The following is a 57,671-nucleotide window of genomic DNA, read 5'->3' on the forward strand; positions in this document are numbered from 1 at the left end:
GTGCGCGGTCAGCAGCCTTATTTGACGATAGATTTTTTTATGGCATTGGCGCAAAATATGTCTGAGCACTTGATGCTCGCGCAAGCGTTAGACGCACGCGGTGAGATTATTGCCAGCAGTTTGTTCTTATATGATGATCCTAACAGTGACAGTACTGATCGACCTACATTATATGGCCGTTATTGGGGCGCGCTTGGTGAGTACGACAGCTTGCACTTTGAGTTGTGTTACTATCAAGGTATTGAGTTTGCTATCGAACAAAACCTGACGTATTTTGATCCCGGTACGCAAGGCGAGCATAAGCTGATTCGAGGTTTTATTCCAACAATGACGCACTCCCTGCATCGCATTTATGATGCGCGATTTGTACCAGCGATTAGTAATTTTTGTACGCAAGATCGACAGCATATGGCACAGTACCGTCAGCAAGCGTTTGAAGCCTTGCCATTTAACGCCGATAATATGCCTGACTTTGATACCGATCGTTTTTGATGCTCAGAACTGTATTTACCTTTATTCTACTACTTCTTAACTAGCTAACGCCTATGCCCAGTAAGCCTCTTTCTTGTTGTAATCATCTCTCTGCTCCCACCGAGCTGTTGCCATGGTTAACTGTCGATGGCTCGTTGACTGCTGTGCTAGAAATCAAAGCAGGGCAGCCGCTGCGCGTAGAGCGCACCTTTGAAGGGTATCGGTCGATGTCGTTGACCCAAAAAAAACAGTTAGGGGTACAAGGTGCGATGCTGGCTCGCCCTATGCTGGCTTGGGTGCGTGAAGTCGAGTTGTATGGCAATGATGAGCAGCCATGGGTAAAAGCGCAAAGTATTTTTCCCATTCCCAGTCTGACAGGTCGGGCACGCCGTCTGCAACAACTCAAAGGTACGCCGATCGGCTACGTATTATTTAAGCGCAGTCGCACCTTGCCACATCAACGCTTTATCCAACAGACAAGTGAGGGCTGGCAACGCCAGACGCGATACGATTGGTATGGTCGAAAATTAATGATTAGCGAAATATTTTTGCCTGCCTTTTCGCCTAGTGAGACGTAAAAGTCTTTTATGACTATATAAATATAAAAAACCGTAGAATAGGAGATGTATAGTGAGTAAATCCTTTATTCTATTGGCTATTTATCTGTATGATATCGCCATTTAATTCGCTCATCTTAAGGTGAGCTTTTTTGCGCTCGTCACACAAATTTTCATGTTACACTTACGCTTTCGCGATGATGTCGATGCCAATGTATATCGATTTTATTGACGGATCGGTCAAGTTAATGGCAGGTCAATTGCCTGCGTTTATTCTTATTTTAATCTTTGCTAATAGACTCATTCACAATGATGGTCATACCAGAAACAGCATGCAAAAACAGAGTGTGCAGAAGTATCAAACATACTTCGGGCGACGTTGACGCAGTAGTTGTCTTATTGTGAGCAGGCTATCAGCTTTTTTTTCAATGATACATCCAACGACAGTCACTACTTAGGACATTACTATGTTTAAAGATATTTCTATCAAATCGTTTGATCCCGTACTTGCTGAAGCGATGGCCGCAGAAAGCGTGCGTCAAGAAAATCATATCGAATTGATTGCCTCTGAAAACTACTGCTCACAAGCAGTGATGGAAGCGCAAGGCACTGATCTAACCAACAAATACGCTGAAGGCTATCCTGGTAAGCGTTACTATGGTGGTTGTGAGCATGTCGACGTGATTGAGCAATTGGCCATTGATCGTGCAAAAGAGTTGTTCGGTGCTGAGTACGTCAACGTCCAGCCGCATTCAGGTAGTCAAGCAAACTCTGCGGTATTTTTAGCATTGCTAGAAGCCAATGATACGGTACTTGGTATGAGCCTAGACGCTGGCGGTCACTTGACGCATGGCGCGCACATCAACTTCTCAGGTCTGAACTACAATGCCGTACAGTACGGATTGGTAGATGGCACAGGTCTTATCGACTATGATCAAGTAGAGAGCTTGGCGCGTGAGCATAAGCCAAAAATGATCATCGCGGGTTTCTCAGCGTACTCACAAGTGGTTGATTGGCAGCGTTTCCGTGACATCGCTGACGAAGTCGGCGCGTATCTACTAGTAGACATGGCGCACGTTGCTGGTCTGGTTGCTGGCGGCGTATACCCAAGCCCAGTACCTTTCGCTGATGTCGTGACTACTACAACGCATAAAACCCTACGTGGCCCGCGTTCAGGTCTGATCTTGTCTCGTGATGAAGTGCTGGCTAAAAAACTAAACTCAGCGGTATTCCCAGGCAACCAAGGTGGCCCTTTGATGCATGTTATCGCGGCAAAAGCGGTTTGCTTCAAAGAAGCGCTAGAAGATAACTTCAAAACCTATCAGCAGCAAGTGGTCAAAAACGCGCAAGCTATGGCAAAAGTTATCCAAGATCGTGGCTACGAAATCATCTCTGGTGGCACTGAAAACCATCTGATGCTGATCAGCCTAGTGAAGCAAGAAATGACGGGCAAAGAAGCAGACAAATGGCTTGGTGATGCACATATCACTGTCAATAAAAACGCCGTACCAAACGATCCAAAATCACCATTTGTCACCTCTGGTATCCGTATCGGTACGCCAGCGATTACCACTCGCGGCTTCAATGAAGCGCAAGCGGGCGACTTGGCAGGTTGGATCTGTGACGTGCTAGACAGTCGTGGTGATGAAGCGGTTGCAGCTGAAGTACGCGGTAAAGTAGAAGCAATCTGCAAAGAGCTTCCTGTTTATGAGAAAAACCAGTAAGCGTTAATTGGCTTTAACTTGTGCTGTATTCAATAAAAAACCGCTTAGCGTTTGCTAGGCGGTTTTTATTTTTTAATAAAAGGAGCATTTGATGACGCTACGAATCCATGCGCTCTACCATGTTGATTTTGAAGAGCTTAGTTTTATTAAGCAATGGGCAGATAATAAAGGTCATCGTATTACGGTGACGCGCTTTTATGAAAATGATCCGCTGCCCGCGCAAGACAGTTTTGATTGGCTAATCATTATGGGTGGGCCAATGAGTATTCATGATGAAAATGACTTTGAGTGGCTAGCCGATGAGAAAGCCTTTATTCAGCAAAGTATTAATGATGGAAAAACCGTGATTGGTGTTTGCTTGGGTGCACAACTAATTGCAGATAGTTTGGGGGCAAAAGTTGCGCCATCGGGCATCAAAGAGGTTGGCTGGCTGCCTATTCAATTGACAGAACAAGGGCTTGCGCATCCGCTGTTAGCAGGGTTACCAAAGAATGAATTCACTGTATTTCATTGGCATGGTGATGGTTTTGAATGTCCCAAAGGCGCGACGCCAATTGCCACGTCACATACTTGGGCCAATCAAGGGTTTATTTATCAAACACCAAAACACAAAGAATTAGATACGTGGGTGCTCGGCTGGCAATGTCATTTTGAAGTGACTAACCAGAGTATGGTAGATATGGTGTCGCATGGACAGACGTATATACAAGAAGCGATGAGTGATCATCCTGACTCTGTGCAAGCGGCTGATGAGATCTTGGCGCTAGGAGAGACGTATATTGCCGATAACAATGCATGGCTCTCTACAATGCTAGATAACTTGGCAAAATGATATTAATGAGTTATGAATAAAGTATTTTCAATGTCAAAGCATGGGAAGAATGACAGAAAAGTAAGTGACTTAAGATTTAAAAAAACCGCTTAGCGTTTGCTAGGCGGTTTTTATTTTGTTTATTTAACTTTTGAGTTTATCGCGATAGCTAGTTACATAAACGGCAGTTTAGTAAATATCTGCAATACCGTAGCGTTGACAATATCGACAAAGAAAGCACCAACCATCGGCACAATCAAAAATGCTTTAGGTGAAGGCAAATAACGGTCAGTCACCGCCTGCATATTGGCAATCGCCGTTGGAGTTGCACCCATACCGAACCCACAATGTCCTGCTGATAGGACAGCCGCATCATAATCTTTGCCCATGACTTTGAACGTAATAAAGTAAACATAAACAATCATAATGACCGTTTGTACAAGCAAGATCACCAAGACAGGACCTGCCAAGTCAGTCAGCTGCCAAAGTTTTAGAGACAACAGCGCCATGGCCAAAAATAGACTCAAAGAAGCATTACCGAATACATCGATAGAGCGATCAAACATATCAAAATTGAATACCGTGGTTAAGACATTACGAATGATAACCCCGCCCGCTAGTGCCCAAACGAAGGTAGGCAGCTCAAACCATGTGCCCTCAGCGACAAGTGTCATTACCTCAGCGAAAGCCAACGCCCCTGCAAACAACGCAAGTGTCTCAATCGTAGAGGAGGCCGTAATAAAGCGCATGCTATCAGGTCTCTCAAAGATCTCTTTATTACTGTGTGCCGAGTCTTCGTCGTGCTTGGTACTATAAAGTGATTGCGCGTTTGCAACCTTCTCGATGTCACTAGGGTTTTGATTGGCAGGGGTCGGTTTTAGACCAAGGTTTTGAATCAAACGCTTTGCCACTGGTCCACCGATAATACCACCAGCGACCAGACCATAAGTGGCCACTGCGATACCAAGCGTCGTTGCGCCAACCACGCCATATTCTTGTTCTAGGGTAATGCCCCATGCACCAGCCGTACCATGACCACCCGTCAGAGCGATAGAACCTGTTACCAATCCAAGTAACGGATCAAGACCCAGTACGCTTGCCATAGCGACACCAACGATGTCTTGCAATACAATGAAGACCGACACCACAATCGTAAAGATTAATAACGGTGTCCCACCTGCTTTTAATCGACTGAAATCAGCACTCAAACCGATAGACGCAAAGAACATCAGCATCGTCGCTGTCTGCAACCCTTGATGAAAGTTAAAACTGTATCCCCAAACGATATTGAGAACATAAACCACAATGGCTGCAACCAAACCACCAGCGACCGGCTCTGGAATGTTGAAGTCCTCTAGGAACTTAATTCTTCTTACTAAAACGCGCCCAAGTAGTAGCACTAAGGTGGCCAATATCAGCGTGTAATAGCCGTTTAAGGTAATTTCCATATGTTAATCCTTTCTATACAAATGAATTAACCCGCATTCGGGATAAATATGGCTTTATCTCGAATTCAGGTTGATATGATGATTCGCAGTTAAGCCGTTTTTGTCAGATTAAACGCTGTCCGCGGGCGGCATAATAACCCACAATTGCGGCTTACCAAAATCTCTGTAAGCATCTTCAATGATGCGCTTAAAAGTATTGAAATCTTCAGTATTGATCGTGTCTACTGTTGCTAGGTTCAGCGTCAAATAGGACACTGAGCTGTCTGTAAGACAATCCCATGCGCTATCCCAGTTAAGTGAGAAGTAGCTGGGAAAATCACAAGCATGTGCCAAATTCGTTAATAAGGTGGTTTTATTTAATACCTTGTTTACAGGTATGTTAACAGCCTGTGCCAAGATGCTAGCACTTAGTGCTGTACCTTTTTGGTTAATGCAGTTTTGATCAAGACAGCTTTGACTGACATAGTAAATGGCTTGGCTCATTTTATTGTACCTGTAATCTGCGAAAGCTCTCATAGTGGTCGACAGTCAGATAGTAGACGGTCGGAGGATAGCCACCAGTGACGATGCGCCTCGCACCGCGATGTGACAAGCCAGGGGTAGGGACGGTATATTCGCGGTAATAGCCTTGCGACTGTGCTGGCAGTTTGCCTTCACGATTATAAAAGGTTGTGCCGTCTTTTTGCGGATACGGAAATGGGCCGCCTTGTTGAATCAGCGCAATCGTCTTATCGACTTGCGCATCACCCGTGATATTGAGAGTAGGCGCTTGGTCTGAAGTTTCGGAGAATGAGTGTGATACCGCAGGCGTGGCATTATCAGCAAAGAGAGAAGAGGTGAAGTCCCCAAAGGCATACACGGCAACCGCGATAAAGGCCATGAGAATAAATAAAGTAGATACAACGCTCTTTTTGGGTTGCTCATGGCGGCGAGTGCTTAGATCGTCTTGAGAATAATGCTTGCCTTGAGAGTACTGATTTCGGGCAGTAGGGCTAAATGCATGCTGAGGAGGGGCTACGTCCATATCCTCGACTATACTCAAGGAAGTAGAGGTAACTTCTGTGGCTCTTAACTGGTTTTTCGCATTGCGTTCACTATTGAAGTATACCTGTTGGCCGATAGAGATAGGATACGATAAGCGAACCTTACTCACGTGAAAAAACACGTCTTCACTTTGGTTATCTACCTCGATAAAGCCATAGCCTTTTTCTTGATACCAGCGTTTAATTTTGCCACTCTGCATGGGCCCGTTTCCTCTAAACTCGTCTATGATGCAAAAAATACTGATACGGCTGCCAAATATATCGAGCGTTAATAAAAAAACGCCAGCGATTGGGCTGACGTTTTTTTTATCAATTATACTGTAAATTAGACGCTATATGGTAGGTTACCAGCCAAAATGCAGAGGCCATACATTAAGCACGCGTCTCACCATGACCATAAACAATCCATTTTTGTGATGTGAGACCTTCAAGACCAACAGGGCCACGAGCATGGATCTTATCAGTTGAGATACCAATCTCTGCACCCAATCCGTACTCAAAACCATCTGCAAAACGGCTAGAGGCATTGATCATCACGCTTGCAGAGTCCACTTCACGGATGAAGCGCTGCGACTTAGTATAGTTGTCAGTAATAATCACATCCGTATGATGACTGCCATGAGTGTTGATGTGATCAATTGCCTCGTCAATACCTGATACGACTTTGACAGCCAAGATAGGCGCTAAGTATTCAGTGTCCCAATCTTCAGCGGTCGCGGCAGATAGATGACCTTTTAAGGCATTATTGTCGTTTAAAATAGCCTGAGACTTGTCGTCAAGGCGCAGTTGCATGGCATCATCAGCCGCAATAATCGCTTCAGCAATTTTTGGTAATAGATTATCGGCGACTGATTCATCAACCAACAGTGTCTCCATAGTGTTACAAGTACCATAGCGGTGCGTTTTTGCATTGACGCTCACCTTGATAGCGATTTGGGCATCTGCATCACTATCAATAAAGGTATGGCAGTTACCATCTAGATGCTTAATCACAGGCACACGCGCGTCACGACTGATACGTTCAATCAGACCTTTACCACCGCGTGGTACGATAACGTCGACATAATCAGTCATGGTAATCAGTTCACCGACAGCGGCGCGATCAGTCGTTTGTAAGACTTGCACAATGTGCTCAGACAGCCCAACTTTTTGTAGACCCTCCAAGATACACTTGGCAATCGCTTGATTGGATTCAAACGCTTCTGAACCGCCTCGCAAGATAATCGCATTACCTGATTTTAGGGCCAGTGACGCCGCCTCTAACGTCACATTAGGACGCGACTCATAGATCATACCAACCACGCCAAGCGGCACGCGCATTTTTCCCAAATGAATGCCTGATGGCTGATAAGTCATGTCAGTGACTTCACCAATAGGATCTGGTAACGCCGCCACATCCTTTAAACCTTGTAACATGCCATCAAAACGCGCGTCGTTTAGTTCAAGACGATCAAGTAACGCGGCATCCAAATCGTTGCTTTTACCCTTATCCATGTCAATTTTATTGGCAGATAAGATATCTTGTTTCGCCGCTTCTAATACATCGTGAATTGCCATTAGCGCTGAGTTTTTATCACCCGTATTGGCAGCAGCGAGCGCCCGTGAAGCAGCTCGGGCCTGTTTGCCAACAGTGTGCATATAAGTGGTTACGTCTGTGGTATTCGCTTGGCTCATAAATTATTTTCCTTATATAGTGATTGATGTTTTAAATATGAAAAAGTGCCTAAAGGCAAAAATGTAACAGAAAGAAAATTTGTATGCCCATAAGACATTATGCTATTTAACATAGAGGAGATTGGGGCGATAGTAAAGATGGTTTTGTGAACAAATACCTTTCATAAAAGGTAATTATTTTTCTTTTTACACTCATCTTGTCCGTTTTGTCTGTGACTTCCCTATGATGTCACAATATAGGCAATATCCGTTGCATCGTTACGAGCCTTAACAGAACTGAGGTGTAACTACTAAGGTAGACTTGAATAATCCTGAGTATAGTGAGGCATTAGTACCAATCAGATACTCGTAATTATTAATGGAGCAGAACAATGAAGATTAACAATAATAGTGGCAAAAAAACTTGGATGACCGTGGGTTTGGTGGCGGCCGCATTAACATTGGGCGCTTGTGGTAAAAAAGATGAAGCACCCATGGAGACCGAAACGGCAGTTGACGCACAGACAGCGGTAGAAGATGGCGCAACTGGTGTAGCAACAGCAAATGATGATGTGGCAGTCGCTAGTGCCAATGATGGCAGCACAGATGATGTGGCGGTGGCAAGTGCCAACGATGAAGTCACCGTAGGCGCTGATGACAAAGAAATGCTCGATGGTACTGAAGATTCAGAGCACGTTTCGACCTACTAAGCCCTCGCTCAGATAACGTCACGTCCAGTACATTTAAATGATAAAATAAAGCCCAAAGCTGTCAATGCAGTTTGGGCTTTATTTTTTTGTTTGCTTAGACCGACTAGGCTTATACAAGATTTGCCTTTTTACCGCTCAATAAGAGACAATATGACATTTTACTTTTTGTCTTGTCAGTCATAGTGGTATCACCATAATACTATGGTTGACAGTTATACTATGTAAAACGAATCTGTATACGACATGTCTGTCTCTTTTTATTGACGTTTTCACTCATATTTATTGGAAGTCTGCTAAACCATGCTTGATACTGCAAAAAATCCGACTCGGCCTATCGCCTTAGATTTACAAGACGTCCATAAAAGCTACGGCTCACTCGCAGTGCTAAAAGGGGTGTCACTCACTGCATACGATGGTGATGTTATCTCTATTTTGGGCTCCTCTGGCTCAGGCAAATCTACTTTGCTACGCTGCATCAATTTGCTCGAAAAGCCAAATCAAGGTCGTATCATTATTGGTAATGATGAGCTGATTTTGAAACCTGCTAAATCAGGTGAGTTGCAAGCCGCAGACACAAAGCAGCTCGAAAGCCTGCGTGCTCGGGTAGGGTTTGTTTTTCAGAACTTTAACTTGTGGCCGCACAAAACAATTTTGCAAAACATTATTGAAGGGCCAACGCAGGTTCTCAAGATCAAGAAAGCCCAAGCGATTAGTGATGCAGAAAAGCTACTGGATAAAGTCGGTTTGCTGGATAAAAAAGATGCGTATCCAGCGAATCTCTCTGGTGGTCAACGCCAGCGTGTGGCTATCGCTCGAGCGCTTGCCATGCAGCCACAAGTCCTCTTGTTTGATGAGCCGACCTCAGCGCTAGACCCTGAGCTGGTCAATGAGGTACTGGCTGTTATGAGAGAGTTGGCGGAAGAAGGCCGTACCATGCTGATTGTCACTCATGAGATGCGTTTTGCTCGAGAAGTCTCTAGCAAAGTCGTTTTTTTACATCAAGGCGTGATTGAGGAGATTGGTACTCCTGAGCAAGTATTTGATAATCCTACCTCTGAGCGTGTCAAAGACTTCATGGCATCGCATCGTCAGAACTAGTCTTATATTTAAGCGTATAGTCTTTAAAAGACTGGTATTCAAAAATCTGGTCCTCAAACACCGTATTCAAAGCCTAGGGTGATAACAATTTTATCATCCTAGTGTCTTGCAGAACCCGTCAATAAATACTTCATAAGTCACGCTCACTGTTTATTACACTTTAATGACAGTTGGTATGCAAAATGTTTGTTTTTGATATTTGAGTCAGGTATTATCAGAAAGCTTACCGACAGCCAGTGATAGTAGGCTTCGGTATATTCTACGCTTTATATTGCTTGTCTGGCAGGGACGTCAGAAAACAAAACATCAGAACCTCGTATTAAAACCCATCAGAATTTAAGGAATATATGATGTCGAATTCTCGCCTATTGTGGTCATCGATGACTATTACCGCCGCGTTAATGCTAAGTGCTTGTAGTCAACCTGCTAATGATGCTACGGATGCCGGCGCTGATGCAGCGGCAGCAGACACGTCTGGCAAGACCATTCGTATCGCAACCGAGGGCGCTTACCCTCCTTTTAACTATACCAATGCCGATGGCAGCTTGGCAGGTTATGATATAGATGTGGCTAACGCTTTGTGTAAGCAGATGGAAGCCAAATGTGAAATCGTTGCTCAAGATTGGGACGGTATCATTCCTGGTCTGTTGGCACAAAAATATGACGCGGTTGTGGCGGGTATGTCGATCACGCCTGAACGCCAAGAAAAGGTTGATTTTACCGAACCTTACTTCGCCAATACCATGGTTTGGCTGACCAGTACCGACGGCAAATTTGATCCGAAGGCGATTAGTAACTTGACGCTTGGTGGTCAACGTTCAACCACGCCTGGTGCGTATCTACAAGACAACTATGAAGGCAAAAACGGTAATACCGTGCAGTTGTATGACAATTACGACAATGCCTATCTAGATTTGAAGTCTGGTCGTAGTGATGCCGTATTGGCAGAAAAAGTATCTGCAAAATCATGGTTGGCAGACAACCCTGAAGGCTTCGGTATTGTTGGTGATGAAATCGACAATGACGATAATATTGCCATTGCTGTTCGTAAAGGTGATGCCCTCAGAGACGACTTTAATAAAGCGCTTAGTGAAATCCGTAGTAATGGTGAACTGGCACGTCTTGAGCAAGCGAACTTTGGTCAATAATCCTCTATTGGTCCATAATCTTCTGATTGAAAAACGAAGGAATAGCAAACATGACAATATCCATGACATCATCTTTAAAACATAAGTCTCTAAAAAGCAAAGCGTTTTGGCTGGCACCACTCAGTGCCGCGCTATTAATGCTGGCAGGCTGTAACAATAGCTCAGCGCCAGAAGAAGGTGCTGCTACTGATACGCAAGCTGATGCACCATTGAACATAAAAATTGCCACCGAATCGAGCTATAAGCCATTTAGCTATACAGATGCTGATGGCAAATTGATTGGCTATGAGATCGAGCTGGTCGATGCTTTGTGTGCGCAAATGCAGGCGAAGTGTGACATTATTTCTCAAGATTGGGATGGCCTGATTCCAGGACTAAACGCGCAGAAATTTGATGCCGTTATCGCTGGTATGACAATCACCCCTGAACGTCAAGAAGTCGTCGAATTTAGCGACCCGTATTTTCATACTGGTATTATTTTGATCGGTAAAAAAGGCGATGACGTCAGTGTGGCAGATTTAAAGGGCCAGCCTATCGCTTCACAGCGTTCAACCGTCGCCTCACAATACCTGCAAGATGAGCATGCCGATGCTGACATCAAGCTTTATGATACCCAAGACAATGCGTATCTGGATCTGACGTCAGGTCGTGTACGTGCCATGATGTCTGATAAAGTCACGGGTGTGGATTGGTTAAAAACCGACGCGGGCAAAGGTTATGAAATAAAAGGCCAAGAAATCATTACTGACCAAGATGCCATGGGTATTGCGTTCCGTAAGGGTGATCCACTGATTGCTAAGTTCAACAAAGCGTTGGCTGAGTTAAAAGAAAAAGGGACTTATGATCAGATCACTGGCAGTTATTTTGGCACCAGCTCAACCGCTGCTGCACAAAAAGCAGCCGCTACTACAGGCGTAGAAAAAGCCGTAGTGGTTGAAGGGGACAACGCCAATGTTGATGGCAATGCTGTTATTGCCAAAGAAGAGCAAGCAGAAGTCGCGACCAACTAATACTGTTGTGCCGTTTATAGAAGCAACTTTAAATGATGAGCAGATCTGGCAATGCGTGTATCGCATTGCCATTTTATAATGTGAAGCGTTATTTTTATTGGTAAATATCAAGGATGATCATGAGCGTTCGTTTTGACCACTATGCGGTAACCAAAAAATCTGTAACCGAAAAAGCAGCCGTTGCTACAGGTATAAAGGCACGACATTTACCCCTGTCGTTAGCCGCAATGATGGTGGTATTTGCATTGACAGGTTGTGGTAATGGTCAAAATAATACTACGGATACAGCGACTCAGGATAAAGCCGCATCAGGCGATATCTTGCGTATCGCTACCGAAGGCGCGTATGCACCTTTTAACTATACCAGTCCTGATGGCACACTTGGCGGTTTTGATGTCGATATTGCCAATGCGTTATGTGCGGATATGAAAGTGACTTGTGACATCACCTCACAAGATTGGGACGGTATCATTCCTGGTCTAAAAGCGGGTAAATACGATGCGATTGTGGCTGCTATGTCAGTGACGCCTGAGCGCGCGCAACAAGTGAGCTTTACAGAGCCGTATTTTAGCAATACGCTGGTTTTTTTGGCCAAAAAAGACAGTAGCTTTGATCCGAGCAAAAGTGAAGATATCAATTCGCACTCAATCGCGGCTCAGCGCTCCACCATCTCTTCACAGTGGCTTGAAAAGGCATACCCAAAAGCGGAAATGAAACTTTATGACACTTTAAGTAATGCGTTTTTGGATTTGGGCTCAAGTCGGGTTGATGCAATGGTTTCTGATAAGTTGCCAGCGTTAGAGTGGCTTGGCACCAAATCAGGCAGTGCTTATGCACTTAAAGGGGAAGAGATTGATATCAATGATAATTTTGCCATTGCTGTACGTCCAAACGATGCATTACAAGCAAAGCTCAATCAGGCGTTGACCCATATCAAAGCTGATGGCACCTATGACAAAATCCATCAAAAGTATTTTGCGATTCCAAAAACAAGTGCAGCAGAAAATACAGCAACAGAGACAGACAAGCCAGCTGGATAATGATTAATCGTTTTGCACCATGATTGTTCTATGATTATTATGCTGCTGCTTAGGTTCATTTCAAAAAAGATATTGTCCCAGCGGCCGTATCTTTTTTTATGGGTCATTAAAATGCGCTGATTATGCCGTACTGATCGCCAGATTTTTGTGAATATGGCTGATTTAACTCACGTTTAGGCGCATAAGTACCTATTTAGACACAGCTTTTACGCGTGAGTATTAACATAGCGCGTAGTGATTATGATAAAATCAGCGCTCATTTCTACTGTGTCAATTTTCGCAGCCGTCATCGTATTGATTTGACGTCAGTTTATGACGCATAAGACCACCATGTGATCGGTCTAACATACGACTGTCAGCAGCGCTCAGCCATTGATGCTGATTCTTTTAACTCATATTTTGCAAATTGCTAATATAAAGAGACTGAGTGGATAATTGTGTTTGATTTACAAGGATTTGGCGCGCTATTACTAAGCGGCGCTACTGTCACCATCAAACTTGCCGTGACCAGTCTGGTCATTGGTATGGTTTTGGGACTACTCGGTGCCACAGCGAAGCTGTCAAATATTTGGCTGCTGCGTAAGATTGCGACTGTCTATACGGCGACCATGCGCGGTATTCCAGAGCTGTTGTTGGTACTGTTTATCTATTATGGCGGCTCTATACTGCTGATGACACTGCTCAAAAAATTCGGCTATAACGAATATATCGAGATCAGTGCATTCTGGGGCGGCGTTATGGCGCTGTCTATCGCTTTTGGTGCTTATGCGACCGAAATTTTTCGTATGTCGATTCAAGAGATTCCGATAGGGCAGAGTGAGGCGGCGCAAGCAATTGGTATGCGTCCTTTGCAGACGTTTTATCGTATTACTTTACCGCAAGTGTGGCAGATTGCTTTACCTGGTTTGGGTAACTTGTTTTTGGTATTGCTAAAAGATACGGCATTGGTGTCGGTTGTGGGTCTAAAAGACATTATGTATCAGTCATCGCGTGCTGCTCAGTCAACGCAGCAGCCATTTACCTTTTATATGGCAGCCGCGATTATTTATTTGGGTTTGACCATGTTGATTACCGGTTTTATGATGTGGCTTGAGTGGCGCGCCAATCCAGCGGCACGCTATGCCAAAAAAATAAGCCGTCAATCAACTCACCGTCAATCGACCATAGGATAGAGGAGAGATACTATGGATTGGAATTGGCAGGTCATTTTCGATAATATTCCTGAGCTCTTAAATGGGGCGGTTCTGACCGTACAGCTGGTCGTACTTTCGGGTGTGATTGGACTGTTTTTCGGTTTGGTTTTGGCACAGCTGCGTTTGTCAAAAAGCTGGTTAGTACAGATACTACCGTTTTCTTATATCTTCTTTTTCCGTGGCACACCGCTACTGGTACAGATATTTTTGATTTACTATGGTTTGGGTCAGTTTGAAGCCGTACGTAATTCGTTCTTGTGGGAGCCTGTGCTGAGCCAAGCGTATTGGTGTGCCATCATTGCGTTCACCATGAATACCAGTGCGTACTTAGCCGAAATCATTCGCGGCGCGATTCAGACGATTCCTGTTGGTGAGCTAGAAGCTGCTGATGCTATTGGTATGTCAAAATGGCAAAAGCTCACGCGCATCACGCTACCTCGTGCCTTTGGCATCGTGATTCCTGCCTATAGTAACGAAGTGATTTTTATGCTCAAGGGCAGTGCGCTGGCATCCACCATTGCATTGATGGATATTACAGGGGTTGCTCGTACCATTAGTGCGCGTACTTATACCTTGATGGAGTTGTTCTTTGCGGCTGGTGTGATTTACCTTTTATTGTCGTGGGTCATATTATTTAGCTTTAGATTGTTTGAAAGAAGAATGAATCGCCATGCAAGCTATGTACCGCCAGATGTGATTACCAATACCATACCTTAATGATTGGCCTAAAAATAGTCTTAAAAAACACACGAAATAGCGGGTTAATATTCATATATTAATCCGCTATTTTTTTGTTGGACGGTCACTTATTTTGTTTTTAGGACTAGCTTTAAAATGAAGACAAGCTCTAGAAAAATAGTGACAGATAGTGCAGTATGTATGACCTACTTATCTATAATCTGCTGTGAGCGCCTAATATGAGTCAATCACCACATCTGTCTTTAGTCGATGCCATTACTGATAATGCCAATGCTGATACGAGCACTACCAATATCAATGACAACGTACGTGCCTCTATTGGTAAAGTAGTCTGCGTTGGTCGCAACTATGCCGAGCATGCTCGCGAACTTGGTAACGAAGTCCCAAAATCGCCTATATTGTTTATGAAACCTGCGTCCTCAGTCGTCAGTGTACGTCATGATATTGTTCGCCCCAGTCCTGAGATATATGGCGACACGCATTATGAAGCGGAGCTTTGTATTCAACTGTCAGCGGATTTGTCAGCGGCAACTGCTGAGCAAGCAAAGCAAGCGATTGGTGGGGTGACGTTGGGGCTGGATTTAACCTTACGTGACCTGCAAAGTAAGCTGAAAGAAAAGGGCCATCCGTGGGAGCGTGCTAAGTGTTTTGATGGGGCGTGCGTGCTTGCTGATTGGCTCAAGCCAGAGGCGTTTGGGGATTTTAGCCAAGTAAACTACCAACTCACTATCAATGATGAGCTGGCGCAAGATGGCGATAGTGCGATGATGCTGTTTTCAGTTTATGAGCTGTTGGCAGAGATTAGTCACGCTTTTAGCTTGCAGGCAGGGGATGTGATTATGACTGGCACGCCAAGTGGCGTTGGTATTTTAAAAGCAAATGACGAATTAAAATTAACGCTTGGCGCTCATGAGTGGCAGGTAAACGTTCGCTAATTTTGTTGTATCAGCACTGCGTTATCTTTTTGATGTAAATCAGTTTTATAAAAGTCCCAGCACTCGCTTGGGATTTTTTTTATTCCAACATTTTATCTTTATACGTTATTTAGATAGATTCACTATAAAATTTCAACGTACTGTCATAAACCAGCAGTAAACTTGGACGTAATTCGTACTTTAGCGGTCAAGAATCTTAGCCGCATTTATCCTTTTACGCCAATCCAGCCAACTGCAAGGTGACTGATAATGACATTGTTAAATAAAGAGCTAGAACTCGCGCACGAAATCGTTGAAGATTCAAATCCTACCAATAACACTGATTTTCAGACCATTATCAATCGTCGTCTGAATCGCCGTAGTATTTTAAAAGGCGGTACAGGATTGACGGCAGCCGCGTTCTTTGGGGCGCTACCTTTGGTGGGCTGTAGCGATGACGACGACAATAGCCGTCCTATCGTAGAAAACGGCAATGATGCAGCCATCCCTGCGCAAGGCGATTTAAAACGCCCTGAAACCTTAAAGTTCAATGCCGTAGCGCATTCAACGGCTGAGGCAATGACGGTAGCAGACGGTTATAAAGCCGAAATCATATTGCCACTTGGCACGCCACTGATGCCTGGGATTGAGGATTGGAAAGACAATCGTGAGCAATCAGCTGAGTCTTTTGAATGGCGCATGGGTGACAATCATGATGGCATGTGGTTTTTTGGCAAAAAAGGCAACGGCTATGACGCCAAGGCGGCAGAAAATGGTCTGCTGGTGATGAATCATGAATATGTGAACAGTGAAGAGTTGAGCCCATTTGGGTATTACGTCATTCAAGATAAGGATGCCGCGCCTTTATTTCAAAGCCGTCGTCTTGCCAGTGATATCCGCCGTGAGGTCAACTGTCACGGCGTGGCAGTGGTTGAGATGACTCGCCGAGCAGACGGCAAAGGCTATGAGATGGTATCAACGTCAAAATACAATCGCCGTATTACCAGCAGTACGACGTCGCAGTTGGCTGGCCCCGTGGCTGGATCTGACTTGGTAAAGACCAAGTTCGATCCAACAGGGTATCAAACTCGCGGTATCAACAATAACTGCGGCGCAGGGTTGTCACCTTGGGGCACATACCTCACCACAGAAGAAAACTTCTTAGGTGTGTTCGCACGTGGGCAAGATGCCAGTCAGTTAAGCGCTGGACACAACCATGGTCGCGAGCGCTATGGGGCATCAGAAAACTCTCCAGGCTCCAGATATTTATGGCATACCCCTGACGCAAAAGACGCCATCATACCAGATGAGTTTTCACGCTGGGATATGACAGCCGTTGGGACAAATGCCACTGAAGATTACCGTAATGGCTTTAATACCTTTGGTTATATCACAGAGATCGATCCTTTTGATCCAAAATCTATGCCACAAAAGCGCACAGCAATGGGACGTTTTGCTCATGAGAACTGCGCCTATGCGCCCGTGGAACAAGGTAAGCCCGTCGTTTTTTATATGGGTGATGATGCCCGTGGCGAGTATATCTATAAGTTTGTCTCAAACGCTGTGTGGTCGAACAGTGATATTGGTGGTGGCTTAAAAGCAGGCGATAAATATCTGAATGACGGCACGCTATATGTTGCTATTTTTAATGAAGATGGCAGTGGTGAATGGAAAGCCTTGATTCATGGTCAAAATGGCTTAGATGCGTCTAATAGTGAGCTGCCTTTTAGCGGACAAGATGAGGTATTGATTTTTGCCCGTGCAGCAGCTGATGTGGTTGGTGCTACCAAGATGGATCGACCTGAATGGGTGTCAGTCAGTCCGATGACAGGCGAGGTTTATGTGACCTTGACCAATAACACCAATCGCGGCGTCAAGGAAGATCAACCGCTTTCAGCTTCTAATCCTCGTAGCTATCAAGTTGACGGCAAAAATCGTGGTAATGAAAATGGCCATATTATTCGCTGGGCAGAAGCAGGTGGTGATCATGCGGCCATGAGTTTTGAGTGGGATATTTATCTGTTTGCCACGCCTTATGATCTGACCGCAGAAAACTTGTCACAATTGAATGATAGTAATGACTTGTCATCTCCTGATGGTCTGTACTTCGATCCACGCGGTGTGTTGTGGATACAGACAGATGATGGCGCTTACACTGATACCACCAGCTGTATGTTGCTGGCAGCATTGCCTGGTAAAGTCAGTGATGGGACTGCCATAACGACCTCAGCAGGGCAACAAACACGAGTTGGAATGCCTGCCAGTAACGATAATATCAAACGTTTCTTTGTCGGTCCCGAAGGCTGCGAAGTGACAGGTATTACCATGACGCCAGACTTCAAAACGCTCTTTATTAATATCCAGCATCCAGGGAATAGTTGGGGAGCCATCAAAGGCGGTAAAATTCCGCGCTCAGCAACAGTCATGATCACTCGTGATGATGGCGGTGTCATACTGGCAGAGTCATTTGACACAGCAGAGGGTGTGGCTTAACAATCTAAGTGCTTAAAAAGAATGACTCAGAATTAGAGGCTTAGAGAGTTTAGTAGTCAGTAATAAAATGACCAAAGAATTAAGCTATCCAAAAACCCCAAGCTAAGGTTTGGGATTTTTTGTTTTTATCCCTTTGATAATAAACCACTTACCGATCAAATCATTCGCTTTTATTTCATGCGTTTAAAGGATAGTATAGGCAACTATTCTCTTCATTGAATGTGCAACGTCATGAATGCTACGAGTAGTCCCGATCTATTTTATAATAACTGTGCCAATCAAAATGGCGCTACCAGCGATGGCAATCTCAATGTCGATGCATATACAGATGCAAGTCAGGCGCTTGAAACCCAGTCAAAACCAGATGCCAGCGCGCCTTTACACAGCGATTTGTACGAGCAAATCGACCAGCTAGAAGCCATCGACGTCGATGAACTGCTTAAATTACTGGCAGATGAAGGGGATGAGACAACCACCCAATATGTGACGTTGGCCGATTTTTTTGAAGGATTGGCACAGCTTGCAACGATGGGAGTGGTTGAGATTACTGATATCGTGGAAGCCATCCACCGTGAAGTTATCTTACGCCCTTTGGGGCTTTTCAATGAAAAGTACCTTAACAGCTGGCAGCGCGGTATCACTGGACGTATCTACGGTACGGTACGTCGTATTGTACTGTTGGTGGGCAACAATCTTGCCTCAGTGCTGCGCTTATACAAAAATAACGTGCGCCAAAAAACGGCACGACCACTGCCTGATGTCTTAAAAAAACTGGTACATGTGCTCAATGGCGTCATGGGCGACCATCTTGTCACGCATAAAAACGTCCTTGCTGTACCTATGAAGCTCTACGATAGAGAGGGCAAGCTGCAAAGCAATACGCTATCAGGTCGTGTCACTATTTTATGTCATGGCTTGTGTATGAGTCATTTGAGCTGGCAATCACAAGACGATCATATTGGCTTGGGGGATGCTATTGCTAAAAGTCAGCCAGAGACGACGGTTTTATATCTTGATTATAATACAGGTCGGCGTATCTCGCGTAGCGGTCGTCAGTTTTCACAATTATTACAAAACTTGGTCGATGACAATCCCAATATCAGTCAGATAGATTTGGTCGGGCATAGCATGGGCGGCTTGGTTTCGCGCAGTGCGCTATTTTATGCCGAACAAGAGCATTTAGATTGGATCATGCGTGTCGGTAATCTGATCACATTAGGCTCACCGCATCACGGTGCCGTGCTTGAGCGTATTGGCAATCATGTGCAAGACATCATTGCCAAGTTGCCGTTTGCAGGGTCACTTGCCAAGCTTGGGGATATGCGTAGTGCGGGCATTATTGATTTGCGTCATGGCAGTATCCGAGATGCCGATTGGAATGCACTAGAAGGTCGTAGCGTACTGCCACAAGATTTTCGCCATCCTGCGCGCTTGCCAAGTGGTATCAAAACGTATTTTGCCGCCAGTGCTTTGATTGAAACGCATTATGACTCCAAGATGACAAGCCTATTGGGTGATGGCTTGGTATCAGTAGCATCAGCGCTTGGGGAAGATGATGTCGAACACGCGTTGTTTGTACCAGACGGACACAAAGCGGTGTTTTATGGCGTAAGTCACATGAACTTAATCCAAAGTAGACGGGTGCGTGAACAGGTAGTGGAGTGGCTCTTGGACAATGGACACAGTGATTATGCGGACAGACCTCGGATATACTCTTACCCCAGAAGTTTGGCGCTTGCGTTGTAAAAGAGGAATTTTACTAGATATAAGAAATTTATAATGAAAAAAATATCACTGTGTTTGGTAAGTTTGTTCTTATTGATTAGCTGTGCCAAGCCAAATGTACACGACCCTAATGCTCAAATTAAAGTAGATGTAGAGGGAGACAAATACGTCATTCCGTTAAACCATATTGTCAGGCCAGACACAGGTAGTTACGCAAGCTTTGAGACGGATATGGGTCATGGTTATTTCTTTTGGCCAAGTGGTCGAGGGCTAAATAATAATGATAAAAACCCAAATATCTTTGATTATGACAATAATATTATAGAGTTTTACTGGACAGCTAAAAATTCGCAAATTGAAGGTGCTGATATTCTGACTAGAATAAACACTATCAAACAGGAAGAAAATAGAGATTTTGATAGAGACGCTTATGAATTAGAAGCATATATCGGGTCAGGCGATACCTACGCTATATACTACATAGGAAATATTGATTTACAATCACCTATTATGATTCGCTGTATGCCTACAATTAATGAAGACCAAGATCGAATGTGCCAAATGGAATATATGTATCCTGAATATAATAACTATGTAAGAATTCAGTTTTCAAAAAAACATTTAGCTGACTGGCAAGCAATCAATGCAATGGCGATTGATTATATAGAAAAATGGCATCAAGACTGAAGATGGTTTGATATCAAAGCAATGATGTACCTTTCAAAATTGCAAAAACAAAAACCCCTAAGCATCACACTTAGGGGGTTTAATATAAGCGTCAGCCTAAATTATTTGCAAAACCTACTCAGCAAATATTGCTGCTACATCGTCTTTATCAAACGTATAGACTTCACCACAGAATCCGCAGTCCATCTCAAACGTACCGCCTTGTTCTTCAACGATCTCAAGCGCTTCCGCTTCGCCAATTTGCTCGATTGCCATCTCACATTTCTCGCGTGAGCAAGTACAGCCAAAGGATAATGGCACAGGGTCAGGCGCGACGACACTTTCTTCGTGGTACAAGCGATACAAAATTTCGTTGGCATCAAGCGTGGTCAGCTCTTCTGCTTTGAGCGTTCGTGTCAACACACTCAGACGTATCCACAAATCATCATCGATACCAGCGTCTTCGTTTTGCTCAACTTCATACGTTTCTTCTGCTGTACGAGGTAACATCTGTACCAATATGCCGCCCGCTTGTAAGCCATCAGAAGCCAAGTTAATCAGTGTTGGAATCTGCGCTGATTGTTTCTGATAATGGGCCAAGCAATCTGCCAAATTGTCATGACTGCGTTCAACAATACCTTGATACGGCTCGCCGCCTTCAGGTTGGATATTGATAAACAATACGCCTTGACCGGGTGCACCAAGCTCTGCAAATGCTTCTTTGGCATGGGTCATGTTTTCCCACGCCTGCACTTGCTCGTCCGTCTCGCCTTTCCAGCTGGCAAGCGCGCGAATGATACCGTCTTGATCGCACTCTGCCATCGCCCAATTGAGCAAGCTGTCACTGTCTGATGATTGCAGTTGAATCGACAAGCGGCCGTTTATTTTAACGGTACTGATGAGCAAACTTGCTGCCGTCAGCATCTCGCCTAACAAGCGTTTGATGGCTTCAGGATAAGGCTTTTGAGAGATGGTGCTCGCGTAGCTTCGTGATAGGCGCACCACATCACCGCGCACTGGCGAATCCTCGATAAAGAAGCGCTGACGTATGTCATTATCGCTATGGTGGCCAGTGGCTTGGCTGTCTGTGTTAGGGACTTGAGTATCTTGTGTCATAGGTCATTTGTAGTATTAAGAAGTTGTTAGCTTTATGGGGATTGATCCCGATTTATCAATTGGCCTTTATAGATTGAATCGTTGTTTTGAGCGATTTATCCAGCAAAAATAAGCGCATTTTCTTATAAATAACAGAGAATATAAGACGTCATCAGACACACTTTATTTGAAGATAGAAAGATAAACAACGGGCGAGCCACAAAATAATAGTATCAGTAAAAAAAACTTCCCTACGCCTGTTAATTTGTTGTACAGTAACATTAAGTTGCATTGTGATAAATACTAGCAACAACCACAGGGATGCGTGGCAATAGGGTCGATTTCTATGACCTGTGTCGTCAAAGCACTCATTCAATCTTGTGTAATGTGATAAAAGGATGTGTTTCATGAGCTATTCATTTTCCAAACCGTTGACGTTGGCTGCCTTTATGGCATTAGGCCTAGTGGGTTGTAATAACAGCAATCAAACTGCCACTGAGACAGCGCCAGCTGATGACGCCACAACAACAGAACCTGCAGCAAACACCAACGGCACGCTCCAAAAAATCAAAGACTCTGGCACTATCGTTGTCGGTCACCGTGACTCCTCTATTCCTTTTTCTTATATTGCTGATGATCCTAATCAACCTATCGGCTACGCGCATGATTTAGAAATGAAAGTGGTCGAGGCCGTTAAGCAAAAGCTTGATATGCCAGATCTAAAAATCCGCTATAACTTAATCACCTCACAAACCCGTATTCCATTGGTACAAAATGGCACGGTAGATTTTGAGTGTGGTTCAACGACCAACAATGAAGAGCGCCAAAAACAAGTGGCATTCTCAAATGGTTTCTTTGAAATTGGTACGCGTCTACTGACCAGTAAAGATTCAGGCATCAAAGATTTTGCGGATCTAAAAGGCAAAACTTTGGTCACCACCGCTGGTACAACATCAGAGCGTTATATCCGTCAGTACAATGATGACAACAAGCTGGGCATGAATATCATTTCAGCAAAAGATCATGGTGAAGCCTTCTTAATGTTAGAAAATGGCCGTGCCGATGCCTTTATGATGGATGATGTGTTATTGGCTGGCGAAAAAGCCAAAGCAAAAAATCCAGATGAGTGGGTTATCGTGGGTGAGCCGCAATCATTTGAGATCTATGGTTGTATGATGCGTAAAGATGATCCTGAGTTCAAAGCGGTTGTCGATGAAGCATTAAACAATGTCTTTAGCTCAGGCGAGATCAATAGTATCTATGATAAGTGGTTCTTAAACCCAGTCCCACCGAAGAACGTCAACCTAAACTTTGAGATGTCAGACAACTTAAAAGCGTTGATTGCCAATCCTCATGACGGTGCTCAGCCAAAAGCTGCGACCGCGCAATAATCGTTTGTCCTTCACTATAGCGTCGCTTACGTATTTGCCTGACATCTTGTTACGCTCATACGTAAGCTTTTTAATCGTTGCTCGGAGAGACAATCATGAATTATAGCTGGAACTGGGGTGTGCTCTTTGAGCAAACTGGTATCGGTAACGAGCTGTATATCCATTGGATAATTACCGGTCTTGGCTGGCTGTTGTTGATTGGCAGTATCGCATGGGCTATCGCCATGGTTGTGGGTACCATCTTTGGCATTATGCGTACTTTACCCAATAAGACGGCTCGTGCAATCGGTACGGCTTATGTGACATTTTTTCGTAATATTCCATTGCTCGTTCAACTGTTTTTTTGGTTTTATATTGCCCCTGGATGGTTGACGCCTGCGATTCAAGACTGGTGGTATAAAGATCTATCGCCAAATACATCCGCTATGTTGTCGGCCAGTATTGGTCTTGGGTTATTTACGGCCGCTCGTATTGTCGAGCAGGTGCGTACTGGTATCGAATCATTGCCCAAGGGACAGGTCAATGCCGCTTATGCGCTTGGCTTCAATGTCTCACAAGTTTATAAAGAAGTGTTATTACCGCAAGCCTTTCGTATTATTTTGCCGCCACTCAGCTCTGAGCTGACCAACTGTTTCAAAAACGCGTCTGTCGCATCATTGGTTGGGGTAATGGAGCTGATCAGTCAAACCAAAACCATCAGTGAATATACTCAAAATAGTATTGAAATCTATACGTACGCGACGATTATCTATTTGGTATTCAATCTGTCTTTGATTGCAATTATGGGTTTCATTGAGCGTAAGCTGCGCGTACCTGGACTGATTGCAGGAGGTCGCAAATGACTATGATGACCGAATTGGCGACTGCCTATCCTGGCCTGATGGGCGGCATGATGACCACCTTGAAAGTGCTGGTGTTGGCGATTATTGGTGGTATCAGTTTAGGAACAATACTGGCATTGATGCGCTTGTCTGGTATCAAAGCCCTTGAGATACCTGCAAAATTGTACGTCAACTATTTCCGTTCAGTGCCGCTGCTACTGGTATTGCTATGGTTTTATTTTGCCGTACCGATGATTTATTTTTGGATAGCAGGCAAATATCTGCAACTGGATGCGGCTTTTGCGTCTTGTGTGGTTGCCTTTATGATGTTTGAGGCCGCTTACTTCTCAGAAGTGGTACGAGCGGGTATTCAGTCGATTGGTAGCGGGCAGGTCAACGCTGCAAAAGCGCTTGGCATGACTTATGGTCAGACCATGCGATTGGTGATTTTGCCACAAGCATTTCGAAAAATGCTGCCATTGATTTTGCAGCAATGTATTATTTTATTCCAAGACACGACACTGGTATTTGCCATTGGCTTGACGGATTTTTTCCGCGCCGCCTACGTTCGAGGTGAGCTCATGGGCTTACTCACGCCTTATATTTTAGGCGCTGGTGCGATTTACTTTGTCATCAGTTTGAGTGCGTCTATTGGCGTACAGCAGCTACAAAAACGGTTAAGATTTTAAGGCCGTTTTTGTACCAGTTTTTTCGTGTTAACACTTTTATTGAGTATCGACTATCAATGACAATTATCAAAAATAATGTGGTTAGGAGCCAGTGATGAGTAATGCTGATACGTATATAAACGCTTTTGGTGGACTGGTCACCAATAATGGTCATGCGAGCGACGAGATAGTCATTCAAATGAGTGAAGTCAGCAAATGGTATGGCGATTTTCAAGTACTAAAAGACTGTACCGCCCACGTTCATAAAGGCGATGTGGTGGTTGTTTGTGGTCCATCGGGTAGTGGTAAATCAACTCTGATTAAGACAGCTAACGGATTAGAGCCTTTTCAGAAAGGTAAAATCATGGTCAATGGCATCTCTGTGGGTGACCCAAAGACCAATTTGCCTCAATTGCGCAGCCGCGTCGGCATGGTGTTTCAGCATTTTGAGTTGTTTCCGCATCTGACCATTATCGATAATTTGACAGTGGCGCAGATCAAGGTGTTGGGACGCAAAGAATCTGAGGCCAAGCAAAAAGCCATGGCGTATCTAGATCGCGTTGGTCTGACGGTGCAAGCCGCCAAATACCCAGCGGAGCTATCAGGCGGACAGCAGCAACGTGTGGCAATCGCTCGTGCACTTGCCATGGATCCGGTGGCGATGCTGTTTGACGAACCAACGTCGGCGCTTGACCCCGAAATGATTCAGGAAGTACTGGATGTCATGGTGGAGCTGACCCGTGATGGCATGACCATGATGTGTGTCACTCACGAAATGGGTTTTGCTAGTCAGGTAGCCAACCGCATCATCTTTATGGATGAAGGCAATATCGTTGAAAACTGTAGTAAAGATGAGTTCTTTGAAGGCGCAAAAAGTGAGCGTGCGCAAATGTTCTTATCGAAGATTCTCAACCATTAAAAACTTGCATTATAGTCAGTGCTAAATAAAAAGGGTCACACATTATTACGTGCGACTGACACGCGCTACTGAAACAAATTTTTCTTGCTTGCTGTGCCTTCGCAGACAGAGGCGACGCAAAATTTATCTCAGTAGCGCTGTCTGAATCTTATAGTAGATTATCTATATGTTGATATTTGCAGTGTCTATTTAACTTATCTATGAGCTGTCTAATAAAAAGCGTCTATTTATAGGCGCTTTTTTATGCGATTGACTATTTGCCCCTAGTACCTCTCACTGTTGAGGTGAGTGCATGTCTGTTTACTGGTACAATGGCTGACATGATTTTTGATAATTAAAATAATTCTTTATTGATACTGGAGCTACTATGAACGCAGAAACCCTATCGGTAACATCATCAGACAATGGTGTCGTCATCATCGGAGCAGGCTTGGCAGGTTGGCATGTCATTGATGCCATTCGTGCAAAAGACAAAGAGATTCCAATCACGTTGGTCACGACTGATAGTGGCGATCGTTACCATAAACCCATGCTCACGATGGCAATTAGCCAAAACAAACGCGCATCAGATTTGGTACGTGCATCTGGTAGCGATGCGGCAAAAACCGCAGGCGTGACGTTGCTTGCCGACACACAGGTCACAGATATTGATACGGCTACCCAGCAGTTACAGCTTATCTCTGCTAATAGACCAGATCCCGCCCACACGGATTATGCGACGATCAGCTATGGTAAGTTGGTGCTAGCAATGGGCGCACATCCTATATTCCCTAAAAGCTTACCAGAGGATTTGGTTTGGCACGTCAATCATATTGAGCGCTTTGGTCAGCTGCAAGAAAAGCTCGCCACTGGCAGTCAGCATGTGGCTATTGTGGGCGCTGGCATGGTCGGTACTGAAATTGCCGAAGACTTACTCAAAGCAGGTCATCAGGTGACATTGATTGACCTAAATGACGCGCCACTCTCGCAAATGCTACCGCCAAAAGCCACGGCTCGTATTGCCAAAGCGGTACAATCACAGGGCATTAACTTTTTAGGTGGTTATCAGGTGTCTGGCGTCCGTCGTATTAATGATGGCGACAATACTAATGGCGTTAATGCTCATGAGAATGAAGGCAAGCTACAAGTCAGCTATGAACCGATTGCTTCATCTTCAGGCGGCAATAATGACTCATCGTCTCAAACAGTAATAGTTGACCATGTGATTGCCAGTACAGGTTTGACGGTGGATGATAAATTACCAATAGCTGCAGGCGTTGAGTTCGATCGTCGTACCGGTATCGTGGTTGACGCGCCCACATTGCGCACCCATGCTGCCAATATTTATGCTATTGGCGATTGCATGTCGATCAATGGGGTTGCTTGTCGCTACGTCGCACCATTGCGTGCGCAGGCGGCGACTATTGCTGATGATATCTTAGGTCTAGAACATGGTGGCTATGATCATAAACCACCCATGATACGCCTAAAAAACAAGGCCATCTCTGTCATGGCAACGGGTGTCCCGCAGGCGAATGGCAATTGGCAAGTCAAGAGTGAAAGCGATGATGAGCTCATCATGGAATTGCTTGACGATAACAATGATATCAGCGCAACCGTAACCATCAAAGCACCAGCGACACCCAGCGCGTAAAGACAATCATCACACCCAAATTATAAAGTCAAATGAGACAGCTGTTTGATCGTTGTCTCTCACGACTAAGCCAGTCATCCTAAAATAGCGTGACTGGCTTTTTTGTGTCAAATATTCGTCATGTTTTTATGGTATTGTTAATGAATACCATAAACTGACAACTCGATTAAATGATACATTTTGTATTGATATTGTTGACAGTCTTTCGTTTATGGCGGTATAGTAATTGACATTATATAAAAGCTGTTCAAGGAAGAGTGGTTTATTTTAAGCTATTAATACGTATCATAAAAGTAAAACGAAAGGACTCGTTATGACTCAAACCCCTGATTTTGAAAACATCCTCAATACTATTCCTAGTGTTAATATGGGCGCGCGCTCAGCCAATGCCCCGCTTACTCAAAGTTATGATAAAGGCCCTGATGTACCGCTGATTGAAGCGACCATCGGCGACTTTTTTGACGCCATCGTCTTTCAGTATCCTGAGCGTGAAGCACTGGTGTCGTGCCATCAAAATATCCGTTGGACCTACCGAGAGCTACAACAACAAGTCAATCAACTGGCCAGTAGTATGATTGAGATGGGACTTGAGATTGGCGATCGTATTGGCATTTGGTCGCATAACAATGCTGAATGGCTCTTGATGCAACTTGCGACTGCCAAAGTCGGTGTTATCTTAGTCAATATCAATCCTGCCTATCGTACCTTTGAACTGCAATATGCCCTCAATAAACTCGGCTGTTCAGCGCTCGTGCTTATGCGTCATTTCAAAAGTAGTGATTATGCCAGCCTGATCCGTGAGCTGTGTCCTGAGATTTATCATAAAGATTATACCCAGCTTGATTTGGTCGAGATTCCAACGATCGAGCGTATCATTTGGATTGATGAGCCGAACAGTGATGAAGAATTTGGCTTTATGCAAAAGTTCTCGGCGTGGATGAGTGAGGGCGACGCCAACGATCCGCGTGTTGCCGAGCGTCAAGCACAGCTTAAAAACACTGATGCGATTAATGTGCAATTTACCAGTGGTACGACAGGCACGCCAAAAGGCGCAACGCTCAGCCATCGCAATATCTTAAACAACGGCTACTTCATCGGTGAGGCAATGAATCTCACGGAAGTCGATAGACTCTGCATCCCAGTACCGCTATATCATTGTTTTGGCATGGTACTTGGTAATCTCGCGATTCTCACGCATGGTGGCTGCATCGTTTATCCAAACGACGGTTTTGAGCCGTTGACGGTATTAAAAGCCGTCGAAGAAGAAAAATGTACAGGTCTACATGGCGTGCCCACGATGTTTATCGCCGAGCTTGATCATCCTGAATTTGAAAACTTTGATTTGTCTACCCTGCGTACGGGCATCATGGCAGGCTCCAGCTGTCCGATTGAGGTTATGCGCCGTGTCATCGATAAGATGCATATGAGCGAGGTAACGATCGCTTATGGTATGACCGAGACCAGTCCGGTGTCTTGTCAGACTAATGAGCATACGCCACTTGAGAAGCAAGTATCGACCGTCGGATTGGTGCAGCCTGCGCTTGAGGTAAAAGTCGTCGATACCGAGACGGGTGAGATAGTGCCACTTGGCGAGACGGGCGAGCTACTTACGCGAGGTTATTCGGTGATGAAAGGCTATTGGGGCAGTCGTTTTAAGACGCGCGAAGCCATTAAAGATGGGTGGATGCTGACGGGTGATTTGGCCACGATGGACGAAGAGGGTTATGTCAAAATCGTTGGTCGTAGCAAAGACATGGTGATCCGTGGCGGCGAGAATATCTATCCGGTTGAGATCGAAAACTACCTTTACCGTCATCCTAAGATTCGTGACGTACAGATCGTTGGCATACCTGATGAGCGTTATGGTGAAGTATTGGCGGCATGGATTATTGCAAAAGAGCCGGACAGTCTGACCGAAGAAGAAGTGCGTCAATTCTGTAGTGAGCACATTGCTCATTATAAAGTGCCCACCTACTATCGATTCGTGACGGAATATCCCATGACCATCACGGGCAAGATTCAAAAGTATAAAATCATTGAACAAATGAAAGAAGAGCTGGGTTTATAAAGAAGCAACTGCCCAATTTACCTTTTAAAAACTTTTATATGATCGATTCAATGTACAAAGAGTACCGTGCTGCTGGTATGAATTTTTCCAAGCCTCTGTCGGCGTAGGCGCAGCAAGCGAGAAACATTCATACCGGCATAACCGTTTTTAGTTCTCTTTTTCATTTTGGAATGATGATATAAGTAACAACGACAACGATGAGTAAAGACTAAAATAAAAAGATACTCACATTTATATATGAAAAAAGGGATGTCATGAGCAATATTATCACCAGTAAACTGAGTCCAAACTCAAGCGACTTTCAGCAAAACAGTGCGGCGATGCAAGCGATCGTTGATGATTTATATGTGCACCTGCGTAAAGTTGCCCAAGGCGGCTCAGAGCGCGCCCGTGCCAAGCATCTAGCACGCGGTAAGTTGCTACCACGCGAGCGTGTCGAGCGTTTGCTGGATGTGGGTACGCCGTTTTTGGAAGTTGCGCCAATGGCAGCGCATGACATGTATGGTGAAGATATTCCAGCAGCAGGCGTGATTGCGGGTATTGGCCGTATCAATGGCGTCGAGTGTATGATTGTCTGTAATGATGCCACGGTAAAAGGCGGCACGTACTACCCAATGACGGTCAAAAAGCATTTGCGCGCCCAAGAGATTGCACAAGAAAATCATCTGCCGTGTGTTTATTTGGTCGATTCAGGTGGTGCCAACTTACCGAACCAAGATGATGTGTTCCCTGATAAAGAACATTTTGGCCGTATCTTTTTTAATCAAGCCAACCTAAGTGCGGCAGGTATTCCACAGATTGCTGTCGTGATGGGTAGCTGTACAGCTGGCGGTGCGTATGTGCCTGCCATGAGTGATGAGTCTATCATTGTCAAAGACCAAGGCACTATCTTTTTGGGTGGGCCGCCACTGGTAAAGGCCGCAACAGGCGAAGAGGTGACCGCAGAGGATTTGGGCGGCGGCGATGTGCATACGCGGCTCTCAGGTGTGGTCGATCATTTAGCGCAAAACGACACCCATGCGTTATCCATCGCTCGTAATATCGTCAGTCATTTGAATCGCCCTGCCAAACATATCCCCAATCAAATCACACCGCGTCCGCCACGTTATGACGCCAAAGAATTATACGGCGTGATTCCAACGGACAAGCGCAAGCCATTTGATATCAAAGAAATTATCGCCCGTATCGTTGATGACAGTGCCTTTGATGAATTCAAAGCGCGTTTTGGTACGACGTTAGTTTGTGGGTTTGCTCATATCGAAGGGATGCCTGTTGGTATCATTGCTAATAACGGTATCCTATTTAGCGAGTCAGCGCAAAAAGGCACGCACTTCATTGAGCTGTGCTGCAAGCGCAAAATTCCATTAGTATTCCTGCAAAACATCACAGGCTTCATGGTCGGGCGTAAATACGAAAACGAAGGTATTGCCCGTCACGGTGCCAAGATGGTGATGGCGGTTGCCAATGCCAAAGTACCAAAATTCACCATCATCGTTGGTGGCTCGTTCGGCGCTGGTAACTACGGTATGTGCGGCCGCTCTTATAGTCCACGTTTCTTATGGATGTGGCCAAATGCCCGTATCTCTGTGATGGGCGGTGAGCAGGCTGCTTCAGTATTGGCAACGGTCAAACGTGATAACTTTGATCGTAAAGGCGAGGCGTGGAGTGACGAAGACGAAGCAGCCTTTAAAGCGCCCATCCGTGAGATGTACGAAGCGCAAGGTCATCCATATTATGCCACCGCGCGCATGTGGGATGATGGCGTGATTGACCCTGCTGATACCCGTCATGTGCTGGCATTGGGTCTGAGCGCCGCTTATAACGCTCCGATTGAAGAAACGAAATTTGGGGTCTTTAGAATGTAGCTGTTTATATAACAGCTTGTCTAAAATCACGATTGGCTGTGTCAGTGATTAAGCGATGTCCGTCATCAAAAATTCAAAAACTATGGTTATAGTGGCGTGTGGTTGAGTAATAGAATTTCTTAGCCATAGGGTTTTTATCTAAATACAATAACAGCGACGAAAAGAGAGAGTCATGCAAAAAGAGACAAATAATTATAAAAGCCTGCTGGTCAGCGTTGAGCAGCATGTGGCAACGGTAACATTGAACCGTCCTGAGATACGTAATGCCTTTAATGATGAAATGATTGCCGAGCTGACAGATGTTTTCACTGTGCTTGGTACTGACGATGACGTACGAGTCATTGTATTAGCAGCTGCTGGTAAAGCATTTTGTGCGGGCGCTGATCTTAATTGGATGCGCGCCATGGCGGACTATAGCTATGAAGAAAATCTAGCAGATGCGGATAAATTGGCGCAAATGCTCAAGACGATTTATGAATGCCCCAAGCCGACGATTGCGGCGATACAAGGCGATGTCTATGCTGGTGGCATGGGTCTCGTTGCCGTTTGTGATGTGGCCATCGCGGTGAAGATTGCTAACTTTTGCCTCAGTGAAGTGCGTTTGGGATTGGCACCTGCAACCATTAGTCCTTATGTCATACGAGCAATGGGCGCTCGAGCCGCGCAGCGTTATTTCTTAAGTGCAGAAGTGTTCGATGCCAAAAAAGCACGTCAGCTTGGCTTTATTCATGAACGCGTTAGCGAAGAATGGCTGGATGACGAGGTCGCAACACTTTGTGCCAAAATGGTCAAAAACAGTCCCGATGCGGTTAAAACCTGTAAGCAACTTCTACACGATGTCGCTGGCGCGCCCATTACTGATGACTTGATTGCGGATACCGTCAAAGGAATTGCTGATATTCGCGCGTCAACGCAAGGTCGCGAGGGTGTGCAAGCATTTTTGCAAAAGCGTAAGCCGGATTGGTTGACAGCAGACTAACTAGCAGCAGAATAATGATAGATAAATGAAAAAATAGACAAGACGTCAAATAATAACGACAAGACACAGGGATAGTTATGTTTTCTAAAATTCTAATTGCCAACCGTGGTGAAATTGCGTGCCGAGTGGCGGCGACCGCTAAGCGTCTTGGCGTCAGTACCGTCGCTGTTTATTCTGATGCTGACCGCGAGGCCAAGCACGTGGCTGTCTGTGATGAAGCGATTTATTTGGGTGGTTCAGCGCCAAAAGACAGCTATCTCAAGGGTGATACCATTATTGCCATCGCTAAGCAAACGGGCGCTGAGGCCATTCATCCAGGCTATGGATTCTTAAGTGAAAACGCCGATTTTGCACAGGCGTGCCAAGATGCTGGCTTGGTCTTTATAGGACCGTCTGCTGAGGCGATTCGCGCCATGGGCGGCAAGTCTGAGTCTAAGCGTTTGATGGAGTCGGCTGGTGTACCGCTGATACCGGGCTATCATGGTGACAATCAAGATGCACAGTTTTTGCAGCAGCAAGCAGATGCTATTGGCTATCCAGTCTTAATCAAAGCGAGTGCAGGCGGCGGCGGTAAAGGTATGCGTATCGTTGAGCAAAGCAGCGATTTTATTGACTTATTAGACTCGTGTCGCCGTGAAGCAATTACCAGTTTTGGTAATGATCAAGTGTTGATCGAAAAATATGCGCTCAAACCTCGTCATATTGAAATCCAAGTATTTGGTGATACGCATGGCAACTATGTGCATCTGTTTGAGCGTGATTGTTCCGTGCAGCGTCGCCATCAAAAAGTACTAGAAGAAGCGCCAGCGCCGGGTGTCGATACTGCCATGCGTCAAGCGATGGGTACAGCGGCAATCGAAGCAGCTCGTGCGGTTGATTACGTTGGTGCAGGCACGGTTGAGTTCATCGTTGAGCAGCGCGAAGGCACGATGAATTTCTATTTCATGGAGATGAACACGCGCTTGCAAGTTGAACATCCCGTTAGTGAAGCCATTACTGGTGTAGATTTGGTCGAGTGGCAGCTATTGGTCGCTGCGGGTCAGTCATTGCCAAAATCGCAAGACGAGCTGACAATTAACGGCCATGCAATTGAGGCGCGCATCTGCGCTGAAAACCCTGACAATGATTTCTTACCAGCGACAGGGACTTTATTTACTTATCAAAAGCCTGAGCACAGTACTTTTAACATCACTGACGTGCGTATCGATGATGGTGTACGCGAGGGCGATGTGATCAGCCCTTTCTACGACTCTATGATTGCCAAACTTATCGTTCATGCACCCACGCGCGAGCAAGCACTGGCAAAGCTCGACCGCGCCTTAGCCCAGACGCGTATCGTTGGTTTGCCAAACAACGTGGCATTTTTGCGTTATATTTTAAATACCGATTCATTTATCAAAGTCAATCTCGATACGGCGCTGATAGAGCGCGAGCAGGACAAGCTGTTTGATCAGCATCCGCTTGGGTTATCGACGCTTGTGGTGACGGCTATCGCGCAGCAGCTTGCGAGCGAAGCCGTATCGCAAAAGACAGACAACGACCCTTTTAGCAAGCCGACAGGGTTCCGTGCTTATAGCGACTATACTCGTTCATTTAGTTTGGTTTACGATGAGCAGTCATATATTGCTCGTATCAGCAATTGGCACAATGCGAGCTGCGCTGATCATAAAAAAGGTGGTGATAACCTCAGTCACTTTACGCTTGTCATCGAAAAAGAAATCGCGAATACGCAGGATGATCGCAATATCAATGTCGCTGCTCAGACCGAAACGGTTTATGAAGGACAAGTCAGTTATGACAGCAGTGATGCGCACAATCATACCTTATGGTTAGAGGGTGCACGTATCAGTGCCCAAAGCTGGGTCAATAATGAGACGGTCTATGTGTTTACAGATAGCGGACGCGATGAGATTACCTTAATTGACATCATGGCACATGTGGGTGAGGATACGGCAGCGGTCGGTAGCCTAAAATCACCGATGCCAGGTCAAGTGGTTGCCTTTAAAGTGGCTGTTGGCGATACTGTTAAAAAAGGCGAGCCGCTTGCGGTCATTGAGGCCATGAAAATCGAACATACCATTACCGCACCGACTGATGGTGTGGTAGCAGAGTTATTATTTGCAGCAGGTGACTTAGTTGCTGACGGTGATGAATTACTGCGTATCGATAATGGTAGTGATAGTAGCGACAGTGAGTAAAAAGGATAAAAAAATGAATATCTCGTACCCCGATCATGTTTCAATCGTCGATGTCAGCCCACGTGATGGCTTACAAAATGAATCCATGACCGTGCCGACAGCGGTGAAACAAGCATTAATCAATGATTTGATTGACGCAGGGATTAAAAAACTGGAAGCGACCAGTTTTGTGTCGCCTAAGTGGGTACCGCAGATGGGCGATAACAGCACGCTACTCGAAGCGCTTGCGCCAACGCGGCAGACGGACGTTTGCTACTCGGTACTCGTGCCCAATATGCGCGGCTTTGAAAATGCTATTTTGCACCGTCCTGATGAGATCGTCATTTTTGGCTCAGCCAGCGAAACCTTTAGCCAAAAAAATATCAACTGCAGTATCGATGAAAGTATTGAGCGTTTCGCGCCCGTTGCCGCGGCAGCAAAAGCGCAAGGCATTAAAGTACGCGGCGTTATCTCTTGCACCGTTGGCTGTCCTTATGAAGGTGAGATTAATCCTAGCCAAGTAGCCTACGTCACCAAACGCTTGATTGAAATTGGTTCAGAGCAGATTGGTATTGCCGATACGATTGGTGTGGGTACACCCCTCAAAGTGCAGCGTGCCCTACAAGCAGCGCTTGAGTACGCCGATATCAGCATGTTATCAGGTCACTTTCATGATACTTACGGTCAAGCACTCAGCAATACCTTGGCTGCATTACAAATGGGGGTCAGCGAATTTGATACCTCGGTGGCGGGCCTTGGTGGTTGTCCGTATGCCAAAGGCGCAACGGGTAATGTCGCGACCGAAGATGTCGTCTATATGCTGCATGGCATGGGTATTAGTACAGGGATTGATTTGGACAAGTTGGTCGTGGCAGGCGAGCGTATCAGTGCGTTCTTGGGTCGTGCCAATGGCTCAAACGTGGCCCACGCCTTAATCAATAAACGTCGGTCTTAACAAATAAGCGGCAACAAATAAAATGCAAACGTGATCATCTTTTTGGTAGCTGGGATTCATTTTCCTCGCTTGCTGAGCCGTTGCAGACAGAGGCTTCGAAAAATCAATCCCAGCTTCATTTATGATGCTTGCTTGGAACCGATGCAATATTCTTCTTAAACAGAATCAACTTTATTAATAAATAAAATATCAAAACACAAGGAATGGTTATGAGTTTACCTGGATTGAACTTTCAGCTTGGCGAAGACATTGACGCGCTACGCGATGTCGTACAGCAGTTTGCGGCCAATGAGATCGCCCCACGTGCCAGCGAGATCGATAGTAGCGATGAATTCCCAATGGATCTGTGGCAAAAGATGGGCGATCTTGGTTTACATGGCATCACCGTCCCTGAAGAGTACGGCGGCTCCAACATGGGCTATGTCGCCCATATGGTCGCGATGGAAGAAATCAGCCGTGTGTCGGCATCGGTAGCGCTTAGCTATGGTGCGCACTCTAATCTATGTATCAATCAAATCAAACGTAATGGCTCTGAGGCACAAAAACAAAAATATTTGCCAAAACTCATTAGCGGCGAGTTCATCGGTGCCTTGGCAATGAGTGAGACCGGTGCTGGCTCAGATGTGGTCAGTATGAAGCTCAAAGCCGAAGAAAAAGATGGTAGCTACGTGCTGAACGGCAGCAAAATGTGGATCACCAATGGTCCTGATGCCGATGTGATGGTGGTCTATGCCAAGACCAATCCTGAGCTTGGTGCCAAAGGTATGACCGCCTTTATCATCGAAAAAGGTATGGAAGGCTTTGGTACCGCGCAAAAGCTAGATAAACTCGGTATGCGCGGTAGCCATACGGGTGAGATGACCTTTAACAATGTGACCGTACCAAGCGAAAATATCTTGGGCGGTCTTAATGAAGGTGTCAAGGTACTCATGAGCGGTCTAGATTATGAGCGTGCCGTATTGGCGGCGGGCCCTATTGGTATTATGCAAGCGGTCATGGACAATGTCGTCCCTTATATCCATGATCGTAAACAGTTTGGTCAAGCCATCGGCGAGTTTCAACTTATCCAAGGCAAAGTGGCTGACATGTATACCATACTGCAAGCAGGACGCAGCTTCTTATATACCGTCGGTAAGAACCTCGATATGTTGGACGCGCGCGGTGCAGGACACAGCCGAGAAGTGCGTAAAGATTGCGCTAGCGTGATTCTATGGTGTGCCGAAAAAGCCACATGGGTGGCAGGTGAAGGTATCCAAATATTTGGCGGTAATGGCTATACCAACGAGTATCCACTGGGGCGCTACTGGCGTGATGCCAAGCTCTATGAGATTGGCGCGGGCACCAGTGAGATTCGCCGTATGCTGGTCGGTCGTGAGCTGTTTAATGAGACCAAGTAAACATTATTGGTTATTTAAAAGCTAACTTTTATCGAATAATTTTTGTTTTAAGTCATAAGAATGTGTTACGTTATGCGTTCGTTAGCGTTGCACATTTTAATGACTTGAATAAAAGACTTCTATAATGACCAGTAAACTACATACTAAACCTACCTTTAATGCCACTTCTAATAACATAGACTCTAAATTTACAACTCATATCACAGCGATAGGTAAGCACAGTTTACTATCTATCTTATTGACCTTCTTTACCTTGATAGCAAGTACAAAAACAGCACAGGCAGAGTTGGTTGATTTGTCTAATCCTGAACCTGTTATTCAATTCTCTACTCAAGACGCTAGTTGGCTGAAACAACCAGAATTTTATTTTAGAGAAGGTTCACTTCGTTGTTCAGACAGTGTAACTGGTGAACCAATTAGAGTTAGGAGCGGGCAAATACTTGAAGTTACATTGAGCTTGTTGGTTGACGAACAAGGTAGCATAACTCATGTAAATGTTAGAGAAAGTAGTGGTAATAGGTGTTTCGATAGAAAAGCTACTAGGCAGGTAAAAACAGGAATTATGAAGCCATTTTTTATTAAAGGGAAAAAAGTAACTGGACGAGTTACTTTACCTATTAAGTTTAAAGTACCGTAGTATTTAATAAAAACTTCGGTGTTTTTATAAGACTAAAAAAGCAGTACGTGTGAGGCGTACTGCTTTTTTTATGATCAATGTAAAAGTATCTATTGAATATTACGACTGCTTGGTATGATCAAAATAACGTGCTAATCCATTTAACAACAAATCATCACGCAAGCGTACTGGGCGATTGACATGCTGTGAGATGATCACTGCATCACCGCCTGTCATAATCAGTTCAAAGTTGGGGTGACGATGGCTAATCTCATTGATGGCACCAACAATCGATAATAATATCCCGCGATGGACGGCATCTTGCGTGGTTATGCCTTGACCAACGCTATCAAAAGTCCCATTAGAGATAGTAATCTGCTTAGTACCTGAAAACAATGATTCACGTTGTAGATAGATACTGGGGAAAATATAACCACCCAAATGCTCCGCATGATCAATCAAATCAATCGTCACTGCTGTACCGCAACCGATGATGCATTGGCGCTTTTTCTTATCAACCGCGCCCAGCATCTGTAACCAGCGATCACAGCCTAACTGTTTGTCGTTATAAGCACTTTTCATTAGCGGGTGCGCGGCATCGACATGCACAAATTCAAATGGCGTATTCAGACGCCCCAAGGTATCTGACACCTTCATATTCAAATCATCGCCCAGTACAGAGGAGATACCAATAAAGTCAGGGGCATAACGCTCAAAGCGATCGGTCAGACCCATGAGCAGCTCGGCAGGTGCTTGCAGATGTTGTTTGGCATCATGCGCCACTATCTGCCCGATGTCGTCAGTGAGCCAATATTTTAGACGAGTGTTCCCAAGATCAAGCCAGAGCATAAAAATCCCTTTATATAGTGCAGCCATTATCAGTAGATATGCAGCTCACGTGAGTGCTCATTAAATAGGTGGTTTAAACCTGATGAATAACATCGATGCGTCCAGTAAAAAGCGCAGAAATCTTACCGTCATCTTGACGCAATTGCAAACACCCATGTGTATCGATACCGCAAGCAAAACCAGTCACGGTTTGTTCTGCATTACCATGATCTTGAGTGACGCGTAAGCGCAGCCCCGCCAGCGCATCCATCGAACTAAATTGCTCTAAAAAACGGTCTAAATAATAGGTGTGACCCGTGGGTTTTTCCAATGCCAAATGCTCAAAGCGTGTCATCGCTGCCATCAGTGCTTTGCTTATTTGCTGATAAAGCACACGCAAACTTGGCAGCGTCACCGCGTTTGGTGGCAGGCGCTCGCAGATATCTTGCAAGCTAATTGCTTGATAGCTCATGCCCTCAGACGTTTGTGCTGTCAGTTTGGGCGCTGTTTTTACATTGAGACCGATGCCCATCACAACGCCGACCAATTTGCCAGATTGTGTGACGGGCTCTATTAAGATGCCTGCTAGCTTATGAAAAGGGAGTGTTTGTGCGGTGGGTTCAGAATCATCCAGAGTGGATTGATCTTGCTGTCGAGAGTGGTTTTGAGACTTATCAGAAAGTTGATAAAAGCCCAAATCATTTGCCCATTTTACACCAATGGTCGCCAAGCCTTGTGCGCGCAATTGTTCATTTAGCATTTGAATAACGGACATTTTTGCCAGCTCAAGCCCAATGATTAACGACAGTAATCCGCTGATTGGCATGGACATCGGGTGATATAAAGACAGATAGACATTGCCGTGCGGCGATTGCCAAGAGCGTCCGTGCTGTCCACGACCTGAGCTTTGGGTTTCTGCGGTCAATAGGTGCATGTTGGTTGTATCTAATACACCAGTTTGCAAGGCATCGATAAGCTCACTGTTGGTCGAGCCGCTGGTCACGAGATGCCGGTGGTTAAGCTCAGGAAAATGATCAAGCGTGAGGGATTCGGGTTGGGCTAAACAGTCAGATTGAGAGGCAGGTAATGGCATAAATTTGGTCGATGTGATGGCGGTAGTATGAAGAAACTTTGATATACTGAGCGGTTTTTAGGTTTTTATGAGCGAACAGTATGGAGTAGATAGCATAAAGGTCAGGTTGCCATTTGGCAAATATAAATCATCTTGAATGCGCGCCAGTAGTTGTGATACAAAAAGCCTTTAAACAGCCTAAGGGGTATAAAGGGTCTAGCTATAAGGTTATATTTATATAATTGGACAAATTTTCGGGCGGAGAAAGGTTTATTTTCTTACTGTAAATATTACTTTTTTAGGAGATGTGAATGGAAGCATTAATAGCTGGTATAGTCGGTGCTGTGGTTGGTGGAGGAATCTCATTCGCGACAAGTTATTTTTTGAATTTACAGAATTATAAACGTGATATTGTAAAACAAGACTCTGATCATAATCATAATCTTGTGAAACAGGAGTCTGAGCATAAATACGAACGGCAAATCTTTCTAAGGCAAAAGTACGAAGAACTGGCGTTTAGGCTTATTGAGTTTACTAATATTTTAAAAGTGCTGAATTCAAAACTGTCTCAAGAATTAGGTGAGTCAAATATAAATACTGACGAGTTTTACCGAAAAGGCGCAAAAATTGAAATTCTTACTATTTTGTATTTCCCTGAATTGAGTACTGATTGTGAGTCTTTTTTAGCGATTTCGCGTCAGTTTCTCTTGTCCCATAGTCCTAGTCATAGCTCCAATAGTATAAACAATCGAGAATCAATGAACATGAGGTTTGAAGAAGGTTTTGATCAACTTTATGACAAAATCAAAAAACATATATCAGATTATACTTAACAGCTCACAAACCTTAAAAACCCATCAAAATTTCAGGTAGAATAGCCGCCTATTTTTGCTAGATTTACTAACTATTCATTCGCTTAAAACCTCGAGTATATCAGGCTTCAGACCTTTTACTAATCCAACGAATTTTACTTTTTGCCACGAGGTTTGGGTTGGTTATTAGTATGGTGGTTACAGATATGACTGGTAGTACAAGCTTGTATTTATTGAGTGAATTGGGGGTGTTGTAATCACTGCACCTCTTTATCGTAAAAAATGTAAACCATGAGACATTATCAGTATGAAAGCGACAGAAAAATATCGCCGTGTTTTTGGTTCAATGAGCCATTTAAAAGAGTCGATGCCGTGGACGATGGGGCTATCTAACATGGTAGAGTTTTTGGTGTGGGAGCCGCAGCGAATTCTTGGTGTGAGCAAAAAACAATATGTACGCCAAATCATTGAATGGGCAACGGCGCCAGAGCTAAAAAATAAAGAGTTAGAAGAAATAGAGAGCGTCATCAATAAAAAGCTGAACCATAAAATGAGTGAGTCTGAGCAATTAGAGACATATTCAAAGCAAACGATGGGTATTTGTAGTGCTCGCGAAGCCGTACGCCGAGTCATGTTTTTTTCTGAAGAGTATCTAAATAAAGAGCTCGATATTTTTTTGAGTCTGTGCAGCGATAATTATCTCGATCAGTTTTATGGGCAGTTTATGTGCTTTGAGCAAGGCGGATCGTGGTCGACACATGGTAACAGCGGGATTTTTGAAGCCAGTACTGAGCTAAAAGCCATGTATATGGACAACTTGGCCTACAACCATCAATCAAATCTACTGGTCGCCAATGAATTAAAATTCAATGGCAGAAAAAACCCCGATCAACTCTTAAAGTACTGCTTGATGTACGAGCACTTGCTCGAAAAAGGCTTTATCGATAAAGACGCCAAGTTTTTATTGTTATTTATAGGTGGTAGCGCGTTAGAGAGCAATAAGCAACGCTTGGTGGATCGAGAGCTGGCGCTATGTCACAAAAGACCCAAAAAATATCAGTATTTATTAAGACAAGAGCTGCTAGATATTGTGGATTGTTTAGAAGTGGCCAGTATCACGTGGCCGTCGTTGATTGAGTTTAATAATCGCTATTTAGCCAAAAATAATCTCTGCCAAGTCGAACAAAAACTACTACAAGGGTTCAATCACAGCCTGCAATCAAAATCGTTTATGCACTTATCGCGTTAACCCTAAAAACTCATGGCAATTTCAGGTAGAATAGCCGCCTGTTTTTGCTAAGTTTACTGACTATTCATGCGTCTAAAATCTCTAAAACTGGCAGGCTTTAAGTCTTTTGCCAACCCAACGACTTTTACCTTCCGTCATGGTATCACCGCCATTGTCGGGCCAAACGGCTGCGGCAAATCCAACGTGATCGACGCCATTCGCTGGGTACTGGGTGAAACCTCCGCCAAACAGCTACGCGGCGGCGCGATGAGTGATGTTATCTTCGCGGGTACGCAAGACAAAACGGCCAAAAGCGTTGCCAGCGTTGAGTTGACATTTGAGCACACGCAGGATGAGCAAAACGGCATTCGTCATGAGTTCAATCTCTATCAAGAGTTGTCCGTCCGTCGTCAGGTAAATTTAGAAGGGCGCTCGGATTACTTTATCAATGGCACGCGCTGTCGTCGCCGTGATGTGGTCGACGTGTTTTTAGGGACAGGACTTGGCGCGCGCAGTTATGCGGTCATTGAGCAGGGTATGATTGGGCGTATTGTAGAGTCCAGCCCCATGCAGCTGCGTGAATTTATCGAAGAGGCGGCAGGGGTGTCTCGCTATCAAGCACGCCGTGAAGAGACACAAAAGAAGTTAGAAAGAACGCAAGAAAACTTAGCCCGACTACACGATATGCAAAGCGAGCTGGTACGCCAACAAAAAACACTGTCTAAGCAAGCAGCCAATGCCCAGCGTTATGAAGAGATGGCCTTGACGCTTGCAGATATTAAGCAGCAGCTCTCCATTCAGCAGCTCTATCAAGCCAAACATAACCAGCAGCAGCAAAAACTTGTTCATGAGCGTAGCGCAGCCGACGTTACCACTCTGCAAGCCAGCTATGAGGCGCTAAAAGCCAAACAAGACAAACTTGCCGCGCACATCAACCAAGAGCAATGGCTAAAGGATGACGCACAAAGTGCGCATTACGAGCAGCAGCTCGCTCACCAAAAAGCCGAGCATCAACTAAGCGATGTAACCTCACAGCTGACGGCTATCGAGCAGCAACTGATAAGTTTGAATCAGCAGCGCGAGCAGGCGCTGAGTGAGATAGATCGATTAAACGCTGAGCAAATGGCGCAAAAAACGACGGTAGCAGCTTTGCGTCCTCAGCTGATAGAACTGACAGAAAAACGTGACACGCATAAGCGTAATGAGCAACCATTGCAGCGCGCTTGGCATGAGGCGCAAAACCAATTAAACCGCTTGCAAGACAATGCGCGTGCGCTTGAGCAGCAACAAGCGATTAACGCCCAATCACAAAAACGCTATCAGCAAAGTTATGATAAATGGCAACGTCGTCAGTCAAATTGGCAGCAGCTATGGCAACAGCTACAACAGTCTGTCTCGCTATCCGATAATACAGATGCTCAAAAGCCGTCAGATACCCAAGTCTTAAGTCAGGCTTTAGAGACGCAAGTTAATGAGCTAAATACCCGATTGCAGCAGATTGAGAGGCAACAAGACAGCGTGGATGAGCGCTTGTCTGAGCTGCAACCACAAGCACATCGCCTACAGCAAACCTTGAAAGTACAGCAGCGCGAATTGAGTGAGCATGAAAAACGCCACGCATTATTGGCAGGTGAGTACGATACGCTGCATCAGATACTCCATCCCAAACCAGTGCCAAGCGCTCAGCAAAAGACCATTGCAACGACGGATTCAACGGCTAACCTGACTGGTCGCTATAACGCACTCGACATAACCACGATACGTGAGCAGATTGAACTGAGCGCAACAGGGCAAGCGTACGCATCCTTACTTGATGATGTGTTGTCACTGTGGTTAGACAGTCATGTGCTTATCACGCATCCCTCAAGCCTTGACAGTAATAGCGATGATTCTCAAGCGAATAGTCTATGGCAAGCACTCACGCCTCATGTGAGCGACTTACTGACGTATCAAGCAGCACAAAGCCAGCTTACCCATACAAAAAATAAACCCACAATTGAGACTGCTCATAGCCTATGGTTGGTAAGCCCCAAGCAAAATGAGAATAGCGCGCATCAAGTAGACACGTTGAGTGGTCCTTTGCTCAAGACATTACCAGAAGCACTGGCTGATAAAGTATGGCCTTTATCTCAATTGATTGTGCAGCCCACATTAGCGCTGTTTCAGCACTGCTATTTGTATGTCGCGCAATCTGAGACGGATGAGAAGCAAGTATCTGATGCACTTGCAGCCGTTTTAAAAGCTTTACCAGCGTCTGCCATACTGCTCACCGCGGATGGGTGGATAGTCAGTCGTCAAGGCACCATCAATCTTAGCAAATTTGCTGGCACGCAAGAGGGAAGTAACAGTCAGTTCTTAACCCAGCGTTTGCAGCAGCGTACCCGCTTACAAGCGTTAGAAGAGTTGCTTAATCAGCTTGAAGCGGCGATAGAAGATCAGACAAAAGCCATTGCCAAAAACCAGCGTGATCAAGATGCTTTGACCATCCATGTAGAAGAAGCCCGCGCACAAGTTGACCAGTTAACCCGTGATAAACATCAGTATCAGCAAAAGCTCACCACCCAACAAGCCAGTCTTGAGCGCTTACAAGCAGATAGTAAGCGTCTCATTAGCGACAAAGCGGCGCTCGAACAAGAGCAGCAAGAGTTGGTGCAAGAGCAGCAGGTGCTGAAACATGAGCAGCAGCAGATTGAAAGCGAGATCGCCGCGCTGACACCCAAGATAGCAGAGGCACGAGTAACCAGTCAGCAATTACAAGCTGAGCGCAGTGAGCTTGCGCGCGCGCGGCAAGCAGACGAGGATGCGTGGCAAGCGTTACAGCTGCGTATTCAGCAAAGCGAGATGCGTTTAGAGCATAGCGCCAGCAGTCTGACGCGAGCGACCGAGCAATATGATAAATCACGACAAAGCGAACACGCTTTAAAGACCAGTTATGAGCAGCAACAACATAAATTGCCTGCCTTGCAAGCGGCATTACAAACCGCAAAGACTGCGCGTGATGAACAGCAAGCCATACTGGTAGAGCGCGAAACGGCACTGGCAGCGCTTAAAACAGAGTACGCTCAGCAGCAAACGCAGCTTGAGGCACAACAAGAAACATTGCAAAAACAGCAAAGCGCACTTGCACAGCACGCCACCGAACTGGCATTGAGTACGGCGCGTTTGGAAGATATCAGTCACCAAACGCAAGACGCTCTCACTGCATTTTATGAGGCAAGTCATCAGTATAAAGCCGCGTTAAACGTCCAGCCGCAGCAAAAAATGAGTGTCTCAAACTTACTGGCGGATTTTATTGCGCATGATCGCCGCGTACGTCCAGATAAAATCGCCGAGCTTGAAAAAGAACGAACCAAACTTGAGCAGCAACTGGGCAAAATTGGCGCGGTCAATCTCGCGGCTGTGGCAGAGTTGGCAGAGGTCAACGAGCGCTTAGCACCACTTGAGCAGCAGACCACAGATATTGCAGCAAGTATGGAGACTTTGACCCAAGCGATTGCGTCGATTGATGAGACGACCAAGACGCTATTTATGCAGACGCTCGATGCGGTCAATCAAGAGTTGTCTAATTTATTTGCTAAAGTCTTTGGTGGCGGACAAGCAAGCCTAACGTTAAATACGGACGAGATGCCGGCCAATATCCCTGCTGACAAACATAAAGCAGAGCAGTGGCGCGCAGGATTGACGCTCATGGCACAGCCAAAAGGCAAGCGCAACAGTCGTCTGGCGGTACTATCTGGCGGTGAAAAAACCCTGACCGCCCTGAGTTTGATTTTTGCGATTTTTAAGCAGCATCCAGCGCCGTTCTGCGTGCTCGATGAAGTCGATGCGCCACTTGATGATGCCAATGTCACCCGCTTTACCAGTTTGATTCATGAGTTGGCGGATGATTTGCAGTTTATTTTTATCAGTCACAATAAGCTGACGATGCAGATTGCCCATGAATTAAAAGGCGTCACCATGCCAAGTGCAGGTATTTCGACTTTGGTCAGCGTGTCGCTTAATGAGGCCGAACGCTATATTTCTAAATAAAACAGAACCATTATAGTTCGACGCGGAACTGGTATGAATTTTTCTTGCTTGCTGTGCCTACGCCGACAGAGTCTGCAAAAAACTCATTCCAGCCCCGCTGTATCATCTTTATACTGAACTCACTATAAAGTGCTGTCAACGATACATTAAAGCTCGGATAACAACGTCACACAAGTGTATCGGGCTGATGATAAACGATGACTATATGGTGACGATATGAATTAGCCATGCTAGACTATTGCCATTTATCCCCTCTTATGTATTCCCTTTTGTCATATATTAGGATGTATTTCTCATGACCGCTATTCAGTTTATATTGATTGCCATTGCTGCATTCATCGTGCTTGCAGGGCTATTTATGGTCATTCGTAGCTTCAAGCGCCGCAAAGAGGCTGAGGTTGCAGCGGTCAATTATGATAAAAACGGTATTCCTATCATACCGCGTCATGAACGCAATCTTATCGATCAACCAGATTTGGATGATGCGGTCGCTGGCGAGACGAGCATTGGCCCTGACCGCAGTTATTTAAATGCAGTGGTCGAAGAAGAGCCGTTGACTCAAGCCCATACCAACGTTGACGCACAGCTAACAGCTGGACGCGGTGACGTAAGTTACGATAACGATATGGTAGAAAGTACTGATTACGCTCGCTGGCAAGATGAAGAGCAGCGCACCGACAACGTCGAGTTTGCAGAAACCGCCGAGCAGATGAATGTCGAACAAGAGCCAGATGCGTTTTCAAGCTTGATGTCAGCGACTGACAGTCTAATGCCAGCGATTGATACAGCAGACGAGCCAAGCTTCGACAACAACAGTCCTATTCTTGATCAGCATCTGTCAGAGCCTGTCGATGAAGCACAAAATGGCCCCTTGATTAATGCTAAAGACAACATCAATATCACGATTTTGCCACATCAGTATCGTGATCGTCCTGTCTCTTTCATCCGTGGTCGCGATTTATTGGCCTTGATTGATAAATACGGTCTGCGTTATGGCGCGATGAACATGTTCCATCGTTATGAGCAAAAAGATGGTACTGGCATGTTGTGGTTCAGTATGATGGGTATCACGGATGATGGTATTGCCCCTTTTGATCCGCACAGTGTGGCGACCAACAACTATAATGGTGTCGTGGTGTTTTTATCGTTGCCGCATCCGCAAGCCCTGCGTAGCTTTGATAGCATGATGAGCATTGCTTATATGATGGCAAGCGATTTGGATGCTATTATGCTGGATGAAGAGAATGAGCCAATCACGCCAGAATATAAGCAGCAGCTACGTAACCAAGTTCGCGATTATGAGGGTTAAGCGAACCAACATATAAAAATGGTTATAAGTGTTAAAAAGGCAAATAGCGATTGACGTTATTTGCCTTTTTTATGGTCTGTATTTTCCTCATGCTACTATTTATTGGTCACAAAATAAGTATAGAGCTACTGGGATAAATTTTGCGTAGCCTCTGTCGGTGAAGACACAGCACGCAAGAAACACTTATCCCAGTAACGCATGAGAATGTTTTTCCTTATCTTCATTTTGGCTGCCTGAATTTTGCAAAATTATGTCCGAGCTTCTTACAAACTTGTTATCATATCGGCATCTTGAATGACAAAAAAGACGCCGACTATGACTGACGCTACCTCACCAAATAATTCTAAAAAACCATCTACTCAAGTAGATACTCAAGCACCTGTGGCATCCAATATTTCCAGTTCGACCGATGGCAGTGCGGTTAATAGCACAGAAATTGTCTCACAGATGCGCACGTTGATTGAGACTATTAAGACGAATAATTACGCGTATTATGTGCTTGATAATCCTGTTTTAGAAGACAGTGAATACGATCAAGTGCGCCGTACGTTGCTTGAGTTAGAAGAAGCATATCCAGATTTGGTGCAGCCTGACAGTCCCATCAATCAAGTTGGCGATGTACCGCTATCCGCCTTTACTCAAGTCACGCATGATATTCCGATGCTATCGCTGGGCAACGTTTTTGAATACGATGATTTGCGTGACTTTATGCGCCGTGTTAATGATCGCCTGAGCGTCTCGCAACAAAACCCTGAATACGAGATGGAGCTAAAACTAGATGGTCTGGCGGTCTCACTAAAATATGAGCATGGTAAGTTCGTGCAAGCGGTCACGCGCGGTGATGGGCAAACGGGTGAAGATATCACTCAAAATACCAAAACCATTCGTAATCTACCATTATGGATAGCTGATGCGGCTGATATTGAGCTGTTAGAAGTGCGCGGTGAAGTGCTGATGCCAAAGGCAGGATTTGAGCGTCTGAATCGATTGGCGGAAGAGAATGAGGGCAAAACCTTTGCCAATCCACGCAATGCCGCCGCTGGTAGCTTACGTCAGCTCGATCCCGCCATAGCTGCCAGTCGTCCACTCGCATTTTATGGCTATTCGGTCAATCAAGGATTACCTGAAAGTATAGACACCCAATCAGGGGCGCTGGCGTGGCTCACCGAGCTTGGCTTTACCGTCAGTGCCGTAGAAGTGGTCGCCAATCCACGCGCCGCACAGACCTATTATGAGTCGGTGATAGAAAGTCGTGGCGATCTACCGTTTGAGATTGACGGTATGGTGATTAAGGTCAACAGCCTTGCGTTACAGCAGCAGCTTGGTTTTCTATCGCGTGAGCCGCGCTGGGCGACGGCCTATAAATTCCCTGCCGAAACCGTTATGACGCGTTTAAACGATATCGAATGGCAAGTCGGACGTACTGGTCAAATCACCCCAGTTGGCAAGCTCGAACCTGTCAAAGTCGGCGGCGTCACCGTCAGCAATGTCACCTTGCATAACTTTGGTGAGATTCAGCGTTTAGACGTGCGCGCAGGCGATATGGTCAGCGTGCACCGTGCAGGCGATGTCATCCCCAAAGTCACCCGCGTGTGGCATGAGCAGCGTCTAGCGGACAGCGAGCCAGTCACGCTACCTTCGACTTGCCCTGTCTGCGACTCGCCTGTTGTCCTGCCAGAAGATGAAGCATTGGCGCGCTGCACAGGCGGTCTGTTTTGCCCCGCGCAGCAGACCGAGGCGCTCATTCACTTTGTCTCACGCCGTGCGATGGATATCGACGGGCTTGGCGCGAGTTGGCTCATTAGCTTCTTTGAGCATGGTCTGGTCAAAACGGTTGCTGATATCTATCAGTTGCACAACCATGCGGATGAGATGGTCACCTTTGAAAAATTGGGTGAAAAATCGGTACAAAACATCATCAACGCCATTGAAGCCAGTAAACACACCACGCTCGCGCGCTTTATCTATGCGCTGGGTATTCGCGGTGTTGGTGAAGGGACGGCACAGAACTTTGCACAGCAATTTGGTGACTTAGATAGCCTGATGGCAGCCAGTATTGAGACCTTGATAAAAACGCCAGATGTCGGGGAAATCACTGCCGAGCTGACTTATAAATTCTTCCGCGCGCCGCACAATATCGAAGTGATTCATTCGTTGCTTGAAGCTGGCGTGCACTGGGATAAGGTCGAGCAGGTCGCATCCGAAGGGCTACCACTCGATGGGCAAACGTGGGTCATCACCGGTGCGCTCGATAGCATGGCGCGTGATGAAGCCAAAGCCAAACTACAAGCGCTGGGTGCAAAAGTCTCAGGCAGCATCTCAGCCAAAACCACTGCGCTACTAGCAGGGGATAAAGCTGGCTCTAAGCTGACCAAAGCGGAAAAATTGGGTGTCAAAGTGGTGGGCGAAGATGAGTTTTTGGCGTTGGTTGGAAAAAGTGTAAAACTGTAGAGTGTGACTGGTGAGGTGGGTTTATGAAAGTGAAACCCACCGATACTATATTCTAATGAATAACTATCCTAGTTGTTGAAGACTTGCTTTAAGAAACTAATTTTGTCCTTTTTCATTTTACTCCAATAATTTTTCAAAATATTAGCTGGCAGTACCTCATAGTAATATAGCCAATAATCGTCTTCATTATTGTTATATAAGTGTTCAGCTATTATTTTATGCTGTTTAACAGCCTTGCTGCGTGTTCCATATTTCTTTTTGTCATACAAATATGCAAGTAACAACGTCAAGCAGTCATCTAAATTACCAACTTTTTCCAGTAGAGATGAGTTTATGTCGAATTCAAAGTCATATTTTAATGAAAAATATATCGAGTATGCTACAAGCTCATAACTATTGCGCTCAGTACCATAGTGAAGAAGATTCACAGATATATTTTTGATTGTGGAAACATTCACTTTATACCTTTCAAATAGCTGGTTCTCAAGTAAACCTACAAGGTATGGATAAATCATAACTAAATGATGCACCGTATCAATAAGGTATTCAACAGCATTATTAGAAGCACGTTTTCCAGTTATAACTTTTATACCATAGTTCAATATAGTAGCGTCATCGTTGTTTGTCTTAAGTAAACTCAATAGGAAGTCTAAATAATTAACCATTAAATTATAATTCAGATAATCTACTAAGCTTACTGGATGATTGGAAATATCAACAATCCAACTTGAGTTTCTTGTCGCTGGTAAGCCCTCTATAGAAACTTTTTTACCATTAAGAATTAGACCGAATTTCCGCAATTCATTAGATAAGTCAGCTAAAAATTTTTCTGCTTTTTCATAACTCTCTGTTAAACAAATATAATCATCAATATGCCTTATAAATTTATAGTCTTTTTCAGCTAGTTGATAGTCGATTACTACTAGTATAATTTCAGAAACTAAGTTATATGCATGTGCACCTATTAAAATACCGTGTGTTTCGCCATTATTAGTGTTCATTAAAAGTGAGTCTAGATCGTTATACCAATTTTTTTTCTTACGGTTTGCTTTAACTTTTGCATCTGCTTTACCAGCAATTGCCCAGGTCAAAGAATGAGTATAGATACTACCAAAGCAGTTGGAGATATCAGCATGAGCCTGAAATCTTGCTCCAATCTTGAACTTCAATAATGGGTCATCGTCTTCTCTATAGTCTGAAAAGCCCATGTCGAATAGTTGTTCTTTATCTATCTGGCGGTTTATGACTTTTAGTGTGTCATATTTTCCTAAGACTAGGATCTTCTTATTTTCTTTAGTTTTTCTTATGTGTATTCTACTTACTTTCCAATCTTGATTACCTGTATAGGTTTGAAAGTGTAATAGAATATCATTCCAGTTATTTTTCAAATTAAAACATAGATTTCTATATGCGATAGGATTTGGAATGGTAATAATCCTTGGTATATTTATATTTCTTATACTTTCGTAGTAGACGGGAGTAGTTTCTGTTTTCTGAAAGGTATCTTGCTTCTGTACTTTGCACCAAGCAAAAAAATCAACAGATTGTAAGAAAGATGGTAAATTGTCGCTAAACATTCCATAACTTAACAAACCTTCGTAAATTTCATCTGAGCTAAGCAAAGAATGCTGCTGATAATATGATTTAAACATCTAATACCTTATTTATTTAACCTTCAGAAATATTGATTTTTTGAATATTTATTCAAATAAATATTAGTCTAACATCTTACGATAAGTTTTTATTTCATGTTTATTGTTATATACCTGAACAAAATAGGTAGTACCAGTCCTTTGGCAAAGTCAGTATGCAACTATAGTCTGAGCACCAGACTACCTCCGAAAACCCGCCACTTATCATTAAACCTAACAAAGTTAACAAGACTGATTCAGATTGCCCTTACCGATGCTTATAAGATAATAGTCACAGTCATAAGAAAAACTATTATCAAGCAGCGAATAAGAAAAACGTAAGGAGCGCGTTATGGCAGACAATACTAATAATAAATCTAATACCGACACTATAGACGACAGTCACAGCCCGCAAGTGCAGCATCTCATTGATACCCTACAAGGTGAGCGTATCGGCAAAGAAGGCAGTCAGTCTGCCATTATCTTTCGTATGGTGATGCCCGATCACCTATGTCCGTTTGGCCTCAAATCAATCGATGCGCTCAAGCACGCAGGCTATGACATCATTGATCGTCATATCACCACTCAAGATGAGAATACATTGGTCAAGGATACGCTTGGGGTCAAGACCACGCCGCAGACCTTTATTGATGGCAAGCGCGTTGGCGGCAATGATGATCTGCAAGTATTTTTGGGCAATCAAGAACCCGAGACAGACGACGACACCACGTATGCGCCCATTATTGCGATATTTGCTGTTACCGCGCTGATGACGCTGGCGTTATGCTGGGCGTTTGCCATTAGTGTCTTGTCGATACAAGCGCTCATGTGGTTTGTCGCGCTGTCTATGTGTGTATTGGCGATTAAAAAGCTTGAGGATTTAGAAGGGTTTACCACGGGGTTTTTGGGATATGATTTACTCGCACGCCGCATGGTACGCTACGCCTATGTATATCCGTTTTTAGAAGCGTTTGCAGGTATTGCTATGTTTGCCGATCAGCCTTGGCTCAATCCGATTGCGGGTTTGGTTGCTTTTATCATCGGCTTAATTGGCGGGGTATCGGTGATTAAAGCGGTCTATATCGATAAGCGCGAGCTAAAATGTGCCTGCGTGGGCGGCGATAGTAATGTACCACTGGGCGCGATCTCTTTAACCGAAAACGTTATGATGTTCGGTATGGGTAGTTATATGCTGATTCGCGCTTTATTATAATCAAGCGATTAGATGATGCGTAATAAATACATATTGCTACTCCGCCATCTCCCCATGCGCCTTTGCATCACCTTTTTTGCCATCTGGTTTGATCACAATAGGTAATACCAACCCTTTGGCAAAGTCATCAGACAGCACATAATCATAACTGCTAGCAGCGACATCAGGCGTGGTATGAATGACCAGTGTCATCTCGTTACCATCGGTCAGCTCATGTGAGACATATTGCTCACTCAACTGATCCAACACCTTAGACAGTGCTTCATTGCTTGCCATACTGATGGTCAGATTATGCTGAGCGGTAGCGGTATCTACATCGAAGTAATCGGCATAATCAAGAACGTTTTGGCTATCGAGCGCAAACGGATACTGATAGCTTGCGAGATTGGCAGGCGTTTCGCCACTATCGACTAGCGACCAATCAATAGTATGGGCAGTCACGGCCGACGTCTCTACGGTGGTTTCTGCTGCCTCGGAGGATTGACTAACGGTTTTAGCACCTTGGTCGCATCCAGTCAGCGCCCACATACTAGCCGCTGCAATGATGATCATGCTTGTGAGGCGCTTAGCCATCGACGTATCCTCTTTATTATTGATGACAACCACAGTAGTAGTGGGGTCTATACTCGCTATTTTGACAGGTTTCCCAGCGCTTCTCTAGATAAAAGCGCCAAACGATTCACTTTAATGAAACTATTTATGAGACTGCGGATTTACGGTCATGATTTTTGTCATGATGAGCCTAACATGCACGCATAAAAAAACAGCCATCTGATGATGACTGTTTTTAGTGATGGCTTTTTAAAAACCAATCTTTAAATATTCTATAAGATTAGATTTGGCAGTTGACTTGGTATTCTTTGCCGTTAGCCCATTTGATAGCGAAAATGCCTTTGTCGCCTTTCATGTGCCATGCATAAGTAGCTTCTGGGTTTGAGTCATTGACATAGCTTGCAGTATCACCTTGTACACCGCCGTTCAAGACAATTTTTTGCTCTGTCCATTTTACTTTTGGCAAGGTGGCGTTAATCATGGCTTGGTTTTTATTAATAGACTGTTTTGCCATGATTTTGCTGTTATCAGTACAGGTATAAGGGGCTGCTGCCATACGGTCATAAGCGGCATCTGGCATACTGTCTTTCACTGGGGTGTCTGATGCATTTGGCGTCGTTGGAGCGGTGGTCGCACACGCACTTAGTAAGGCAAGGGCAGGTAGGGCAGTTACAATTTTGGTTAAAGTCTTCATCGGGTTCTCCAAAAATATCAGAATTATCGTACATTTCTATTTAATAATGCGTTAAGCATATAGCGCTTATGGTAACCAAAAGTTTTCTTGGAGAGTGTTAGAAATTGTTTGTTACATGTTTGCTTCGTTACTCGACCATTGACTAATGTAACGCTTTTTTCAGATAAATTTGGAATAACGTCACAGGTGAGTTCTCAATTTTTAGAAGAAAAACTGACTGGTATAAAAAAGCGCGTATCAACTTCATGGTCGATACGCGCTTTTTATTCAGCCAATTGACCTATTTGGTTTTACGCGGTGGTAAACCGGTATGCTGGGTCTGGAAGTTGCCTTTGCTCACTCGCTTCTTGGGGTTCTTGCTGGTAGTGTTTTTGCCAGCATTTGAGTTGTTTGAAGAAGTATGGCTACGCTTCACTGAGTCATTACCAAGACGACTGTTCTTTTTGCGCGCAGATTGATAGCTGTCTTGCGCGGCATCGCGACCTTCTAAGCTTGCATTGAATGGCGGAATCAAGCAGCCACGGTTTTTACCAATCAAGTCACTACGGCCCATGTCTTGCAGCGCTTTACGCAATAGTACCCAGTTTTTTGGATCATGATAGCGCAGGAACGCTTTGTGCAGTTTGCGCTGCTTGCCAGATTTGACAATATCCATGTCACCTTCACTACGGCTGATCTTATGTAGTGGGTCTTTGTGCGTGTGATACATGGTGGTCGCAGTCGCCATCGGGCTTGGATAAAACGCCTGTACTTGGTCAGCGCGATAGCCATGACTTTTTAGCCACAGCGCAAGGTTCATCATGTCTTCATCTTTCGTACCCGGGTGGGCGGCGATGAAGTAAGGAATCAGATATTGCTCTTTGCCCGCTTCCTGACTGTACTGCTCAAACATGGCTTTGAATTGATCGTAGCTGCCCATGCCCGGCTTCATCATCTTCGATAGCACGCCTTCTTCAGAGTGCTCAGGGGCAATCTTGAGATAACCGCCGACATGATGGCTGACCAATTCTTTGACGTATTCAGGATCTTTTACCGCCAAATCATAACGCAAACCTGACGCGATAAGGATTTTTTTCACGCCTTTGATATCACGAGCTTTGCGATACAGCTTGGTTAAATTACTGTGATCGGTCAGCAAATTTTCGCAGACATCAGGATAGACACAAGACGGCTTACGGCAGTTCTTTTCAATCGTCTCGTCTTTACAGCTCAGACGATACATATTGGCCGTTGGGCCACCAAGATCAGAGATCACGCCAGTGTAGTTTGGTGCGGTATCACGAATCGCTTCGACTTCGCGCAAGATTGATTCTTCTGAACGGTTTTGGATAATGCGCCCTTCATGCTCGGTGATCGAGCAGAACGTACAACCGCCAAAACAACCGCGCATGATATTGACCGAAAATTTAATCATGTCATAAGCAGGGATACGCGCATCGCCATAGCTTGGGTGCGGCAGGCGGGCATATGGCAAGTCAAACACATAGTCCATCTCTTCTGTCGAGAGTGGAATCGGTGGCGGGTTCAGCCAGACATCGATAGACGTATGCGAGTTACCCGCACCGCTGCTATGACGCTGTACGAGCGCGCGAGCGTTACCCGGATTGGTCTCTAAATGCAAAATACGGTTGGCATGAGCGTAGAGTACAGGGTCAGATTTGACGTGCTCATAGTCAGGTAGACGAATCACCGTTTGCTCACGTGGCGGCATTTTGATTTTGTGCTTACGGGCGGTCATAGGCTTATCAAAGCCGCGCATCTGTACCACTTGCGTGTCGGTGTCTACTTGGTCGGCGTTGATGACTTTATCTGTGACTGGCTCAGCGACAAAACCCTGATACTGTGATGACATGGATGACGGCATGGCTTTCCCGACAGGCGAGTCCGATGGTTTGTTCTGCTCAATTGAGCAGCTGTCAACATCTTCGGTCATGACATACGGGTTGATGATAGGATCGACACGGCCAACGGTATCGACATCGTTACTCGCGACCTCAGTCATATCCGCTTGCCAATGACGACGAGTCGGAGTCAACAGGTAAGAGGTGCCGCGCAATTTGCTCATTTGCTCGAAGCTATAGCCTTTCGACAGACCATGTACCACATCGACGATGGCGCGCTCAGCATTACCATAGAGTAAGACATCCGCACGCGCATCTAGCAAGATACTACGGCGGACTTTGTCTGACCAATAATCATAATGCGCAATACGGCGTAAGCTACCCTCAATACCGCCTAAGATGATCGGCACATCAGGATAGGCTTCACGGCAGCGTTGACTATAGACAATCGCCGCACGGTCAGGGCGTTTGTTGGCGACGTTGCCAGGAGAATAAGCATCATCGCTACGGATTTTACGATCAGCGGTATAGCGGTTGATCATGCTGTCCATGTTGCCAGCGGTCACGCCATAAGCATAGACCGGCTTGCCAAGTTCCATAAAGGCATCTTTACTCTTCCAATCGGGCTGAGCAATGATACCAACGCGAAAGCCTTGTGACTCAAGCAAGCGACCAATAATCGCCATACCGAAGCTTGGATGATCAACATAAGCATCCCCTGAGATGATGATGACATCACAAGCGTCCCAGCCCAAATCGTCCATCTCTTTGCGGCTCATTGGCAGGTAAGGCGCAGGCTCGTAGCAGCTCGCCCAATGTTTGTCGTAATCATAAAGTGGTTTGGTGCCTTGTTTAAAGGCGGTGCGGGCAATGGTATCGGCAGACATGGGCGGACCTGTTGAGTAGAAAAAATGTACTAAAAATATAGCCGCTATTAACGAATATGTTAATGCTGGATTGGGTGGCTAATTTAAAAACGCTCATTTTAACATGAAATCGACTCAGGTAGGGATAAGTTATTGATAGCGTAAGAGAAACTACACGTACAAAGCGGTTCGCTCGCCAATGCAAATAGTAATAAAGTCATTTTAGTAAATTAAATGACAACTGTTCATTTTTATAAAAATAAACGTGTTTTTTGATACAAGCAAATAGATTTTGGCATAGGTTTTGCTCCAACCCCAGTAGGGCTTATTGGTGTGCATTCATGCGTAAAAACAGTGCATCAATAAAATTTTTGGGGATAGATAAATGTTTGGAGAGAAGATGAAACCATCATTTGTTGGGCTGAATGCTGTTGCGTTGAATACTTTTGGGCTAAACGTGATCAATATATTACCAAAATCACTGCTGCGCCTTTTATTACTGTTAAATACGTTGCTATTAGGGACGATGGGTAGCGCACACGCTGCTACAGCAGACACACTGACCGTGGCGCAACTGCTTGAGTATCAAAACATTGCTTGGATTATTTGGGGCGGAGTTTTGGTGTTCTTTATGCAGGCAGGTTTTGCTTTGCTCGAGAGTGGATCTGTACGTGCAAAGAATGCAGTCAACGTCATGATGAAAAACTACACTGACATGTGTATCGGTGGTCTGGCCTTTTATTTGGTGGGGTTTGGGCTCATGATGGGTACCAATAACTCTGGATTTGTCGGTACCGATCATTTTATGCCAGTCGATCTGTCCAATATGGATTGGGCAGTGATGTTTTTTCAGATGATGTTTGCAGCGACAGCGGTGACGATTGCGAGTGGCGCGATGGCAGAGCGCGTCTCATTTATCGGCTATGCAATTGCCGCCTGTTTGATTTGTTTGTTTATCTATCCTGTGTTTGCCAGTTGGGTGTGGGGTGGGTATTTTGGCGGCACTGGTTGGTTAGCTGAGCTTGGTTTTATCGATTTTGCCGGATCTACCGTGGTGCACTCTGTCGGTGGCTGGCTAGCATTGGCAGGTATCTTGATCATAGGCCCAAGGCTTGGTCGATTTGCACCGGATGGCTCGCCAAGACTGATTGCAGGTCACAACATGACTTTATTGGCGCTTGGCGGCTTTATCTTATGGTTTGGTTGGTTCGGGTTTAATGCGGGCTCGACCTTATCTATCACTGGGAACATCGGTCTGATCGCCGTCAATACCTTCATTGCGGCAGTGAGTGCGGTCGTCAGTTATATGCTGATATCGAGAACGCTTAACAAAGCGATTTTGCTGAGCGACAGCGTTAATGCCAGCTTGATCGGTTTGGTATCGATCACCGCAGGCTGTGCCACAACCGCACCTATCTTTGCCATCGTCATTGGAGCAGTGGCCTCCATCGTTTATGTCTTATCAACGCAAGCCTTATTAAAGCTCAAAATAGACGACGTGGTATCAGCGGTGGCAGTGCATGGCTTTGGCGGTGCATGGGGAACGCTGGCAGCAGGATTGTTTTATACAGGAGATTTATTCAATCTATCACGGCTAGGCGTACAAGCGCTAGGCGTGGGCGTGGCGCTTGCTTGGGGATTGGGATTGGGTTTGGTAATGTATAAGCTGATTGACATGAGCTTTGGACTAAAGGCAAGCCGTTTACATGAGCAGCGTGGCCTTGATTATACTGAGCATGCTGAGCTGGGTTATCCTGAGTTTCAAAAGCAAATGTTTGATACCAAAACTCTCACCGAGCGTCATTTATAGGAGCAAACGGATGAATATGGATACTCAATCAGTAGACCAAACCGTGTCCGCAATGGCAGAGGTATTGGCAAAATATCTGAACCCCGAAGAGGTGCGTCTGCTCACTCGCCAGTGGCAACAGTACTCGACAGTCTCTGTAAAAATGATGCAGCAATGCGTATTGGATGCGACGAGGCGCTATCCTGAGCTACAAGATCACAAGTCTGATATTCGTAAAGGCTTTTGGGACACGATGCAGGCAGACAATCAGCAAACAGCTGACAGCCGTAGTAAAGAAATAAGCGAAAAAATACCCGCATCTGAAGTGGTGGGCGCGTTTTATACGGTGATGGAGAGCCTCAGCAAACA

At 45.0% G+C, this 57,671-nt stretch carries 46 protein-coding genes (2 of these 46 cut by a window edge); 35 read left to right on the forward strand and 11 right to left on the reverse strand.

Going from position 1 to position 57,671, the window contains the following annotated elements; translation table 11 throughout:
- The 4 genes from CZ794_RS13320 to CZ794_RS13335 form a co-directional block, all read left to right on the forward strand.
- A protein-coding gene (locus CZ794_RS13320; protein ID WP_087042060.1) for a GNAT family N-acetyltransferase crosses the window boundary here: on the forward strand, nucleotides 1–492 show its final stretch. It extends 867 nt beyond the left edge of the window; 492 of the gene's 1,359 nt are visible here — the last part of the coding sequence; the start codon falls outside the window, past its left edge; the stop codon is at nucleotides 490–492.
- Between the two features lie 53 nt (nucleotides 493–545).
- Nucleotides 546–1,049, forward strand: a complete 504-nt coding sequence (locus CZ794_RS13325) for a chorismate lyase (RefSeq protein WP_087042061.1) — start codon at nucleotides 546–548, stop codon at nucleotides 1,047–1,049.
- Nucleotides 1,050–1,495: 446 nt separating this feature from the next.
- Nucleotides 1,496–2,752 (forward strand): serine hydroxymethyltransferase, encoded by a 1,257-nt coding sequence (gene glyA / locus CZ794_RS13330; RefSeq protein ID WP_087042062.1) that lies wholly within the window; start codon nucleotides 1,496–1,498, stop codon nucleotides 2,750–2,752.
- Nucleotides 2,753–2,843: 91 nt separating this feature from the next.
- Nucleotides 2,844–3,584, forward strand: a complete 741-nt coding sequence (locus tag CZ794_RS13335; protein ID WP_087042063.1) for a type 1 glutamine amidotransferase — start codon at nucleotides 2,844–2,846, stop codon at nucleotides 3,582–3,584.
- A 152-nt stretch (nucleotides 3,585–3,736) separates the two neighbouring features.
- On the opposite strand, the gene gltS is transcribed toward CZ794_RS13335, so the two are convergent.
- From gltS to CZ794_RS13355, 4 genes are all read right to left on the reverse strand, one after another.
- Entirely contained in the window at nucleotides 3,737–5,011 is a 1,275-nt protein-coding gene (gene gltS, locus CZ794_RS13340) for a sodium/glutamate symporter (RefSeq protein WP_087042064.1), read from the reverse strand.
- 108 nt (nucleotides 5,012–5,119) lie between these two features.
- Complete coding sequence (locus tag CZ794_RS13345) at nucleotides 5,120–5,494, reverse strand: barstar family protein (protein WP_087042065.1); 375 nt, start codon at nucleotides 5,492–5,494, stop codon at nucleotides 5,120–5,122.
- Nucleotide 5,495: 1 nt separating this feature from the next.
- Nucleotides 5,496–6,254, reverse strand: coding sequence for a ribonuclease domain-containing protein (locus CZ794_RS13350; RefSeq protein ID WP_087042066.1), 759 nt, complete (start codon nucleotides 6,252–6,254; stop codon nucleotides 5,496–5,498).
- A 172-nt stretch (nucleotides 6,255–6,426) separates the two neighbouring features.
- Nucleotides 6,427–7,728, reverse strand: a complete 1,302-nt coding sequence (locus CZ794_RS13355; protein WP_087042067.1) for a glutamate-5-semialdehyde dehydrogenase — start codon at nucleotides 7,726–7,728, stop codon at nucleotides 6,427–6,429.
- Nucleotides 7,729–8,099: 371 nt separating this feature from the next.
- On the opposite strand from CZ794_RS13355, the gene CZ794_RS13360 reads away from it, so the two are divergent.
- The 11 genes from CZ794_RS13360 (at nucleotide 8,100) to CZ794_RS13410 (ending at nucleotide 20,424) form a co-directional block, all read left to right on the forward strand.
- A complete protein-coding gene (locus tag CZ794_RS13360; RefSeq protein ID WP_087042068.1) occupies nucleotides 8,100–8,417 on the forward strand; it encodes a hypothetical protein in 318 nt (105 codons plus the stop codon).
- Between the two features lie 300 nt (nucleotides 8,418–8,717).
- Complete coding sequence (locus CZ794_RS13365; RefSeq protein ID WP_087042069.1) at nucleotides 8,718–9,515, forward strand: ABC transporter ATP-binding protein; 798 nt, start codon at nucleotides 8,718–8,720, stop codon at nucleotides 9,513–9,515.
- A 347-nt stretch (nucleotides 9,516–9,862) separates the two neighbouring features.
- A complete protein-coding gene (locus CZ794_RS13370; protein ID WP_179207317.1) occupies nucleotides 9,863–10,663 on the forward strand; it encodes a transporter substrate-binding domain-containing protein in 801 nt (266 codons plus the stop codon).
- Between the two features lie 50 nt (nucleotides 10,664–10,713).
- Nucleotides 10,714–11,673, forward strand: coding sequence for a transporter substrate-binding domain-containing protein (locus CZ794_RS13375; RefSeq protein WP_087042071.1), 960 nt, complete (start codon nucleotides 10,714–10,716; stop codon nucleotides 11,671–11,673).
- Between the two features lie 227 nt (nucleotides 11,674–11,900).
- Nucleotides 11,901–12,713, forward strand: a complete 813-nt coding sequence (locus CZ794_RS13380; RefSeq protein WP_087042205.1) for an ABC transporter substrate-binding protein — start codon at nucleotides 11,901–11,903, stop codon at nucleotides 12,711–12,713.
- Between the two features lie 437 nt (nucleotides 12,714–13,150).
- Complete coding sequence (locus CZ794_RS13385; protein WP_087042072.1) at nucleotides 13,151–13,885, forward strand: ABC transporter permease; 735 nt, start codon at nucleotides 13,151–13,153, stop codon at nucleotides 13,883–13,885.
- Between the two features lie 12 nt (nucleotides 13,886–13,897).
- A complete protein-coding gene (locus tag CZ794_RS13390; RefSeq protein ID WP_087042073.1) occupies nucleotides 13,898–14,623 on the forward strand; it encodes an ABC transporter permease in 726 nt (241 codons plus the stop codon).
- A gap of 200 nt (nucleotides 14,624–14,823) precedes the next feature.
- Entirely contained in the window at nucleotides 14,824–15,540 is a 717-nt protein-coding gene (locus tag CZ794_RS13395) for a fumarylacetoacetate hydrolase family protein (RefSeq protein WP_087042074.1), read from the forward strand.
- Between the two features lie 249 nt (nucleotides 15,541–15,789).
- Nucleotides 15,790–18,012 (forward strand): PhoX family phosphatase, encoded by a 2,223-nt coding sequence (locus tag CZ794_RS13400; RefSeq protein WP_087042075.1) that lies wholly within the window; start codon nucleotides 15,790–15,792, stop codon nucleotides 18,010–18,012.
- Between the two features lie 231 nt (nucleotides 18,013–18,243).
- Nucleotides 18,244–19,758: an alpha/beta fold hydrolase gene (locus CZ794_RS13405; protein WP_087042206.1), complete on the forward strand. Its 1,515-nt coding sequence runs from the start codon at nucleotides 18,244–18,246 to the stop codon at nucleotides 19,756–19,758.
- Nucleotides 19,759–19,791: 33 nt separating this feature from the next.
- Complete coding sequence (locus CZ794_RS13410) at nucleotides 19,792–20,424, forward strand: hypothetical protein (RefSeq protein ID WP_087042076.1); 633 nt, start codon at nucleotides 19,792–19,794, stop codon at nucleotides 20,422–20,424.
- 114 nt (nucleotides 20,425–20,538) lie between these two features.
- Here CZ794_RS13410 and CZ794_RS13415 read toward each other — a convergent pair whose 3' ends face one another.
- Complete coding sequence (locus tag CZ794_RS13415; RefSeq protein WP_087042077.1) at nucleotides 20,539–21,519, reverse strand: Hsp33 family molecular chaperone HslO; 981 nt, start codon at nucleotides 21,517–21,519, stop codon at nucleotides 20,539–20,541.
- Between the two features lie 386 nt (nucleotides 21,520–21,905).
- Here CZ794_RS13415 and CZ794_RS13420 point away from each other — a divergent pair, with 386 nt between their 5' ends.
- The 12 genes from CZ794_RS13420 to CZ794_RS13475 all read left to right on the forward strand — a co-directional run bounded on the left by CZ794_RS13420 (nucleotide 21,906) and on the right by CZ794_RS13475 (nucleotide 37,008).
- Nucleotides 21,906–22,889, forward strand: coding sequence for a glutamate/aspartate ABC transporter substrate-binding protein (locus CZ794_RS13420; protein ID WP_087042078.1), 984 nt, complete (start codon nucleotides 21,906–21,908; stop codon nucleotides 22,887–22,889).
- Between the two features lie 95 nt (nucleotides 22,890–22,984).
- A complete protein-coding gene (locus CZ794_RS13425) occupies nucleotides 22,985–23,731 on the forward strand; it encodes an amino acid ABC transporter permease (protein WP_062843778.1) in 747 nt (248 codons plus the stop codon).
- Nucleotides 23,728–24,399 carry an ABC transporter permease subunit gene (locus CZ794_RS13430; protein ID WP_087042079.1) on the forward strand — a complete coding sequence of 224 codons (672 nt, stop codon included), beginning with the start codon at nucleotides 23,728–23,730 and terminating at the stop codon, nucleotides 24,397–24,399. Before CZ794_RS13425 ends, CZ794_RS13430 begins: the two co-directional genes overlap by 4 nt.
- A 178-nt stretch (nucleotides 24,400–24,577) precedes the next feature.
- The gene (locus CZ794_RS13435) at nucleotides 24,578–25,297 is read left to right on the forward strand and encodes an amino acid ABC transporter ATP-binding protein (protein WP_062845812.1); all 720 of its coding nucleotides are present in this window, start codon (nucleotides 24,578–24,580) and stop codon (nucleotides 25,295–25,297) included.
- 367 nt (nucleotides 25,298–25,664) lie between these two features.
- Nucleotides 25,665–26,930, forward strand: coding sequence for an FAD-dependent oxidoreductase (locus CZ794_RS13440; protein ID WP_087042080.1), 1,266 nt, complete (start codon nucleotides 25,665–25,667; stop codon nucleotides 26,928–26,930).
- 313 nt (nucleotides 26,931–27,243) lie between these two features.
- Nucleotides 27,244–28,998: an AMP-binding protein gene (locus CZ794_RS13445; RefSeq protein WP_087042081.1), complete on the forward strand. Its 1,755-nt coding sequence runs from the start codon at nucleotides 27,244–27,246 to the stop codon at nucleotides 28,996–28,998.
- Nucleotides 28,999–29,252: 254 nt separating this feature from the next.
- The gene (locus CZ794_RS13450; protein WP_087042082.1) at nucleotides 29,253–30,863 is read left to right on the forward strand and encodes a carboxyl transferase domain-containing protein; all 1,611 of its coding nucleotides are present in this window, start codon (nucleotides 29,253–29,255) and stop codon (nucleotides 30,861–30,863) included.
- A gap of 172 nt (nucleotides 30,864–31,035) precedes the next feature.
- Complete coding sequence (locus tag CZ794_RS13455; RefSeq protein ID WP_087042083.1) at nucleotides 31,036–31,842, forward strand: enoyl-CoA hydratase/isomerase family protein; 807 nt, start codon at nucleotides 31,036–31,038, stop codon at nucleotides 31,840–31,842.
- A 77-nt stretch (nucleotides 31,843–31,919) separates the two neighbouring features.
- On the forward strand, nucleotides 31,920–34,040 hold the full coding sequence (locus CZ794_RS13460) for an acetyl/propionyl/methylcrotonyl-CoA carboxylase subunit alpha (protein WP_087042084.1): 2,121 nt from the start codon (nucleotides 31,920–31,922) through the stop codon (nucleotides 34,038–34,040).
- Nucleotides 34,041–34,053: 13 nt separating this feature from the next.
- Nucleotides 34,054–34,974 (forward strand): hydroxymethylglutaryl-CoA lyase, encoded by a 921-nt coding sequence (locus CZ794_RS13465; protein WP_087042085.1) that lies wholly within the window; start codon nucleotides 34,054–34,056, stop codon nucleotides 34,972–34,974.
- 209 nt (nucleotides 34,975–35,183) lie between these two features.
- Nucleotides 35,184–36,371 carry an isovaleryl-CoA dehydrogenase gene (locus CZ794_RS13470; protein WP_087042086.1) on the forward strand — a complete coding sequence of 396 codons (1,188 nt, stop codon included), beginning with the start codon at nucleotides 35,184–35,186 and terminating at the stop codon, nucleotides 36,369–36,371.
- Nucleotides 36,372–36,495: 124 nt separating this feature from the next.
- Nucleotides 36,496–37,008, forward strand: coding sequence for an energy transducer TonB (locus tag CZ794_RS13475; RefSeq protein WP_087042087.1), 513 nt, complete (start codon nucleotides 36,496–36,498; stop codon nucleotides 37,006–37,008).
- A gap of 99 nt (nucleotides 37,009–37,107) precedes the next feature.
- Here CZ794_RS13475 and CZ794_RS13480 read toward each other — a convergent pair whose 3' ends face one another.
- Together CZ794_RS13480 and CZ794_RS13485 are read right to left on the reverse strand one after the other, a co-directional pair.
- Nucleotides 37,108–37,836 (reverse strand): pantothenate kinase, encoded by a 729-nt coding sequence (locus CZ794_RS13480; RefSeq protein ID WP_087042207.1) that lies wholly within the window; start codon nucleotides 37,834–37,836, stop codon nucleotides 37,108–37,110.
- 73 nt (nucleotides 37,837–37,909) lie between these two features.
- On the reverse strand, nucleotides 37,910–38,908 hold the full coding sequence (locus CZ794_RS13485) for a biotin--[acetyl-CoA-carboxylase] ligase (RefSeq protein ID WP_087042088.1): 999 nt from the start codon (nucleotides 38,906–38,908) through the stop codon (nucleotides 37,910–37,912).
- Nucleotides 38,909–39,198: 290 nt separating this feature from the next.
- Here CZ794_RS13485 and CZ794_RS13490 point away from each other — a divergent pair, with 290 nt between their 5' ends.
- The 5 genes from CZ794_RS13490 to ligA all read left to right on the forward strand — a co-directional run bounded on the left by CZ794_RS13490 (nucleotide 39,199) and on the right by ligA (nucleotide 48,716).
- Nucleotides 39,199–39,720: a hypothetical protein gene (locus CZ794_RS13490; protein ID WP_087042089.1), complete on the forward strand. Its 522-nt coding sequence runs from the start codon at nucleotides 39,199–39,201 to the stop codon at nucleotides 39,718–39,720.
- 286 nt (nucleotides 39,721–40,006) lie between these two features.
- Nucleotides 40,007–40,948, forward strand: coding sequence for a hypothetical protein (locus CZ794_RS13495; RefSeq protein ID WP_087042090.1), 942 nt, complete (start codon nucleotides 40,007–40,009; stop codon nucleotides 40,946–40,948).
- Nucleotides 40,949–41,014: 66 nt separating this feature from the next.
- Nucleotides 41,015–44,956: an AAA family ATPase gene (locus CZ794_RS13500; protein WP_087042091.1), complete on the forward strand. Its 3,942-nt coding sequence runs from the start codon at nucleotides 41,015–41,017 to the stop codon at nucleotides 44,954–44,956.
- 295 nt (nucleotides 44,957–45,251) lie between these two features.
- Nucleotides 45,252–46,265 carry a cell division protein ZipA C-terminal FtsZ-binding domain-containing protein gene (locus CZ794_RS13505; protein ID WP_087042092.1) on the forward strand — a complete coding sequence of 338 codons (1,014 nt, stop codon included), beginning with the start codon at nucleotides 45,252–45,254 and terminating at the stop codon, nucleotides 46,263–46,265.
- 315 nt (nucleotides 46,266–46,580) lie between these two features.
- The gene (ligA, locus tag CZ794_RS13510; RefSeq protein WP_256958989.1) at nucleotides 46,581–48,716 is read left to right on the forward strand and encodes an NAD-dependent DNA ligase LigA; all 2,136 of its coding nucleotides are present in this window, start codon (nucleotides 46,581–46,583) and stop codon (nucleotides 48,714–48,716) included.
- Between the two features lie 68 nt (nucleotides 48,717–48,784).
- Here ligA and CZ794_RS13515 read toward each other — a convergent pair whose 3' ends face one another.
- On the reverse strand, nucleotides 48,785–50,368 hold the full coding sequence (locus CZ794_RS13515; protein WP_087042093.1) for an RNA-directed DNA polymerase: 1,584 nt from the start codon (nucleotides 50,366–50,368) through the stop codon (nucleotides 48,785–48,787).
- A 331-nt stretch (nucleotides 50,369–50,699) separates the two neighbouring features.
- On the opposite strand from CZ794_RS13515, the gene CZ794_RS13520 reads away from it, so the two are divergent.
- Complete coding sequence (locus tag CZ794_RS13520; RefSeq protein WP_143515728.1) at nucleotides 50,700–51,560, forward strand: MauE/DoxX family redox-associated membrane protein; 861 nt, start codon at nucleotides 50,700–50,702, stop codon at nucleotides 51,558–51,560.
- Nucleotides 51,561–51,596: 36 nt separating this feature from the next.
- On the opposite strand, the gene CZ794_RS13525 is transcribed toward CZ794_RS13520, so the two are convergent.
- The 3 genes from CZ794_RS13525 to CZ794_RS13535 form a co-directional block, all read right to left on the reverse strand.
- The gene (locus CZ794_RS13525) at nucleotides 51,597–52,133 is read right to left on the reverse strand and encodes a hypothetical protein (RefSeq protein WP_087042094.1); all 537 of its coding nucleotides are present in this window, start codon (nucleotides 52,131–52,133) and stop codon (nucleotides 51,597–51,599) included.
- A gap of 259 nt (nucleotides 52,134–52,392) precedes the next feature.
- A complete protein-coding gene (locus tag CZ794_RS13530; protein ID WP_087042095.1) occupies nucleotides 52,393–52,806 on the reverse strand; it encodes a hypothetical protein in 414 nt (137 codons plus the stop codon).
- Nucleotides 52,807–53,086: 280 nt separating this feature from the next.
- Complete coding sequence (locus CZ794_RS13535; RefSeq protein WP_087042096.1) at nucleotides 53,087–55,534, reverse strand: YgiQ family radical SAM protein; 2,448 nt, start codon at nucleotides 55,532–55,534, stop codon at nucleotides 53,087–53,089.
- A gap of 505 nt (nucleotides 55,535–56,039) precedes the next feature.
- Between CZ794_RS13535 and CZ794_RS13540 the strand changes: the two genes are divergently transcribed.
- Nucleotides 56,040–57,323 carry an ammonium transporter gene (locus CZ794_RS13540; protein WP_087042210.1) on the forward strand — a complete coding sequence of 428 codons (1,284 nt, stop codon included), beginning with the start codon at nucleotides 56,040–56,042 and terminating at the stop codon, nucleotides 57,321–57,323.
- Between the two features lie 10 nt (nucleotides 57,324–57,333).
- Nucleotides 57,334–57,671, forward strand: partial view of a hypothetical protein gene (locus CZ794_RS13545; protein ID WP_087042097.1) — the 5' portion only. Its footprint extends 280 nt past the window's final position; 338 of the gene's 618 nt are visible here — the first part of the coding sequence; the start codon lies at nucleotides 57,334–57,336; its stop codon lies off the right edge, out of view.

Source organism: Psychrobacter sp. JB385, from assembly GCF_900163785.1.
In the GTDB taxonomy this organism is placed as follows: Bacteria; Pseudomonadota; Gammaproteobacteria; order Pseudomonadales; family Moraxellaceae; genus Psychrobacter.

What these genes read in the sequence shown, in the direction of transcription:
- CZ794_RS13325 (WP_087042061.1), top strand. Translation starts at nt 546, where the DNA reads ATGCCCAGTAAGCCTCTTTCTTGTTGTAATCATCTCTCTGCTCCCACC.
- glyA (WP_087042062.1), top strand. Translation starts at nt 1,496, where the DNA reads ATGTTTAAAGATATTTCTATCAAATCGTTTGATCCCGTACTTGCTGAA.
- CZ794_RS13335 (WP_087042063.1), top strand. Translation starts at nt 2,844, where the DNA reads ATGACGCTACGAATCCATGCGCTCTACCATGTTGATTTTGAAGAGCTT.
- gltS (WP_087042064.1), bottom strand. Translation starts at nt 5,011, where the DNA reads ATGGAAATTACCTTAAACGGCTATTACACGCTGATATTGGCCACCTTA.
- CZ794_RS13345 (WP_087042065.1), bottom strand. Translation starts at nt 5,494, where the DNA reads ATGAGCCAAGCCATTTACTATGTCAGTCAAAGCTGTCTTGATCAAAAC.
- CZ794_RS13350 (WP_087042066.1), bottom strand. Translation starts at nt 6,254, where the DNA reads ATGCAGAGTGGCAAAATTAAACGCTGGTATCAAGAAAAAGGCTATGGC.
- CZ794_RS13355 (WP_087042067.1), bottom strand. Translation starts at nt 7,728, where the DNA reads ATGAGCCAAGCGAATACCACAGACGTAACCACTTATATGCACACTGTT.
- CZ794_RS13360 (WP_087042068.1), top strand. Translation starts at nt 8,100, where the DNA reads ATGAAGATTAACAATAATAGTGGCAAAAAAACTTGGATGACCGTGGGT.
- CZ794_RS13365 (WP_087042069.1), top strand. Translation starts at nt 8,718, where the DNA reads ATGCTTGATACTGCAAAAAATCCGACTCGGCCTATCGCCTTAGATTTA.
- CZ794_RS13370 (WP_179207317.1), top strand. Translation starts at nt 9,863, where the DNA reads ATGATGTCGAATTCTCGCCTATTGTGGTCATCGATGACTATTACCGCC.
- CZ794_RS13375 (WP_087042071.1), top strand. Translation starts at nt 10,714, where the DNA reads ATGACAATATCCATGACATCATCTTTAAAACATAAGTCTCTAAAAAGC.
- CZ794_RS13380 (WP_087042205.1), top strand. Translation starts at nt 11,901, where the DNA reads ATGATGGTGGTATTTGCATTGACAGGTTGTGGTAATGGTCAAAATAAT.
- CZ794_RS13390 (WP_087042073.1), top strand. Translation starts at nt 13,898, where the DNA reads ATGGATTGGAATTGGCAGGTCATTTTCGATAATATTCCTGAGCTCTTA.
- CZ794_RS13395 (WP_087042074.1), top strand. Translation starts at nt 14,824, where the DNA reads ATGAGTCAATCACCACATCTGTCTTTAGTCGATGCCATTACTGATAAT.
- CZ794_RS13400 (WP_087042075.1), top strand. Translation starts at nt 15,790, where the DNA reads ATGACATTGTTAAATAAAGAGCTAGAACTCGCGCACGAAATCGTTGAA.
- CZ794_RS13405 (WP_087042206.1), top strand. Translation starts at nt 18,244, where the DNA reads ATGAATGCTACGAGTAGTCCCGATCTATTTTATAATAACTGTGCCAAT.
- CZ794_RS13410 (WP_087042076.1), top strand. Translation starts at nt 19,792, where the DNA reads ATGAAAAAAATATCACTGTGTTTGGTAAGTTTGTTCTTATTGATTAGC.
- CZ794_RS13415 (WP_087042077.1), bottom strand. Translation starts at nt 21,519, where the DNA reads ATGACACAAGATACTCAAGTCCCTAACACAGACAGCCAAGCCACTGGC.
- CZ794_RS13420 (WP_087042078.1), top strand. Translation starts at nt 21,906, where the DNA reads ATGAGCTATTCATTTTCCAAACCGTTGACGTTGGCTGCCTTTATGGCA.
- CZ794_RS13425 (WP_062843778.1), top strand. Translation starts at nt 22,985, where the DNA reads ATGAATTATAGCTGGAACTGGGGTGTGCTCTTTGAGCAAACTGGTATC.
- CZ794_RS13430 (WP_087042079.1), top strand. Translation starts at nt 23,728, where the DNA reads ATGACTATGATGACCGAATTGGCGACTGCCTATCCTGGCCTGATGGGC.
- CZ794_RS13435 (WP_062845812.1), top strand. Translation starts at nt 24,578, where the DNA reads ATGAGTGAAGTCAGCAAATGGTATGGCGATTTTCAAGTACTAAAAGAC.
- CZ794_RS13440 (WP_087042080.1), top strand. Translation starts at nt 25,665, where the DNA reads ATGAACGCAGAAACCCTATCGGTAACATCATCAGACAATGGTGTCGTC.
- CZ794_RS13445 (WP_087042081.1), top strand. Translation starts at nt 27,244, where the DNA reads ATGACTCAAACCCCTGATTTTGAAAACATCCTCAATACTATTCCTAGT.
- CZ794_RS13450 (WP_087042082.1), top strand. Translation starts at nt 29,253, where the DNA reads ATGAGCAATATTATCACCAGTAAACTGAGTCCAAACTCAAGCGACTTT.
- CZ794_RS13455 (WP_087042083.1), top strand. Translation starts at nt 31,036, where the DNA reads ATGCAAAAAGAGACAAATAATTATAAAAGCCTGCTGGTCAGCGTTGAG.
- CZ794_RS13460 (WP_087042084.1), top strand. Translation starts at nt 31,920, where the DNA reads ATGTTTTCTAAAATTCTAATTGCCAACCGTGGTGAAATTGCGTGCCGA.
- CZ794_RS13465 (WP_087042085.1), top strand. Translation starts at nt 34,054, where the DNA reads ATGAATATCTCGTACCCCGATCATGTTTCAATCGTCGATGTCAGCCCA.
- CZ794_RS13470 (WP_087042086.1), top strand. Translation starts at nt 35,184, where the DNA reads ATGAGTTTACCTGGATTGAACTTTCAGCTTGGCGAAGACATTGACGCG.
- CZ794_RS13475 (WP_087042087.1), top strand. Translation starts at nt 36,496, where the DNA reads ATGACCAGTAAACTACATACTAAACCTACCTTTAATGCCACTTCTAAT.
- CZ794_RS13480 (WP_087042207.1), bottom strand. Translation starts at nt 37,836, where the DNA reads ATGCTCTGGCTTGATCTTGGGAACACTCGTCTAAAATATTGGCTCACT.
- CZ794_RS13485 (WP_087042088.1), bottom strand. Translation starts at nt 38,908, where the DNA reads ATGCCATTACCTGCCTCTCAATCTGACTGTTTAGCCCAACCCGAATCC.
- CZ794_RS13490 (WP_087042089.1), top strand. Translation starts at nt 39,199, where the DNA reads ATGGAAGCATTAATAGCTGGTATAGTCGGTGCTGTGGTTGGTGGAGGA.
- CZ794_RS13495 (WP_087042090.1), top strand. Translation starts at nt 40,007, where the DNA reads ATGAAAGCGACAGAAAAATATCGCCGTGTTTTTGGTTCAATGAGCCAT.
- CZ794_RS13500 (WP_087042091.1), top strand. Translation starts at nt 41,015, where the DNA reads ATGCGTCTAAAATCTCTAAAACTGGCAGGCTTTAAGTCTTTTGCCAAC.
- CZ794_RS13505 (WP_087042092.1), top strand. Translation starts at nt 45,252, where the DNA reads ATGACCGCTATTCAGTTTATATTGATTGCCATTGCTGCATTCATCGTG.
- ligA (WP_256958989.1), top strand. Translation starts at nt 46,581, where the DNA reads ATGACTGACGCTACCTCACCAAATAATTCTAAAAAACCATCTACTCAA.
- CZ794_RS13515 (WP_087042093.1), bottom strand. Translation starts at nt 50,368, where the DNA reads ATGTTTAAATCATATTATCAGCAGCATTCTTTGCTTAGCTCAGATGAA.
- CZ794_RS13520 (WP_143515728.1), top strand. Translation starts at nt 50,700, where the DNA reads ATGGCAGACAATACTAATAATAAATCTAATACCGACACTATAGACGAC.
- CZ794_RS13525 (WP_087042094.1), bottom strand. Translation starts at nt 52,133, where the DNA reads ATGGCTAAGCGCCTCACAAGCATGATCATCATTGCAGCGGCTAGTATG.
- CZ794_RS13530 (WP_087042095.1), bottom strand. Translation starts at nt 52,806, where the DNA reads ATGAAGACTTTAACCAAAATTGTAACTGCCCTACCTGCCCTTGCCTTA.
- CZ794_RS13535 (WP_087042096.1), bottom strand. Translation starts at nt 55,534, where the DNA reads ATGTCTGCCGATACCATTGCCCGCACCGCCTTTAAACAAGGCACCAAA.
- CZ794_RS13540 (WP_087042210.1), top strand. Translation starts at nt 56,040, where the DNA reads ATGGGTAGCGCACACGCTGCTACAGCAGACACACTGACCGTGGCGCAA.